This window comes from Shinella sp. BE166 (assembly GCF_051201095.1).
Taxonomy (GTDB): Bacteria; Pseudomonadota; Alphaproteobacteria; order Rhizobiales; family Rhizobiaceae; genus Shinella; species Shinella lacus.
Genome location: NZ_JBPEHL010000024.1, coordinates 1 through 57671, shown reverse-complemented (window position 1 = coordinate 57671; position 57671 = coordinate 1). Strand labels below are relative to the sequence as shown.

The 57671-nt window shown below is 55.5% G+C and carries 45 protein-coding genes and 2 pseudogenes (1 of these 47 running past the window's edge); 32 read left to right on the top strand and 15 right to left on the bottom strand.

The features are described from left to right. The 3 genes and pseudogenes from J2Y63_RS32310 to J2Y63_RS32300 all read left to right on the top strand — a co-directional run. Positions 1-304 carry the 3' portion of a hypothetical protein gene (locus tag J2Y63_RS32310; RefSeq protein WP_435269385.1) on the top strand. 50 nt of this gene lie to the left of the window's left edge, so only the last 304 of its 354 coding nucleotides appear in the window; its start codon lies off the left edge, out of view; the stop codon is at positions 302-304. Positions 305-570: 266 nt separating this feature from the next. Further along, a pseudogene (locus J2Y63_RS32305) lies at positions 571-882 on the top strand (pyridoxamine 5'-phosphate oxidase family protein); the annotation flags it as partial. Between the two features lie 176 nt (positions 883-1058). Further along, positions 1059-1637 carry a carboxymuconolactone decarboxylase family protein gene (locus J2Y63_RS32300; protein ID WP_435269384.1) on the top strand — a complete coding sequence of 193 codons (579 nt, stop codon included), beginning with the start codon at positions 1059-1061 and terminating at the stop codon, positions 1635-1637. A gap of 120 nt (positions 1638-1757) precedes the next feature. On the opposite strand, the gene traA is transcribed toward J2Y63_RS32300, so the two are convergent. Beyond that, positions 1758-5456 carry a Ti-type conjugative transfer relaxase TraA gene (traA, locus tag J2Y63_RS32295; RefSeq protein WP_435269383.1) on the bottom strand — a complete coding sequence of 1233 codons (3699 nt, stop codon included), beginning with the start codon at positions 5454-5456 and terminating at the stop codon, positions 1758-1760. Positions 5457-5717: 261 nt separating this feature from the next. On the opposite strand from traA, the gene J2Y63_RS32290 reads away from it, so the two are divergent. Genes J2Y63_RS32290 through J2Y63_RS32280 form a run of 3 tightly spaced genes read left to right on the top strand, consistent with a single transcriptional unit; the run spans position 5718 to position 8039 of the window. Then, entirely contained in the window at positions 5718-6014 is a 297-nt protein-coding gene (locus J2Y63_RS32290; RefSeq protein WP_435269382.1) for a mobilization protein, read from the top strand. After that, a complete protein-coding gene (locus J2Y63_RS32285) occupies positions 6011-7675 on the top strand; it encodes a type IV secretory system conjugative DNA transfer family protein (protein ID WP_435269381.1) in 1665 nt (554 codons plus the stop codon). The genes J2Y63_RS32290 and J2Y63_RS32285 overlap by 4 nt, the downstream gene beginning before the upstream one ends. Next, entirely contained in the window at positions 7665-8039 is a 375-nt protein-coding gene (locus J2Y63_RS32280; RefSeq protein WP_435269380.1) for a hypothetical protein, read from the top strand. The genes J2Y63_RS32285 and J2Y63_RS32280 overlap by 11 nt, the downstream gene beginning before the upstream one ends. 181 nt (positions 8040-8220) lie before the next feature. On the opposite strand, the gene J2Y63_RS32275 is transcribed toward J2Y63_RS32280, so the two are convergent. After that, the gene (locus tag J2Y63_RS32275) at positions 8221-8463 is read right to left on the bottom strand and encodes a helix-turn-helix domain-containing protein (RefSeq protein WP_435269379.1); all 243 of its coding nucleotides are present in this window, start codon (positions 8461-8463) and stop codon (positions 8221-8223) included. Positions 8464-8600: 137 nt separating this feature from the next. On the opposite strand from J2Y63_RS32275, the gene J2Y63_RS32270 reads away from it, so the two are divergent. The 5 genes and pseudogenes from J2Y63_RS32270 (at position 8601) to J2Y63_RS32250 (ending at position 14594) form a co-directional block, all read left to right on the top strand. Next, on the top strand, positions 8601-9236 hold the full coding sequence (locus J2Y63_RS32270; protein WP_435269378.1) for a hypothetical protein: 636 nt from the start codon (positions 8601-8603) through the stop codon (positions 9234-9236). 854 nt (positions 9237-10090) lie between these two features. After that, entirely contained in the window at positions 10091-10774 is a 684-nt protein-coding gene (locus J2Y63_RS32265) for an AAA family ATPase (RefSeq protein ID WP_435269377.1), read from the top strand. Then, positions 10774-11082 carry a hypothetical protein gene (locus J2Y63_RS32260; RefSeq protein WP_435269376.1) on the top strand — a complete coding sequence of 103 codons (309 nt, stop codon included), beginning with the start codon at positions 10774-10776 and terminating at the stop codon, positions 11080-11082. The genes J2Y63_RS32265 and J2Y63_RS32260 overlap by 1 nt, the downstream gene beginning before the upstream one ends. Before the next feature lie 72 nt (positions 11083-11154). Further along, positions 11155-11397, top strand: a pseudogene (locus J2Y63_RS32255) (recombinase family protein); the annotation flags it as partial. A gap of 419 nt (positions 11398-11816) precedes the next feature. Beyond that, the gene (locus tag J2Y63_RS32250; protein WP_435269375.1) at positions 11817-14594 is read left to right on the top strand and encodes a cadherin domain-containing protein; all 2778 of its coding nucleotides are present in this window, start codon (positions 11817-11819) and stop codon (positions 14592-14594) included. Positions 14595-14682: 88 nt separating this feature from the next. Here the strand turns inward: J2Y63_RS32250 and J2Y63_RS32245 are convergent, their stop codons facing one another. The 4 genes from J2Y63_RS32245 to J2Y63_RS32230 form a co-directional block, all read right to left on the bottom strand. Next, positions 14683-15816, bottom strand: a complete 1134-nt coding sequence (locus J2Y63_RS32245; protein ID WP_435269374.1) for a right-handed parallel beta-helix repeat-containing protein — start codon at positions 15814-15816, stop codon at positions 14683-14685. Further along, positions 15750-16046 carry a hypothetical protein gene (locus J2Y63_RS32240; protein ID WP_435269373.1) on the bottom strand — a complete coding sequence of 99 codons (297 nt, stop codon included), beginning with the start codon at positions 16044-16046 and terminating at the stop codon, positions 15750-15752. The genes J2Y63_RS32245 and J2Y63_RS32240 overlap by 67 nt, the downstream gene beginning before the upstream one ends. A 341-nt stretch (positions 16047-16387) precedes the next feature. Further along, entirely contained in the window at positions 16388-16615 is a 228-nt protein-coding gene (locus J2Y63_RS32235; protein ID WP_435269372.1) for a hypothetical protein, read from the bottom strand. A 9-nt stretch (positions 16616-16624) separates the two neighbouring features. Next, positions 16625-17845, bottom strand: a complete 1221-nt coding sequence (locus J2Y63_RS32230) for a replication initiator protein A (protein WP_435269371.1) — start codon at positions 17843-17845, stop codon at positions 16625-16627. A gap of 515 nt (positions 17846-18360) precedes the next feature. On the opposite strand from J2Y63_RS32230, the gene J2Y63_RS32225 reads away from it, so the two are divergent. From J2Y63_RS32225 to J2Y63_RS32205, 5 genes are all read left to right on the top strand, one after another. Beyond that, complete coding sequence (locus J2Y63_RS32225; RefSeq protein WP_435269370.1) at positions 18361-19320, top strand: hypothetical protein; 960 nt, start codon at positions 18361-18363, stop codon at positions 19318-19320. 145 nt (positions 19321-19465) lie between these two features. Further along, a complete protein-coding gene (cysD, locus tag J2Y63_RS32220) occupies positions 19466-20368 on the top strand; it encodes a sulfate adenylyltransferase subunit CysD (RefSeq protein WP_435269369.1) in 903 nt (300 codons plus the stop codon). Next, positions 20368-22269, top strand: a complete 1902-nt coding sequence (gene cysN / locus J2Y63_RS32215) for a sulfate adenylyltransferase subunit CysN (protein ID WP_435269368.1) — start codon at positions 20368-20370, stop codon at positions 22267-22269. Before cysD ends, cysN begins: the two co-directional genes overlap by 1 nt. Before the next feature lie 267 nt (positions 22270-22536). Continuing rightward, positions 22537-23814: a capsular polysaccharide export protein, LipB/KpsS family gene (locus J2Y63_RS32210; RefSeq protein ID WP_435269367.1), complete on the top strand. Its 1278-nt coding sequence runs from the start codon at positions 22537-22539 to the stop codon at positions 23812-23814. 15 nt (positions 23815-23829) lie between these two features. Next, entirely contained in the window at positions 23830-26343 is a 2514-nt protein-coding gene (locus tag J2Y63_RS32205) for a capsular polysaccharide export protein, LipB/KpsS family (protein ID WP_435269366.1), read from the top strand. A 110-nt stretch (positions 26344-26453) separates the two neighbouring features. On the opposite strand, the gene J2Y63_RS32200 is transcribed toward J2Y63_RS32205, so the two are convergent. Then, on the bottom strand, positions 26454-27140 hold the full coding sequence (locus J2Y63_RS32200; RefSeq protein ID WP_435269365.1) for an FkbM family methyltransferase: 687 nt from the start codon (positions 27138-27140) through the stop codon (positions 26454-26456). 220 nt (positions 27141-27360) lie between these two features. On the opposite strand from J2Y63_RS32200, the gene J2Y63_RS32195 reads away from it, so the two are divergent. The 3 genes from J2Y63_RS32195 (at position 27361) to J2Y63_RS32185 (ending at position 31792) form a co-directional block, all read left to right on the top strand. Next, positions 27361-29088, top strand: a complete 1728-nt coding sequence (locus tag J2Y63_RS32195) for a methyltransferase domain-containing protein (RefSeq protein ID WP_435269364.1) — start codon at positions 27361-27363, stop codon at positions 29086-29088. A 186-nt stretch (positions 29089-29274) separates the two neighbouring features. After that, positions 29275-31137 (top strand): hypothetical protein, encoded by a 1863-nt coding sequence (locus J2Y63_RS32190; protein WP_435269363.1) that lies wholly within the window; start codon positions 29275-29277, stop codon positions 31135-31137. Beyond that, positions 31052-31792, top strand: a complete 741-nt coding sequence (locus tag J2Y63_RS32185; protein WP_435269362.1) for a sulfotransferase — start codon at positions 31052-31054, stop codon at positions 31790-31792. The genes J2Y63_RS32190 and J2Y63_RS32185 overlap by 86 nt, the downstream gene beginning before the upstream one ends. A 32-nt stretch (positions 31793-31824) precedes the next feature. On the opposite strand, the gene J2Y63_RS32180 is transcribed toward J2Y63_RS32185, so the two are convergent. After that, complete coding sequence (locus tag J2Y63_RS32180) at positions 31825-32832, bottom strand: glycosyltransferase family 2 protein (protein ID WP_435269361.1); 1008 nt, start codon at positions 32830-32832, stop codon at positions 31825-31827. Continuing rightward, complete coding sequence (locus tag J2Y63_RS32175; protein ID WP_435269360.1) at positions 32825-34555, bottom strand: beta-1,6-N-acetylglucosaminyltransferase; 1731 nt, start codon at positions 34553-34555, stop codon at positions 32825-32827. Before J2Y63_RS32175 ends, J2Y63_RS32180 begins: the two co-directional genes overlap by 8 nt. A 513-nt stretch (positions 34556-35068) precedes the next feature. Here J2Y63_RS32175 and J2Y63_RS32170 point away from each other — a divergent pair. The 5 genes from J2Y63_RS32170 to J2Y63_RS32150 all read left to right on the top strand — a co-directional run bounded on the left by J2Y63_RS32170 (position 35069) and on the right by J2Y63_RS32150 (position 41434). Continuing rightward, entirely contained in the window at positions 35069-36421 is a 1353-nt protein-coding gene (locus J2Y63_RS32170) for a calcium-binding protein (RefSeq protein WP_435269359.1), read from the top strand. Between the two features lie 101 nt (positions 36422-36522). Continuing rightward, positions 36523-38184: a type I secretion system permease/ATPase gene (locus J2Y63_RS32165; RefSeq protein WP_435269358.1), complete on the top strand. Its 1662-nt coding sequence runs from the start codon at positions 36523-36525 to the stop codon at positions 38182-38184. Between the two features lie 11 nt (positions 38185-38195). After that, positions 38196-39608 carry an HlyD family type I secretion periplasmic adaptor subunit gene (locus J2Y63_RS32160; RefSeq protein ID WP_435269357.1) on the top strand — a complete coding sequence of 471 codons (1413 nt, stop codon included), beginning with the start codon at positions 38196-38198 and terminating at the stop codon, positions 39606-39608. Then, positions 39608-40813 carry a glycosyltransferase gene (locus J2Y63_RS32155; protein WP_435269356.1) on the top strand — a complete coding sequence of 402 codons (1206 nt, stop codon included), beginning with the start codon at positions 39608-39610 and terminating at the stop codon, positions 40811-40813. The genes J2Y63_RS32160 and J2Y63_RS32155 overlap by 1 nt, the downstream gene beginning before the upstream one ends. A 183-nt stretch (positions 40814-40996) precedes the next feature. Beyond that, complete coding sequence (locus tag J2Y63_RS32150) at positions 40997-41434, top strand: CatB-related O-acetyltransferase (RefSeq protein WP_435269392.1); 438 nt, start codon at positions 40997-40999, stop codon at positions 41432-41434. A 3-nt stretch (positions 41435-41437) separates the two neighbouring features. On the opposite strand, the gene J2Y63_RS32145 is transcribed toward J2Y63_RS32150, so the two are convergent. Then, positions 41438-42979 (bottom strand): class I SAM-dependent methyltransferase, encoded by a 1542-nt coding sequence (locus tag J2Y63_RS32145; protein ID WP_435269355.1) that lies wholly within the window; start codon positions 42977-42979, stop codon positions 41438-41440. Positions 42980-43325: 346 nt separating this feature from the next. Between J2Y63_RS32145 and J2Y63_RS32140 the strand changes: the two genes are divergently transcribed. After that, positions 43326-44201, top strand: a complete 876-nt coding sequence (locus tag J2Y63_RS32140; RefSeq protein ID WP_435269354.1) for a M23 family metallopeptidase — start codon at positions 43326-43328, stop codon at positions 44199-44201. 20 nt (positions 44202-44221) lie between these two features. Here J2Y63_RS32140 and rfbD read toward each other — a convergent pair whose 3' ends face one another. Continuing rightward, positions 44222-45127, bottom strand: a complete 906-nt coding sequence (gene rfbD, locus J2Y63_RS32135; RefSeq protein WP_435269353.1) for a dTDP-4-dehydrorhamnose reductase — start codon at positions 45125-45127, stop codon at positions 44222-44224. A 3-nt stretch (positions 45128-45130) separates the two neighbouring features. Beyond that, a complete protein-coding gene (rfbB, locus tag J2Y63_RS32130) occupies positions 45131-46198 on the bottom strand; it encodes a dTDP-glucose 4,6-dehydratase (RefSeq protein WP_435269352.1) in 1068 nt (355 codons plus the stop codon). 166 nt (positions 46199-46364) lie between these two features. Here rfbB and rfbA point away from each other — a divergent pair, with 166 nt between their 5' ends. Both rfbA and rfbC read left to right on the top strand, forming a co-directional pair. Continuing rightward, on the top strand, positions 46365-47249 hold the full coding sequence (gene rfbA / locus J2Y63_RS32125) for a glucose-1-phosphate thymidylyltransferase RfbA (RefSeq protein WP_435269351.1): 885 nt from the start codon (positions 46365-46367) through the stop codon (positions 47247-47249). Then, positions 47246-47800 carry a dTDP-4-dehydrorhamnose 3,5-epimerase gene (gene rfbC, locus J2Y63_RS32120; RefSeq protein WP_435269350.1) on the top strand — a complete coding sequence of 185 codons (555 nt, stop codon included), beginning with the start codon at positions 47246-47248 and terminating at the stop codon, positions 47798-47800. The genes rfbA and rfbC overlap by 4 nt, the downstream gene beginning before the upstream one ends. Before the next feature lie 128 nt (positions 47801-47928). Here rfbC and J2Y63_RS32115 read toward each other — a convergent pair whose 3' ends face one another. Both J2Y63_RS32115 and J2Y63_RS32110 read right to left on the bottom strand, forming a co-directional pair. Further along, positions 47929-49041, bottom strand: coding sequence for a calcium-binding protein (locus tag J2Y63_RS32115; RefSeq protein ID WP_435269349.1), 1113 nt, complete (start codon positions 49039-49041; stop codon positions 47929-47931). A gap of 246 nt (positions 49042-49287) precedes the next feature. After that, positions 49288-51279: a capsular polysaccharide export protein, LipB/KpsS family gene (locus tag J2Y63_RS32110; RefSeq protein WP_435269348.1), complete on the bottom strand. Its 1992-nt coding sequence runs from the start codon at positions 51277-51279 to the stop codon at positions 49288-49290. Positions 51280-51656: 377 nt separating this feature from the next. On the opposite strand from J2Y63_RS32110, the gene J2Y63_RS32105 reads away from it, so the two are divergent. After that, the gene (locus J2Y63_RS32105; RefSeq protein ID WP_435269347.1) at positions 51657-52958 is read left to right on the top strand and encodes a hypothetical protein; all 1302 of its coding nucleotides are present in this window, start codon (positions 51657-51659) and stop codon (positions 52956-52958) included. Between the two features lie 50 nt (positions 52959-53008). Here the strand turns inward: J2Y63_RS32105 and J2Y63_RS32100 are convergent, their stop codons facing one another. Then, positions 53009-53860 (bottom strand): acyltransferase, encoded by an 852-nt coding sequence (locus J2Y63_RS32100; protein ID WP_435269346.1) that lies wholly within the window; start codon positions 53858-53860, stop codon positions 53009-53011. Positions 53861-54352: 492 nt separating this feature from the next. Between J2Y63_RS32100 and fic the strand changes: the two genes are divergently transcribed. The 4 genes from fic to J2Y63_RS32080 all read left to right on the top strand — a co-directional run bounded on the left by fic (position 54353) and on the right by J2Y63_RS32080 (position 57628). Beyond that, positions 54353-55444 (top strand): protein adenylyltransferase Fic, encoded by a 1092-nt coding sequence (fic, locus tag J2Y63_RS32095; protein WP_435269345.1) that lies wholly within the window; start codon positions 54353-54355, stop codon positions 55442-55444. Positions 55445-56129: 685 nt separating this feature from the next. Next, a complete protein-coding gene (locus tag J2Y63_RS32090) occupies positions 56130-56558 on the top strand; it encodes a helix-turn-helix transcriptional regulator (protein WP_435269344.1) in 429 nt (142 codons plus the stop codon). 189 nt (positions 56559-56747) lie between these two features. Then, positions 56748-57068: a hypothetical protein gene (locus tag J2Y63_RS32085; RefSeq protein WP_435269393.1), complete on the top strand. Its 321-nt coding sequence runs from the start codon at positions 56748-56750 to the stop codon at positions 57066-57068. Between the two features lie 296 nt (positions 57069-57364). Next, positions 57365-57628, top strand: a complete 264-nt coding sequence (locus J2Y63_RS32080; RefSeq protein ID WP_435269343.1) for a sigma-70 family RNA polymerase sigma factor — start codon at positions 57365-57367, stop codon at positions 57626-57628. Positions 57629-57671 lie beyond the last annotated feature (43 nt).

The window sequence follows — 57671 nt, the reverse complement described above, 5'->3', positions numbered from 1 at the left end:
GTTCTGGCCGATGCAGACGCCTGCGGGAGAAACACTCGACGTCTTTATCTATGCCAGCACGCTGCACGCGTTTGATCTGGACAGGTTGGGCCCCGTCGGTTTGTTGAAGCGGCACAGGACCTTGCTCGAACGCATTGCGAGCGAAAAGTATGACCAAGAAGGCACCACCAGCGGCAATTTTCTGCATATCACGGACGATGATCTTCGCGCCGCCAAAGCCAGCGAGGTAACGCAGACGATCCAGCCTAAGGGTGGAGACCCTGCCGACAAATGTGAGCCGGCCATCGCTGCGGAGCAAAGTTGAATACGATCCGGTTCCCGACGTCGATTTCGACGTAGCGGTTCTCCGCGTGGGTCGCCGACGTGAGCGCGATCCGATTAAGAGCCCACGCCTTCCAGTGTTCGGAGCATTCGCCGATAGGGGCTTGGCCTCCTCGGTCGAGGTCGATGAAAACGTATGTCTCGAAGCAACTTAATCATGAGTCGCCAAGAGGACCCAAGATAACGCCGGCACGACCGTTTCCGAGTGAATATGAGCAAAGGCTTCGAGGCCAATATTGCTTAAAAACGAACACCTTGCGCGTTAATGGCCACGCGACCCTCGTAACCGACCCTAAGCTGCTGGCGGGCATGAGTGTTAACGGCCGCTCGCCCAAGATCAGTATCATTGTTAAGGTGCGCGAGGTTTTCATACATTGTGCAAAGGCGCTTCGGCGTTCTCATTTGTGGAACCCGGAACGTTTTCAGGATCGCAGCGAAATGCCATCGTTGATTAAATTCATCCTAGATGAAACGACCGGCGCACCAAGCGAGGAAGAGATGCGCAAAATAGACGATAATCTTGAAGAGGAATATAAGCGAACGCTTACTAAGCACGCATAATTCGTCTTGCAGGGGGCCATTTGAGCTCTATGTCATATTATAGATCACCTTGGCACCATTAGGTCATTTGCTTTTGCACGGAGGACGAAGCTGTATGCACCGTATCCGAAGCAAGAGGTTTCGCCAGCGACCAAGGCTTGATAGTCTCGGGATCACTTTCGGCGTGGAGGGCCGCGATGTTCATCAAGACGATAGAACCCGGCGAGGCGACGGGCGAGCTCGCGGCGCTTTACGAAGCTGAAACGAAGTCCATGGGGCACATTATGCAGGCGACCCAATGTTGGTCCGCCCGTCCCGATATCATCATCCCTGTCGAAAACTTGCTGCATCAAATTAGAGATGGTTTTTCGCTTGGCCTCCTGAATTTTCGACTGATAACTTTCGTTGCTGCTCAACACGTTCCCTCCAGCTACTGCTCGCATGTCTATTTTCGTGCGTTATCAGGGATGATTGGGCGAGACCAGACATTGGCAGTCCGGAGGGACTTTAGGAATGCCGGCCTCGACAACCAGCAAATCGAAATGCTGACTTATACGGAGCAGATCATGCGGAACGCGTCGCAGATTACAGACGCGGATATTCAGAGGCTGAGGAACGTCGGCTTCACCGATCTCAATATCGCGGATATAGCATTAGCCGCCTCGTTCCGCAGTTTCATGAGCCGTTACTTTGATGCGGTTGGGGCTAGGGTCGAGCCCGAGTTCCTAGATAGCGATCCTGTCGTTCGCGCCGAAATGGCCGTAGGCGTGAAATAGCGGGACGTTATCTATGGCCGCAGTCGACGCCAGTGATTATTTCCCATCGTGAATTGGCATAACCAAACACCACTTGCTTAAATACCCGGCATGAACAATGTGCGGTTCGAGTGCCAGCTGCTATCGGTTCAAACCAAGGCCAAGTGTACGATTGAGCTGCTGTTTCAACGTATGATCATGGGTCAGCTCAGCAAAGCGCGTGCGCTCCACCATGCGCGCGGTCGTCTTGATCTGCTCGGCCTGTTTGGCCAGCTCCGGACGCTTCTCGAGCTCCTTGGCGAAATGTCGAGGGTCGGAAGAGCCGAACCGACGTGTCAGTGCATTGGCAACCACCTTAACCTCCTCGAGCGCAGCCAGCCCCTCGGGAGACGATCGCAGCTCCGCGATAAACTGGCCCCGCTTCTCGACCGGCATCTTTTCCGCTTGGGCGATGATTTCGGCGCTACGCGATGTAAGGCCGGGAACCTCGACCACATCACGCTTTTCGCGCTGCCACTCTTCGGATTTTCGCTCCTCGCCTAGCCGCCGCTCCCAGGCCTCGGAGACATAGCCGATATGGGCGGAAACCGACCTGGCATAGTGCAGCGCCTCTTTCCGCTTCTTGTTGTCCCCGAATATGCCTGACTTACCGCGTAATTCCCCGAACCGCTCCGGCTGCTCGGCCATGGCCTTTGCCATGATCTTGCCGTTGCCCTCCTTCTCGATGATGGCGGTGCGCAGCCGGCCGGCCACCTCGGCTGGATCGCGGAATACGTGCCGCGATATAGATTCTACCGTGTCGAATCTCTGCTCGATGATGGCCATCGCTTTTTCGCGGGCCACCTCCTCGATACTGCGATCGTGCCGCGTGATCGCGGGCACCAGGGGAGCGGGCCTGCCGGCCTCTGGCTGCAAGGCGTTGTGCTCTCCGTCCCGATCACTGGCCGCTACACCGCCATCACCAGTGCCAGCCGGCGACATAACCTTCGACCACCGGAGGCGGCGAGAGCTCTCCCCTTCCCGGCCGTCCTGCCGATCGCCACTGTTATTCGAGGTGAGATCCTCGCGGCGAACAGGGCCGGCCGGATCGCCGGCACGTTCCTCGTAAACATGCTGGCGCTCTAATGGCCGATCCTGCTGCTCCCGTTCCGGATGGGCCGAAGGGGAGAAAACGTCTTGGCGCTCCTTTGGGGCGGGAGCAAGTTCGATCTCGCTTCTGACCCCGAACTGTTCCGCGATCCCGCGCCGCTCGGCAAAGTCCCTGATGTAATCCAGCGTCGTTTCCTTCGCGCCGGAACGCGCCAGGCGGCTTTCGAGCTGCTGGTAGGCTAGTTCGCCACCTTCGACCACGCGCCACGAATTGCGCTCGGTTTGCGTGCCGTCCGGAAGCGTGACAGGAGTGGCCCCCTCATGCTGCAGGCCGATCCGGTCCCCGATCTGCGGTGAAGCCTCCTGCAGGGCGCGCTTGAGATCGACGCCCCAAACCGTGCGCTGATCGCCCTTGTCATTTTCCAGCGTCACGAAATAGCTCGCGCGCGCTTCCGGGTTGTGCTCATAGGGCGCGGCCCCATGATCGACCAAGCGGCCAGCATTGGTGAACTCGTCCTGAGCGGCATAGAGCTGCGCGCCATCGCGATGACGGGTCATGGCGACATAGGTCAGATGCCGGTCCATTGTGCCGGAAGCCAGCACATAGGCTCGATCGACCGTCGCCCCCTGGTTCTTATGGATCGTCGTCGCATAGCCGTGATCGATCGCCTGATAGCTGTCCGTGGGAATGCTGACGCTATCGCCGCTTCGGCCGTCGAGCTGCGCGATGATCCTGCCCGCCTCGACATGCTCGACCGTGCCAAGCATGCCGTTTTTCACGCCAAGGTCGCGGCTGTTTTCCAGAAATACGATCCGGTCACCGGGGGCGAAGTCGCGCTTGCCGTCATTGGTCTGGAAGGTCAGTTCTCCAACTTCCTCGCCGTCGCTCAGCCCGTGGCTACGCCCCAGCTGATGGCGGTCCTGAAGCTCGGAACGGATAGCGGCATTGAGTGCCCTAACATCGGCACGGCGATGCGCCATGGCAACCCGGGTGCCATCCGGACGCTCGTCACGGTCGGCAAGATAATCACGCACGATCTCGGCCCTCGCCTCGTCCTGGCTGGCGGCAAAATGAATGTCGCCATGATCCCGATAAGCCGCCAGGCCCTTAGCCGTCTTATGGGTGGCAAAAGCAACGGACGCCTCCCGCTGCCAGTCCTGGCGCTGACGGCGAATATCGGAAAGTTCGGCATGGCCGATCTGCTCGGCAATCGCCCGGAACGGCGCACCGGCTCCGATCGCTTGCAACTGCTCATGGTCCCCGACAAGAACGATCTTCGCGCCGCGCTGCTCGGCCTCTCCGATGAAGCGAGCGAGCTGGCGGCTCCCCACCATGCCGGCCTCGTCGATGACGAACACGTCGCCGCGGCCGATCGTGCCGCGGTCGCGCTCCCAACCGCGGGACCACGACGCAAGCGTGCGGCTCTGGATGCCGGAGCTTTCCTCCAGTCCCTCGGCCGCCTTTCCGGCCAGCGCCGCACCATGCACCTGATAGCCCTGCGCCTCCCATGCCTCGCGAGCTGCTGCAAGCATGGTGGACTTGCCAGCGCCGGCGAACCCGACCACGGCCGCGATGCGCTCCGGCCCGGTAATATGTTCGATTGCGTGACGCTGCTCATCAGACAATCCTGCTGAAGGATCGCCAGAACCTTTCCGGATCGCCGCGTCCTGGCGCTCCATGGCTCGGCCGACATGCCGCCGATCGACGCCATGGCTCAGCGCCTGGTGCAGCCGCTTCGCCGATCGCGCCATGCCGAATTCCAGATCGACCATTTCCCGCGTCGAATAGCGCGCCTTCGAAACCTCGCCCGTCTCCTGATCGATGCGCTCGGCCTGAAGCTCCACCAGCGCTGGCGATGCCATGACAGATGCAAAGGCGTTCTGGAACGTCTGCGTGTCGTCGTTGATGTAGCGATGCAAGGTCTTCGCAATGTCATGCCGATCGAACACGCTCTTCTCATTGCTGATCAGCGTCAGAACCTGTTCCGGCTTTTCCCGGATTAACTCGGCATTACGCTGCGCCGCCTCCCCGTCCAGCCGCGACCGCTCGACGGTCATCCCCTGCCGCTGCATCTGCGAGGCGTGCACGCCCATATGCTCGGTGGGTAAAAGCTCAAGACCGCGTTCCGCATGCGACCGATGATCGATGCGAATATCCAGCCCCTCACGCTGAAGCTGGCTGTTGGCGATGCTCTCCCATGATTGCCTGATGTCGCGAAGCTGCATGTCGGTCGTCGCCATGCCATTCGACAACAGCCGCGCATTCTTAAGCTCAAGATATGTCTTCTCGCCCAGGCCGGCTTCGCCAACCTGCCGCGTCGTCATCATCACATGCGCATGGTAATTCCGGATGTCGCCCTGCTCATGCGGCGCATGGATCGCAAAATCCACCGCCGCACCATAGCGGCTCGCCAAATCCTGAGCGAACGTTCGCGCAACCTCCAATCGCCCTTCCGCCGATAGTTCATGCGGAAGCGCAATCTCGAATTCACGAGCGACACGGGCGTCTTTCCGATTTTCCGCAAACTCGGCCGCATTCCACAAAGCCGACCGATCCAGAGCCCAATCAGCCAAAACGCCTTCTGGAAGCACTATCTCGGTATGCTCCACGCCCCCCTTGCGAGTGAAGTCATGCACAAGCCCATCGCGCTCATTGGTCAGGCGAACAGCGCAACGATAAGCCGCTGATGCCACAGCGCTGCGGCCGGATGACCGCGAGATAGGCTTTGCGCTGAGATGGTAGATCGCCAAGCGATATCCTCCAAACTCAAATGAGGATATCAAGCACTGACTTGCGCAGCAAGTCGTAAGTGCGCCCTTTTAACCTTTATCGCTTCGCTCAAGCGGTCACGGTCTAACGCAAGCGGTAAAGCAACAGCAAAATCCTCTATGCCCATTTATAGCAAATTTTGATGCTTGATAAATATTTTTGGTTGAGTAGTTTTCGTATAAATCAATGTCGGGTGGCGATTTGGATGTTCACACCTGACCTTCGTAAGGGCGGGAGATATCATGGCGCGAAAATCCATAGAGCAGAGACTGGCTGAGCTGGATGCACAGCGCTCGGCACTGAAGGCCCGACTTTCGAAACAGGATCGTGCAAACGACACACGTCGTAAGGTCCTGCTCGGCGCGCTCGTCCTACATCGGCTCGAGAATGCAAACGATCCGGAATTCACCAAGCGCCTCGGTGACTGGCTGCGCCGCGAGCTGCCGAGCTTCCTCACCCGCGACAACGATAAGGCGCTTTTTACTGATCTGCTCGGGGAGGCTAACGAGAATAGCAAACGCTCGGAGTCCGCGGCATGATTCGAGCCAGACTTACTGGGATCGCCTTCAAAAACATGATGCGTGCCGCAACTCGTGATCCGATATGGGCTTTTCTCAACGTGATCAGCATGCCCTTCCGCATCTGGAAGCCGCTGCTCCAGACCTTCTTCATTCTGTTCCTCGTCCTGTTCATCGTCGGCCTGGGTGGACGCTTCATTCTCCGGGATTTGGGATTTGGTCCCGGTTCCATTCCAGTTACCGCTTGGGACTTCGTGACGCTGCTAATCATGGCAGCTGTCGCCTTCCGGCTCCTCACCGCCGAGTTGATCCTGCACTTTGGCGACATGGAGGATGACACGCACGGCTCGGCCCGCTTCGCCACCAACAAGGAAATCGATCCGCTCACCCGATCCGTTACCGGTCTGCTCATCGGCCGCGATCCGAAATCAAAAAACCTCATGCGATATGACGGGTCGGCACATCTTCTCACCATGGCCCCGACGCGCACCGGCAAGGGTGTCGGAACCATCATCCCGAATCTGCTGACCGCCGATCGCTCCGTGATCTGCATCGACCCCAAGGGAGAGAATGCAAAGATCGCTGGCCGCGCGCGGCAAAAATTCGGGCCGGTCCATGTCCTCGACCCCTTCGGCGTCACCGGCATCCGCTCGGCCGCGTTCAATCCTCTCGATACGCTCGATCCGTCCAGCCTCGATGTCGCTGAAGACGCTAGCACGCTGGCTGACGCCCTCGTGTTCGATGAACCGGGCATAGCGGGTGAGGCGCATTGGAATGAGGAAGCAAAGGCTCTCATTGCCGGGCTGCTGCTCAAGATCGTCGCCGTCGAATCTCCCGGCCGGCGTCATCTCGGCACGCTGCGCGAATATCTCACGGTCGCTCCGGAGACATTTGCCGCCCTGCTCAAGCGCATGCAGGACTCCGACGAGGCAGGCGGCCTGATCGCCAGAGCGGCGAACCGCCACCTCGGCAAGTCCGATCGCGAGGCCGCCGGCGTGCTGTCGGCCGCGCAGCGCCATACCCATTTCCTCGACAGTCCGCGCATGGCGACGGTGCTGAGCCGATCGGACTTCCGCTTTGCCGATCTCAAACATGGCAACGTGACCGTCTTCCTCGTGGTGCCGCCCGATCGCCTTTCGACCTATTCACGCTGGCTGCGCCTGCTCGTCAGCCAGAGTCTGCTCGATATGGCACGCGATCCGGCAAAACCGGTCGTGCCGGTCCTCTACCTCCTCGATGAGTTCGCCGCCCTCGGTCACTTGGCTCCCGTCGAGCGCGCCATGGGTCTCATGGCGGGTTACGGCGTCCAGCTCTGGCCTATCCTGCAAGATGTCCACCAGCTGCGCGCCACCTACGGGCAGCGCGCCGGCACCTTCTTCTCAAACGCCGGTGTGCTTCAGGTCTTTGGCGTCAACGATCACGACAGCGCCCGCCTTGTCTCCGATCTCCTCGGGCAGGAGACGGTCGTATTCCAGACCATGGCCCGGGCGCTCGATTCCGAAAAGTCCGGCATCTCCTACAGCCAGCAACATACTGCTCGGCCTTTGCTTACTCCGGATGAGGTGCGTAACCTACCGACGCAAGGCCAGTTGCTGTTCCTTGCCGGCCAACGGCCTATCGTCGCTGGAAAGCTCGCCTATTATGCTGATCTTGAGTTCAGGGAGCTGCTCGATGGAACGTGAACTTGCTTTGCTGACCATAATCACGAGACAGATCACGGCAAATCCGCTTGAGGCCGAAACACCTGCTGCCCGCTTTAAGCAAATTGCTCTTATGACTATGATTGTAATCGAAAAACTTCATGTTGCCGGCTCGAACATCACTCTATCCCAGCTTGTCGAAATGACAGGTCTGGCTAGAAATGCACTGGTCCAATTGATTGACCCCATCGTCCAACGGGGGCTACTGGTGGAGGAAATGGGGAAAAACTCAATGGGACGCGGTACAGCACGGCAATTCAAGATCGCGCCCACGGTATGGGACAGCCTCGCTCCATTCATGGGCGCTCCTCTTGCGAAATTCAAACTCAAGCCAGATGCTTCCTGAACGTCTCGCCCATTTCCCCGCCAACAAATGCCGTGAGCTCGGGCGGGATCACTCGCATCCTCTTTGATGAATTCGAGGACGCAAAACGGTCCTTCCGCCGACGCGTTTACGATCAGGCAGGCTTTCCTTCATTTCACGCGCGACCTGCTGTCGCGAATCCGGGGCAACGCAATACAAACCTTTAGTCGACTTTTGAGGCCGAAGGGTTGGAAAAGCGTACGCCAACCCCGCCCCCATTCTCAGGAATGAACTCTAGGCCAGCCTTTTCGAAAGCAGCTTTAATGACATCCACAGTCGCGTCCCGCAAACGCTCGCCTCGTTCCAGCCTCGCTATTGTATCCGGTGATACGCCAGCATTTCTGGCTAAATCACGAGTACCCCAGCTGAGCGCTGCACGTGCCATCTTACACTGAACGGGAGTCATTTCGTAACCTTGATACGATTACTTGTTGATTTGTTCGCCATAGGCAGATATCGTATCCCTGTTACGAAATTAATCTCGGATCGCAAGCAGCGTCCAACGAGAGCAGCGACCTTAACTCAAGCGAGGAGACTTGGATCATGGATGATTCCAAGACTAGCAGAACTCTGCCCGCGATGACCCGTCGAAAAATGCTTTCCACTGCGGCAACAGTTGTTGCCTCTACGGCATCAATCCAGGCTCAATCCCCGAACCATCTTTATGTAGACGACGCTCCCCTACTCGCGCTCTGGCGGGAGTGGAAAAACATTCACCAGCGCCGGCGCGAACTGACCGTCCTCCAACAGAATCTTGAAACGAAGCTTTGGCAAAGCACAGAGATTCCTATGGTGGCTTTACACATTCCAGGAGGCGCGAAACCGGTCTTGGCGCACTCCGCTCAGGAGATCGAGCGATTGCTTCCTCAAGCGGATATGGTGGAAATTAGAAATAACGCGATATCGGAATTACAGTCCCGCCAGGCAGAGTGGGACAGAAAAGGGTGGGAGCTCGGATACAACCAGGCGTGTGAGGAGGAGGTGAGCGCCGATAGAATGGAGTGGGAGTTGGCGGAAACTCTATGGAGTAGTTCCGCCAGCTCCCTTCTAGACGTGGTCGCGAAACTCGATTGTGTTCTCGAGATGGCTGGTCCAGATATGTTCCTGCAGGAAATCCCGGTGAAGGTTCTGCGTTCAATTCTGAGTGAGTTAAGGCGCATTGTTAGCGTTAAGCAGTAAAATCGCCATGGCAAGCGGCACGGTGTCTGCTCTCTGTTGATATATACTATTGCTTGTTACGGGATGGCCCGTCCTTTCGAGAACATCGAGTATTATGCCTCATCCGCTCCGTCAAATCGCGCTGTTTCCGCTGCCATTGTTCGCACGTGCATTCTTTAGAAAAAAACCATTCCCACCCTTCGGCAGTATTTCCAATGGCGGCAACCGCATTTGCACAATGCCGCGCCTCTTTCCGCTCCTTGTTGTCGCCGAACATACCGAATTTGCCGTGCATCCCCCTAATCTTTCCGGTGGTCTGCCCCTGAAAAGTGGTCCTTCGCAATGTTGGCGGCCTTCAGCCGGGCCGAGACCTCGTCCAGGTCGCGGGAGTCTTGCCGGGCCACTCCACACCTTTGAATCGCTGCTGGGACATCGACATTGCCCTTTACACGGGCCACGCCCTCAATACTCCGATCATGGCACGTTATTGCTGGCACCGGTTCAGCTTCATGCGAGCGGTTCGATCAGGAGGCGGTTGAGGTTTCGCAGGCGAGCTATTCGACGCGGAAATTGGTGGTTCTGGAATACGGCGGAAGCGACTGCACCAAGCGCAGAGTAATGGTGTGTGATCGGCGCATGTCGATCGAGCCCAGGAGCAGCAGGACACAGCGATCCCGAAAAGAGCCGGTCATCCTTTTTGACTTCCGACGAACTCAATAGTAGGGCGTGTAGCACGATAGCATGAAAGATATCGGATTGCATATCATATGGCTAGCAATCATGATTGAAATCACGACGCAATCTTTCAATATTGCATTCAGAAAGCTTTCATGAATTCTTGTTAAAGATCATGCGAAAGAGCATAGGAGCGAGCCATGCCGGTAATATGTGCAGCCAATCCCAAAGGGGGGGCAGGCAAGTCGACCACGATTCTTGCCATAGCCTCCACTTTGGCACAGCAGGGCGGATCAGTGACGATTATCGATGCCGACCCCAACAAGCCCATCACGGACTGGCGGGCGGGCAAGAGCAACCTGCCGCTCAACGTCATCAGCGATGCAACGGAAGGCAACATCCGCGACCTGATCAATACCGCCGCTTCCGAAGCCCAGTTTGTCTTCGTTGATCTTGAGGGCACGGCCAGCCGTCTTGCTTCAAGAGCAATTATCCGTGCGGATCTCACCCTCATTCCTTTGGGGGGAAGCGCGCTTGATGCCAAACAGGCCGCGCGCGCTGTGGGCCTCGTTCAGGAAAGCGAGGAGGATATCGGCCGTAAGCTAAATTTCACGCTCGCCTTCAACCGAACAAGCCCACCACCGTTCACGCGACGCATCGAGCGCGAGATCGCCGACCAGATGCGAAGCAACGACTTGCCGGTGCTAGGCACGCACCTTTACCGACGGGAAGCCTACAATGCGATGTTCATGGAACGGCTCAGCCTGTTTGAGCTCGATCCCCAGCAAGTGAACGGCCTTGAAGCAGCGATCGACAATGCCATCCAGCTGACAGGGGAGGTGCTGGAACTCCTTCGCACCAGCTCCGCCGAGAGGGCTGCCTGATGTCCAGCGACCTGGGATTTGGCAAACCAAAGAAGCTTGACCTTTCCGGCTTCGCCCCCCGCCCAGCCGAAAAGTCGGTCTCGCCGCAGGAACAGGATACTGCCGACCGGGCAGCCGAACGGGCAGGTTTTCAAAGCCGCGAACCGGTTCAGCGCATAAAACGCGTCCGGAAGGCGAGCGAACCTCTCGACCAGGCCTTCGTGCGCGCGCCAATCGATGTGATCAATCGCTTCAAGCAATACTGCAACGAAACGGGCATGTCATATGGCGAAGCATTGGATGAGCTAATGCGAAAAGCAGGCCTCTAATTCTCGTTTCCAACGCCCGCACGGCTCAGGTGGCGTATTCACGCTTTACACTTCTACTGCTTATAGCCTCTATCGGCCGGCACGATGACAATGAACGTGCTCAATGCCGTCGCACATTTCGAGCGGGATCTGTCGAACGAACGCACGCAATCGGGCCTGAAACGCGCCAGATTGGAAGGAACGGCCCTGCCCCCCTCGACCCTCAGCGAAAAGAAAAAACAGGACGTGAGAGATGACCTGGCTTCGGGTTTAAGCGTTTCGGCTGTGGCAAGGAAATATGCCACCAGACGGCAAACGATCATGCGCGCCCAGTGACCGCCGGAGGCAGGGGCGAACAGCTGTTCGCCCCTGCCTCGAATTTACGCACATGAAGGCAAAGCGTCCCTTTTTGGGACGGCCAATTGTTCCCGCAATTACAATCTTCCAGCCTATCCCAGGCAAAGTATGATTAATGTTGACTTTAAAAATCATAATATTTATCCGTCACCATTGGACGCTGGCGACAGCACTTTCTTCATTTTTGAGTCGCAACAAAATATGCCTTGTCGTCGGTCAAGCCGATACGCGGGCACGGCCCTAACTCGGATATCCGGAAGGCTGCATATCATGCAGGACATCGCCAGCCCTACCTCCCGCCAGCGCATCAAGCCCATCCGCGCCGACTTCCACTGTCGGACGAGCTGACGCGAATACTCAGCACATAGCTCCGATCAGTTTATAGCCGCGCGCACCCCGTGTCCGGGCGCACGCGCGTGTTTTGTGTTGGGAAGGACTATCAGATGGCAATCACGATTGATGCAAGCAGTTTAGGTGCAGCCGGTATAGCTTTCGGGACCAATGTGGTCGCGGCCGATCCGGGTGCCGTCGATTATATCGCGGGTTATTTCAAGACCCTGACGAAACCAGGCAGCGCCGACTTTTATGGGGGAACTCAAGATACATTTCGCGGTCAACCATACTATATGAATGGCGATCAGCTGGCCTTCAAATATGGGACAAGCTCTTCCCGATTACTGCTTCAAGGGCAAGACATCGCCTATGACGGAATCCATCACCCTACTCTTGGCAGCCATGGAATCTCTGGCGCCATAGATAGCATGACCTTTGGTCAATGGGTGCAAGGCGTCACCACAGGGGACTCTACACTGGGTGTCAATGGTCTCATCGCGGGTTTGGCAGAGGAATTGAAGATCACCGGTTTCGACCTCGATGTAGCACCAGGAACCGATACCAACGGGAAGCTTGTCAATGGAGTTCCGATCGACAACCCGGTTGACGCGCTCTACAACATGTTGCTCGCCGGCGACGTCGCCAAGGTCTACGCATTCCTGTCCACCTTTGCCCAGAACTTCCTGGGCTCGGCAGGGGACGACACCTACAAGGGCACGGCCAATGACGACACCGCGAAGGGCAATGCCGGAGACGACGCGCTGGATGGCGCCGGCGGCAACGACACGGCAATCTTTACCGGCACCCGCACCAACTACACCCTGACCCAAAACCAGGATGACAGCTGGACGGTAACGGATCTGCGCACGACCGGCACCACCGATGGTACGGACACCCTGACCAATATCGAGAACGTCGAATTCTCCGATGTGACACTGGTCATCGGCGACGCCAACCTGGCGCCGACCGGGCTTGCGCTTTCGAAGTCGAGCATCGACGAGGATGCGGTCGTCGATACGGTCGTCGGCACCCTCTCGGCGACGGATCCGGAAGGCAAGCCGCTCACCTATACACTCTCGGACAATGCAGGGGGCAAATTCAAGCTCGTCACTAGCAATGGCCAGACGCAGCTCGTGGTCGCCGGCGCACTCGATTACGAAACCGCTTCCATCCACTTGGTCAAAGTCAAGGTCTCGGATGGCGTCAACGAGGTTGAAAAGTCCTTCACTGTTGCCGTCGGCGATGTTGCCGATGGAACCGACCAGTCGCGCGGCACGATCACCATGGATGCCTCCGGCTCGAATGGCATCAACTTCGACACCTTCCTCACCGGCGGCTTCCTCGCGGGCACGACCAGCACGAGCTTCCCGGGCTTCGATAATGGCAGCGGTTTCAGCGGAACCGAGGCCTATTTCAACTACGGTACGACCGCCACTTCAAAATATGTTACCGCGCGCGGCTCCCTCGGCTACGACATCAACACGCATCGCATTGCCGGCGAGATTAACACGATCGAGTACGGCATGCGTGGAACGGGTTCGTTCAACGGCAGCGGTTCCTTCACGGGTGGCACTGCGCTGCTCAAGATCACCGGGCTGGATCTCGCCAACAGCGCGAATGCGGATTCCGCGACCGGTGAGGTGCACAACTTCACCACTGCCCACATGTATGGGTCCAATGGCGATACAGCGCGCCTGGCGCTCTACCTGCAGCACCTGAAGCAGTTTGCCCAGAACGTCGTCGGTTCCAGGGGTGCCGATACCTATGTCGGCACCCGCTTCAACGACACGGTCAAGGGCAATGGCGGTAACGACACCATCGACGGCGGCCTCGGTGAGGACACCTTCGTGCTCAACGGCAACAAGGCCGATTACACCTGGGTGGAGAACACGAACGGCACCTGGGCAGTCACGGACAAGCGCACCGGCAGCAATGACGGCGTCGATACGATCAAGGGTATCGAAAAGCTGAAATTCGCCGACGAGACCGTGACGATCGGAACTCCGGAAGTCTCCGACATCATCGAAGGAACGGCTGGCGACGACTCTATGCTGGGGACGAGCCGCTCCGATAGGATGCTCGGCCACGCCGGCAACGACAAGCTCTACGGTCAGGGCGGCCATGACGTGCTGAATGGCGGCGAAGGCAATGACCAACTCTTCGGCGGGACCGGCAACGACCAGGTCTATGGTGGCGCCGGCAAGGATATCCTCTTCGGTGGAACCGGCAACGACGAACTTTTCGGTGGTACTGACAACGACCAGCTTTATGGCGGCGTCGGCAAGGACATCGTCTACGGCGGTGCTGGAAGGGATGTGCTTTACGGCGGGAGCGGTAACGACGAGCTTTATGGCAGCGAAGGCAACGACGACCTCTATGGCGGCGTCGGCAAAGACGAGCTCCAGGGCGGCGAAGGCAATGACAAGCTGCGCGGCGGGGAGGGTAATGATCTCATCGACGCCGGAGCCGGCAATGACAGGCTTGTCGGCGGCAAGGGGGCGGACCTGCTCACAGGCGGCGCCGGCAGGGACACGTTCGTGTTCAACACGCTTGCCGACTCGACCGTCAAGACGTCCGGCCGCGACACGATCCTCGACTTCGATGGCAAGGCCGGCGATCGCATCGACCTGTCCGGAATTGATGCCAACAAGGGCTCAAGCGGCAACCAGGCCTTCGCCTTCATCGGCTCCGAGCAGTTCTCCAACAAGGCCGGTGAATTGCGCTTCGAAAAGACGGCCTCCGACACCTTCATCTATGGCGACGTCGATGGCGATGGAACCGCCGACTTCGCCATTCAGGTCGCTGGCAGCAAGACGTTCCTGAAGGACTACTTCATCCTCTGATAGGGGAATTTACAATCGGAACGCCGCGTCTTCACCCGGAGGCGCGGCGTTTCTTCTCTTTCCGCATAAGGACTTCAATAGCTTACGGCTATTCGGCGAAATTGTCGTAGATCTCGTTGGAGGCATCGTTGTTGCGGATCAGCCCCAGGTCGCCACCAACGATCCTGTTCATGCTTACGACGTTCTTCTTGGCCAAATCCATCGAGTTTTTACTGCTGCCGAAGTCATAACGACGATCGATGAAGCAGTAGCGCTGCTTGCCGTTGCGCGAGTTGAGCCAGACGGCCGGCTTTTTGATATCCCTGCTGCTGTAAACAAAGCTGTTGTCGGTGATGATGTTGAAGTTGGGCGTTTGATGGCGGATCACGCCGCCTTCGCCGCAGTTTCTATAAGCGAAAATGCCGCCATTGACGGGATTGTAGAAGGTGTTTCCGAGGATCTTGTTTCGTGTCGATCCATCGATGGCGATCAGCTCCCGGCTTTTCGTCGCAACGTCGAAGACATTGTCCTTGATCGTGCTTCGGCCGGACTCGGCATCGAGATAGATAGCCGTTCCTCCGGTTTTGCCCTCCAGTCGCGAGTTCACGAGCTTCGTCCACATGGATCCTGGCCCGACATAGAGCGAAATGCCATTGGGAGCGATGATCGTGAGGTTTTCGAAGGCCGTGTGCTTGGGGGCCGCGGCCTGGGTGAATTCCGTGTGATCGGGATGGCGCGAAGACTCCTTCATGTTCGGGCCATTGGCGTTCTCGTCGAGGCCATAGACCCGCATGAAACCCTTGATGGTGCAGTTGCGCACGGTGACGCCTTCCGGCGCGTCCCAGCTGCCATCTTTCCGCTGTACGGAACGGACGATGATCGCCGTCCTGCCCATCCGGGATTTGTTGCCCGAGACGTCGATCGTGCCGCCGGCGCAGTCAAGCACGGCGTGAGACGCTTTCGAGCCTTCGAAGACCATGTTGGCCGAGACCTCAAAACCTTTTGGCAGGGTCAGGCTGCAATCGATGGAAATCTGCTTTCCAGGACGGTTGCTTCTGGAAAACGCTTCGAACTGCTCCGCGCTGCAGACAGGGGCGGGTTGTGCCTGGACGGGGATAGCCCAAAATGTCGCCAGGACCGGCAGCAAGCCAAAAAACAGGGCGTACGGGGCTCTTGTCATGCCGCGTTTCCATCCGGAGGTGCCGACACCCTTTTGCGCGGCATCATCGAGGAATGCACCCACAAGACGCTGTTTTCCATCGTGAACTGGAAGCGTTTTGGATGGACATGGGTCGCGCTGACGGCTTGCATATCGTTGATGGCATCCAGAAAATCCTTGGGCGCCACCCTGACATAGTGTCCTCCGAGCAGGGACAGGCTGACATAAACGTCGGTCACGGACTGGGCCGCGATCTTCAGTTCCCACAGGAAGCGCCAGGTCGGCGCGGCTTTCTCGTCTTCTTGGGCGCTCATCGTCCGTCTCGCATCGTAGCTTCCCTCGTCATGCAGGGTCTTAATCCGTTTCAACCTGTCTTGATACTCTCGGTGCGACCCTGCTTTCCCGCCGAAGACGGCGATACAATGACGGTTGTCGGAATTCCGATTTTACAGAACACACGACAAATTCCACTTTTTGTCCCCGGAGAATTGTCGTCAAAACCCTTCTTCTGATGGGGCAGAAAAGACATAAAAATCATTTCAAAAAATGTCATTGAAAAGAGGCGTCGCCTCGTTTTGGGTGGTTTTAATAGTTTTAATAAGTTTTAGGCTGAAAAAGTTCCGATTCTCCCTTTTGTAACAATATATTACCTCCATTAGATGTCGGCGATGTACGGCTTGTCGTCGGTAATGTACGGTTTGTCGTCGGCGATGTACGGAAAATTGTCGGCGAAATACGGTTTCGACAAAAATCCTGAGCCTTCTCGACCAAGGGGTTTCGCCACCGACTTTGTCGTCGGCAATGTACGGCGAACGGGGAAATTTGTCGTCGGTGATGTACGGGTGGCCGCCAGATTTTTGTCGTCGGTAAAATACGGAGCCACGACAAAAAATCAAAGGTTGGCGATTAGGGGAGAAAGAGCCACGCCGTCCTCCTCGCGGTAGCGCATGCGCAGCACGGCCCCGTCCTTGCCGTCTTCGAGAGACAGGTCGTATTCGGGCATGGGGAAGGCGAGGGTCCGCGTGACGAATTCCCTGAGGTCGTAGGAGAACTTGCGCAGCTCCTGTGCCGATCCGCTGCGTTTGTAGAGTTCCTTGAGGCTGTAGGTCGCTTCCGTCTTGCCGGCAGCCTTGCGCGCCAGGCGATAGATGAAGCGGCCGAGTCCCGAGCTGATCAGGAAGTAATCCTGGTGCAGGGTGAGGAGGGGAAGCGTGCGTTCGTTGCGCACGATGCTGGTATAGACCCAGTCCGGAATGCTGATCTCGATGGTTTCGATGCGGTTCGCTCCGGTGCGGCTGACGACGCTGTAACCGCTGATCATCGGGCGGCTGTCCACCTGGCGGCGCTTGCCGCCGGAAAGGTTGACGACCTTGATGGTGGTGTTGGCGAGCCGGTCGAGGGCGGCTTCGAGATCTTCATAGGATTTTCCGCCGTCCGATCGCCGGCAGAACTTCAGGATATGGGAGGTGCTCGGCCGGTAGGTCTTGGGTGGAAGGCTGGGGCGCAAGCCCTTCGCCTCATTGCTGCGGTAGTTCTTCACTTCGTCGGCGAGGTACGACACCATGTTGAGGAAGATGTCGTAGTCGAAGACGGTGGCGAGCCCAGTTTCCGCACCGCCCTCGATGGTGATGAGACTGTCCTTCAGTTCGTATTTGATGATGCCCTTATTGGCCTTCTTGCTGAGCGAGAAGGGGGCGACGTCCATGAGGTGCACGTCATCCTTCAGCGGCGCGTCATAGATCGTCGGCACGAAGAACATCAGCTGGGCGTCGTCCTGCGGCGCGGTGCGAAGGATGCGTTTGGGCGTGGTCTCCTGCAGCAGGGCGGCGGTGACATCGGCCTTGATGGATTCGTTGCGGATTGCCTCGCCGAGCCGGGCGAGCAGCATGTCCGTCCTGTTGTCGCTCAGGCTCTCGAGCTTCAGATCGGCCCAAACTCGCCGGCTGTAATAGCGGCGTAGCCGGCTCAGTGCATCCTTGTCGAGCATAACACGTTCGCGCTCGTGCTGGTCGGCATACTGGTCGGAAAGGGTCTGCAGGTAGGTGTTCTTTTCATGCAAGGACAAGTCGCTGAAGCTAGCGCGCGTCATCATGGAAAAGCGAGGAGCTTTCATGTTTGGATAGTCCTGTCGTTGAACAGACTTATGCCTTTGGCGGGGAGGGTATATCACCAAAAGGATATAACAACATGGGACACCGCTTCTGCCAGAGCAGATCAAAGTCTCGCTCAAGAACGCGAGCCATTTGCCCATCTCTCTCCAATGCTGTTAAATAATTTGTGGCCACCGTTCCGGAGTTAGCCGAAGGAAAGCGGAGGTCGAAAAACTGAACAGGAAAAACCCATAATGAGACGCTTCATCGTCTCTATTAGGTCTCTGAAGTCTCTAATTAGTCTCTAAGCGCTAAATTCCTTTTCTAATTCATAGGTTTCCAGCAATTTTTGTGGCCGCCGCTCCGCCTTTTGTGGCCGCCGCTCCGCCTTTTGTGGCCATCGTTCCGGTTCTTGTGGCCACCCTTCCGTCTGTCTGTCCATCAAAGATGAGTGAGAAAAAAACACAGATAATGCAGTTTTGTTGCCTCTGTTCCGTTTTTTGTTGCCGCCGTTCCGCAACACGTCTAAACATGTGCTATGTCCGTCAACGTCCCTCTATCTCCTAAGCAAAAACTCCGGATTGAGCGGCTGAAAAACCGCAAGGGCCGGAAAAAACCGGCCAAAGTTCCGGCCCGTCTTACAAGGACGTCTGCATTTGCTCCTAAACGTCGGGGGCTGATAACAGACAGCAGCTTTCGGCGCATTTACGTGGTGCCTAACCATTCTATCGTGCAGGTGGTCGGCCGAGAATTAGGCTCGCAGCATCGTGATGCGCTCTACGCTCTCCTACGCCTCCCTTCCAAGCCTGTGAAAGTGATGGGCGAGGGTTTTCTTGGGTATTCCTACCTGCTGGAAGTTCGCACTACATGGCGTGAGTTGGTGCGATGCCTTAACCTGACGGAACATGCCAACAACGTGGCTAACCTTGTCCTCACGTTTGAGGAGTTGATGCAGGTTGTGATGACGGTCTACGAGAGCCGTGAAATGAGTCAGGAGAAAATCCTAGAAAAGCTTCGTGAGGGAGGGACACCGGACACGGCCCTGAAGATGCGGCACATCCTGCATTCGGTCGACGCCGAAGGCGTGAACCTTGATAGTAAGGTGACAGTGGTTTTCGGGGAATGGATGGTGGAGAGCATGACCAGTCTAAAACTGGTCAGCCTCAATGCGGAGGTGCAGTTTGCCCTCAAGTCCGATTATGCCAAGTCCTTCTGGCCGTACATTGACAGCTTTACAAAGCACACTTTTGTGGATGAGGAGGTGCTTTGCGCACTGGTCGGGCGGGAGTTGTTTGGACCAACGGAAACGAGCGCAACTCGCCGCGACTTTCGCAATTATTGTCGGCATGCCTTCAATGACATGGTGAGAGTGGGTGGGCTGTTCGAATGGCGCGAGGAAATCCGGGGAATCGGGCGTGAGAAGACGCGCCGATATCATTATCGGCTCGCCTATCCCCAGCAAATGGAACTGGGATTGAATACCTGCGACACAGTGTAGCCGTGTCCCTTGATTGATAGCAGATCCAAAAGCGGAAATTACAAAAAGAGAATGCGGCTGACTACGACGCCCAGAAAGCATTTTGCTATCGCCTGGGCGTTGTGCAAAGAGAGCGCAATCTTTTAATAGACCACCGGAGCACGCCTTGACGTCTCTCACACATCTCCAGCGGCTGGAAGCAGAGGCGATCCACATCTTCCGGGAAGTCGCGGCGACCTTTTCCAAGCCTGTGATGCTCTATTCCGTGGGCAAGGATTCCTCGGTCATGCTGCATCTGGCGATGAAGGCCTTCTATCCGGCCAAGCCGCCATTTCCGTTCCTGCATGTCGATACGACGTGGAAATTCAAGGACATGATTGCCTTTCGCGACCGCATGGCGGCCGAGCGCGGTTTCGATCTTCTCGTCCACACCAATCCGGAAGGCATCGAGCAGGCGATTTCCCCCTTCGGGCACGGCTCCAGCATCCATACCCATGTGATGAAGACGGTGGCGCTGCGCCAAGCGCTCGATAAATACGGTTTCGACGCAGCCTTCGGCGGTGCGCGACGCGACGAAGAAAAGTCGCGGGCGAAGGAGCGAATCTTCTCCTTCCGCAATGCCGCCCATGCCTGGGATCCGAAGAACCAACGCCCGGAAATGTGGAAAACCTACAATACCCGCGTGGCGCCGGGGGAATCGATTCGTGTCTTCCCGCTCTCGAACTGGACCGAGCTCGATATCTGGCAATATATCCTCAAGGAAAACATCCCGATCGTGCCGCTCTATTTCGCCGCCCCGCGGCCGGTCGTCGAGCGCGACGGCCTGCTGGTCATGGTCGACGACGACCGCATGCCGATCGGGCCGGACGACAAGGTCGAGGAGCGCCTGGTGCGCTTCCGCACGCTCGGTTGTTATCCGCTGACCGGCGCGATCGAATCCGATGCCGCGACACTGGAGGATATCGTGCGGGAAATGCTGACGGCGCGCACCTCCGAGCGCCAGGGCCGGATGATCGACAAGGATGAGGCGGGGTCGATGGAGAAGAAGAAGCGTGAGGGGTATTTCTGATGGTCGCCATCGCACCGGATCTGCCCGCCAAGGGGATCGCCGACTATCTGCGCGAGCAGGAAAACAAGTCGCTCCTGCGTTTTCTCACCTGCGGCTCCGTCGATGACGGCAAGTCGACCCTGATCGGCCGCCTGCTCTACGACACCAAGCTGATTTTCGAGGACCAGCTGGCTGCCCTCGAACGCGACAGCCGCAAGCATGGCACGGCCGGCGACGATATCGACTTCGCGCTCCTGGTCGACGGGTTGGAGGCCGAGCGCGAGCAGGGCATCACCATCGATGTCGCCTATCGCTTCTTCGCGACCGACCGGCGCAAGTTCATCGTCGCCGATACGCCCGGCCACGAGGAATATACCCGCAACATGGCGACGGGCGCCTCGACGGCGGATCTGGCCGTCGTGCTGGTCGACAGCCGGCAGGGCATCCTGCGCCAGACGCGCCGCCATGCCTATATCGCCTCGCTGCTCGGCATCCGGCACATCGTGCTCGCCGTCAACAAGATCGACCTCGTCGGCTATGACCTGGGAGTGTTCGACAGGATCGTCGAGGATTTTAGGAGTTTTGCCGTCGATCTCGGCTTTGCCACGATCCAGCCGATCCCGCTGTCGGCCCGCCATGGCGACAATGTCACCCGTGGCTCGGAGAACACACCCTGGTATGGCGGTCCGCATCTGCTCGAATACCTGGAGACGGTCCCGATCGAAGACGCCAACCTCGGAAAGCCGTTCCGCTTCCCGGTCCAGTACGTCTCCCGCCCCGATCTCGACTTCCGCGGCTTTGCCGGCCAGGTCGCCTCCGGCGCCATCGCTGTCGGCGACACGGTGACCGTTGCCAAGTCCGGACTGTCCACGCGCATCAAGGAGATCGTCACCCAGGACGGATCGCTCGATCGCGCCGTGGAAGGGCAGGCGGTGACGCTGGTCCTCGAAGACCAGCTCGAAGTGTCGCGCGGCAACATGCTGGTTTCGCCGACCGAACGGCCGCATGTCGCCGACCAGTTCCAGGCGCATGTCATCTGGTTCGATGCAAACCCGATGATCCCGGGCCGCAGCTACATCCTGCGCACGGAGACGGACAGCGTCGAGGCGACGGTGACCGCCCTCAAATACGAGGTCGACGTCAACACCTTTGCCCATCTCGCTGCCAAGGCCCTGCATATGAACGGGGTTGCGATCTGCAATTTCTCCACCCGCTCGCCGCTCGCCTTCGACAGCTATTCCGACAACCGTATCACGGGCAATTTCGTGCTGATCGACCGGATGAGCAACCGCACGGTCGGCGCCGGCATGATCGACTTTGCTCTTCGCCGCGCCGAGAACGTGCATTGGCAGGCGATCGAGATCGACCGCAAGGCACGCGCGGCGCTCAAGCACCAGAAGGCCGCCGTCGTCTGGTTCACAGGGCTCTCCGGCTCCGGCAAGTCGACGGTCGCCAACCATCTGGAGAAACTGCTCCATGCCGAGGGCCGCCATACCTATATGCTGGACGGCGACAATGTCCGCCACGGCCTCAACCGGGATCTCGGCTTCACCGATGAGGATCGAGTCGAAAACATCCGCCGCGTTGCCGAGGTTGCTAAACTGATGGCGGATGCCGGCCTGATTGTGCTGGTCTCCTTCATCTCGCCCTTCCGCTCTGAACGCCGGCTCGCGCGCGATCTGATGGTCGACGACGAATTCATCGAGGTCTTCGTCGATACGCCGATCGAGGAATGCGCGCGCCGGGACCCGAAGGGGTTGTACAAGAAGGCGATGCGCGGTGAGCTTGCCAATTTCACGGGTATCAGCTCGCCCTATGAAGCGCCGGAACATCCTGAAGTGCATCTCGAAACGGTCGGAACGGATCCGGACGAACTGGCGATGCAGATCCATGCCGTTCTGGAAAGCCGGATGGAGCCATGATGCGGTCGTCGCGGACCTGCATTCTGTCGCCCGGCACAAACAGCCTGGCGATTTGCGCTTGCGCCCTCCAAGGGACGAATTCTACTGCAAAAGCGTGCACGCCCCTGCTTCAGGGCTATAATGGCGAAACGCGTAGATAACAGGCCGGATGGCTTGGATAGGTCGGTAGTGGTACAAACTTTACAGAGCAATGTCCCCCCATTACAAACCGCCCCGCAGGCGTTGGATCAGCATCCAGAACAGGACGTTCGCGGAGAAAATGGCGGCATGACTACCGACGGCTATCGTATCCCCACGTTTGCCTTTCATATAAACGGGTGGAAGAGAATGGTGTTCAAGTCGTTCTTTCCGGAGCGGCGCTTCACCTATCTGCCCCTGCACGTCACGACAGAGGCATTCGAGGAAAAGTGGATGCCGCGCATCACGGCGGCGGAGCGAGCGGAGATCTTCATCTGGGGCCAGAACGTGCCCGCCAATCTGGAAGCCTTCGTCCGCGGAACTGGCATTCCCTGCTATTTCATTGAGGACGGCTTTTTGCGGTCGAACCGTCCGAACGCTGCCCGAACGCCGCCCTTGTCGTTGGCGCTCGACAGCCGGCGCCCCTATTTCGACAGCAGGGGACCATCCGATCTCGAAGTTCTCCTCGAAACCCACGACTTTTCCGTCGACCCGTTGCTCCTGCAACGAGCAAGGGAAGGTATCCGCCTTATCGTGGAAGGTGGCCTGAGCAAATATAACGCAGTTTCCTCCCTGACCCTGCCGATACTTCTCGGTGAAAAGACCAAGCCGCGGGTCCTCGTCATCGGGCAGGTGGAAGACGATGCGTCCATCCGTTATGGATGCGATCGGAAAGTCACCAATAACGACCTCGTTCGTATTGCCGCCGAGGAAAACCCTGACGCTGAGATCATCTACAAGCCGCATCCCGATGTGCTGAACGGGGTGCGCGAAGCGCAGTCCAATCCGTCGGATGTCGAGCACCTGTGCTACGTCATGCGGGAGAACGTGCCGCTCGCCCAGTCGTTCGAAACCGTCGACAAGGCTTACGCCATAACGTCGCTTGGCGGCTTCGAGGCGCTCCTGCGCGGCATTCCCCTGACGGTACTCGGTTGCCCATTCTATGCCGGTTGGGGCCTGACCGACGATCGTCAACCCAATCCGCGCAGGACCAAGCGCCGATCGGTGGAAGAGGTTTTTGCCGCAGCCTATCTGCTTTATCCGCGCTATTTCGAGCCGAAGACCGGCGAAAAATACTCGTTCGAACAGGCGGTCGACTGGCTGAAAGCCAGGCTTCGGGATCCGGACCGATACAAATATGAATTCGACATCGATGTGCCGGTCGTGTGGGAGCCTTGGGGTGCCTTCGGCGTCCTGGGCTGGCGCCATCTTCTGACCTATATGCTGGCGCCGGTGATCCGGTACTTCGGCAACAGGAAGAGCGCAAAACGCTTCAAAGCCAATCCGATACGCTACTTCCGGGAACATCGATCTTCACGGCTTCGCTTTGTTGGAAAGGTTCTCTATCCTTTCGATCTGCGCAGGTGAGGAAGGAAGCCGGCTTTGTCCCATAACTCGGTCATTACGGCCGTTATTCCCGTCCGGCTTTCCACCGACCGATTGTACGATGAGCCGGAGCGCATCGCACGGATCGTGGCGACGCTGCCTCACGGTTACGTTCCGCTTATTGTTGATTACGGGACGGCTGGCGAGCGTGCAGGGGAACTGCGAGACCTCGCTGCTGCTACAGAAACGAAGCTTGTTCGTGTCGAAACAGGCGACCAACCCTTCAGCGTTGGGCATGCGCGCGATATCGGCACGCAACATGCCGAAACGCCGCTCATCCTTTATCACGATATCGACTTTCTTCTGTCGCCGCAAAGCTATGAACGTGTTCTGGAAGAGACGCGGCTTCGCGGCATGCCGGAAAACGCATATACGTTCTTCGCTCTTCCCGGTGTCTACCTGACGGAAGACTTCACCCGCCGCTACCTCGATCTCTTCGCCCGGGGCGAGGCTGCCTTTGCGGACACGCTTGCCCATGACGGCGTGATGCGGCGGGACAAGTCCGTGTACGAGAACCATACCTATGCGATCTCGGCGATCGTCGCGTCGCGCTATCATCTTCTGGCGATCGGTGGCCACGACAAGAGTTTCGTCGGCCATGGCGCGGAAGATTTCGAACTTCTGCACCGGCTGGCGTCTTACGCGCCGCGCGGGCCGAAGACACTGAACTACTACCGCAACACAATGAACAACACGATCCAGCGTTACGAGGGTTTTCGCGCCTATTTCGCGCTCTATGGGATCGATGTCTTCCAGCGGGGCCTCCAGATGGCGCATCTCTGGCACCCGCGACGGGAGGATGTGAGTTATCTCGCGCCCAGGCACGAAAATCAGCAGCGTGTCTCAGAAGTCATGGCGGATTATGATGCTGGAAAGTCCTGGGTTCCGCCGGTGGAAGATATTCATTCTGCCGAGCGGACGCTGGTTCTGGTAAAGGAGGAGGGGACGCCGGCCGTGCGGGCACTTCGCCATGCCTTTCCGGCGTTTGGACGTTACGAGATGCGGCGAGAGGGGGATTTCGCCACTCCTGACGTCTTGCTGCAGACGATGGATAGTCAGGGCTTCAGCCGGGTCTTCTTTCTCAATCCCTATGGAAATGCCCACCGTCTTTCGCTGTATAGAGGCATCAAGGAAGGGGGCCGGCGTTTCATTGTCTGGGATCGTGGCGGCCTTACCGACAGCTGGTTTTTTGACCCTTCTGGCTTCCTGGCCGAAAGTGCCTCCTATGCGCCTGAGCGCTGGGACAAGCCGTTGGCGGAGGAAGATCGAGCAGGCATCCTTGATTGGCTCATAGCGCAACAAGATGCGGAGACGCTGGAAGAGAATGGTGAGCGGATAGGTGGGGCGGTTCTTCGGGAACGCCTGCATCTTGGCGATAAGAAGGTAGTCTTCGCCGCCCTGCAGCGGCCGAAGGATACGGCGACGCTTCATTTCGCTGGACCATGCGGCAATGCCGAGGGTTTTAACAAATGGCTTGCCCACCTGGCGGCAACGCTCGATCCGGCAGATTATGCCGTCCTTGTGAAGAAGCACCCCTTGGAGGTCGAGGCTCCCGACATCCCGAATGTCGTCTTTGTTAATGGCGACACGCATATCCAGGACCTGATCGAGATCGCCCATACCGTGACGGTGATCAATTCCGGCGTGGGCCTTATTGCCCTTGGTTGCGGCAAGCCTGTCGTCTGTTGTGGCGACGCTTATTATGCTCATCCCGGCCTTGCCCGAACCGCTACCTCGCCGGCGGAGCTTGTGGCCACCGTTAAAGAGGCCACCGCGCCCGACGCGGAAAAGCGGCTTCGGTTTTTTCATTACTTGGTGCGGAATTTCTATTCCTTCGGCAAGGCAAAATATGTGGACCGCAAGAACAAGAGCGGGGGTGGCAGCCGGCTTGCTTCCCGCATCCATTTTTCGACGCTGCGCGGCCTCACCGAAACGCCTATCGAACTCGGCATGCCCCCGAACCGGGTGACCGCGCGCGCGCCGCTCTACTATTCATACGGAGGTGCCACGGCCGTTAAACTCGCATCCACACCGCTCAAAAGGATCGTTGAAACGGGCAAGGAAGCACGTACCCGGCGTGACTATGAGGAAGCGGCCGCCCTGTTTGCCATAGCCCGTGACCGAGATCCGGAGAATCTGAGCTTCCAGCGCGAGTTCTTGGAAATCGGGGTACAGCGCTACGGTGGTGTGCTGGAGGAAATGCTGAGTGCTCCGGTTCAAGCGCTGAATGAGAAAGGGGAGGCAGCATTTTCCCGTGGAGATGTCGCCGAAGCTTCAAGAATTTTCGAGATGCTGCATCTGCGCGAACCGCACAATCCCCGTCACTTGCGATCCCTTGCCGAATGCTACCTTCAAGACGGCGCGAAAGCGCGCGCCATCCGCTGTCTCGATCAGGCCCTGGCCCTTAAGCCAGGCGACAAGGGAATTTCACGCCGTCTCATGGAAATCCAACGTTCATGGTGGCAGCGTCTGGGCCGGAAGGAAAAGCCGTTTATCGCGAGCCGTGATTAGACTTCGGAAACAGTCGGGTTGGAGCCGCTCAAATGAAGAAACGACCCGACAATTCGAGCGATTGGAATCAGCGCAGGCATTCTGATTCCACGACGCCGCCTAAAAAATACTTAGCCAATTGGAGCCGGTATCCTCGAAAAGAGGACGATCGCCCCGCTGGAGTGGTTCTGATCATAATGAAAGCCACGATCATGGAAGGCTTGGAAGACGTCACGCATGCCGGTCGGTCCAATGACGCGCTGATGCAACTCGATATAAACGCTGCGCACACCTGCAAGATCGGACGTAGAAAACAACGCCTTTTCTCCTCCCTCGATATCACAGACAATAATTGTAGGCCGGATAGTCCGGATAGTTTTGTCGAAGCTCACGAGCGATATAGGGACGGAACGGATTGTGGCGCTCGTCTTTCGCAGGGACGATGCCCAGAAATCCTGGTGGACATGAAAGTCGATCGTTCCGGTACTCTCTGCGCCGAGAATGGCGTTGTGAAGCTCGAAACGCTGCCCGCCGATGCCATTGTCATCCAGCGTCCTCTGGATTTTTGAGATGAGCAAAGGATTGGCTTCGAATGAAACCACGCGTTCGACTGCCGGATTCTTCAGCATCAGCGCGGTCATGAAGCCGATACCAGCGCCGATTTCAAGAATGATATCACCCGATTGAATGATTTTTCCGATTTTCCGAGCCTCGGGGGTTTCATAACGCCCTTCTCTGATGACCTCTATCAATTTGGGAGACATAAAATCTGGATCAAGACGCAGCTGAATGCCGAAATGCTCAACAAAATCTTCCAAGGCGCACCCCCTGTAAAAACGGTATTAAAAATATTTCTGCATTTAGTGCCGCAAAAATCTAGCCGCTCTGCGGTCCGCGCAATCGGTCTGCCAACAAATTGGAAGCAGCTATAATGCAGACATCATCCAGCGCCCTGCCTTTTCAGAAGGATTTGTAACTAGTATAGGGTTTAATGATCCGCCTTCATCATGCCAATCCAGCCAACACGGTAGTTAATTTATGTCCGAGCTGCCCAGCTATTACACCAATGTGAACCCCACCCTGCTTGCAGAAATGCCAAATAATGCGGCACGAATTCTCGAAATTGGCTGTGGCGCAGGAGCATTGGGTGCTAAATATTTAGCGACCATAAATTCGAATTGTGAATACTGGGGAGTGGAATATGTGCCGGAGGCAGCCGCATATGCAAAAAAATCTTTGCATAAGGTTATAGTTGGATCGATAGAAGACAATGATTTAATTGAAATTATTCCTAAGGATTATTTCGATGTTTTAATATTTGGAGACGTTCTTGAGCATTTACGTGAGCCGTGGAGTGTTCTGAAGAACTTGTGTGAAAATATGCGTGGCGGATCAGTTTGCATAGCGTGCATCCCCAATACACAACACTGGTCTATATTTAGAAATCTTCTTTCTGGAAATTGGAAATATGAAGAAAGCGGTCTAATGGACCGAACTCATCTTCGATTTTTTACTAGAAAATCCATGATATCTCTCTTTAACGAAAATGGTTGGAAAGTTGAATCGGAAACCCCTCGAATTTTTTCAAAGGATATTGCGGAGAAATATGTCGGAGAGATTCTAGAAACCAGACGAAGGATGGGATTTAAGGACGAAGATGATAAAAATGATTTTCTTGCGCTTCAATGGGTCATTAAGGCAAGAACCACGAAGCAAAAAACTAAGGCTAAAGAGGAGACCCGCGTCCTTATAAATTCCTGTATTTTCGCTCCTAATTTTTTAGATGTAAGAGCTAGGTTGCCATCTTCTGGGCTGGCAGAGATTTCCGGTGTGAAAGTTATTACCAGTGAAAAAGAAATTAAATTAGAGACGTTAAAAAATTTTTCAGGACCAAAAATAGTTATTGCTCAAAGACCAAAAGTCACGGACAAAAGTTCTTGGTTGAGAGCGATATCTGCGATTAGGAATATTGATGCTATTTTAATTTATGAGATAGATGATCATCCAGGATTAATAGAAAAAATCAATGGAAGAAATGACAATAACATTTTAATACAAAAGTCTTCGTTCGCCATACAAACTTCGACTGAAGCTCTAAAAAATTATTTTATGGAAAGTAATAATAATGTAATTAAATTTGAAAATTGTTGTTATGACCTTCCAATTTTTTCAGAAAAACGACGTGATAATGCTAAAATATTTTATGGTGCTTTGAATCGAGGGGATTATTCTCATCGGATTGCAAGAGAGATATCACCCGTCGTTGAAAGGCACGGCGCATCCTTGCATGTTGTAGCTGATCGGAAGTTTTTTGATGCTGCTACTGTTAGTGATAAGAAATTCTATGATCTAGCTAAATATGATGACTATCTCGCAATAATGGGCGATTGTGATATCGTTTTGTCCCCATTGGGTGGAGCCGAGGGTGAGCGTTATAAGAGCGACATAAAGTACGTTGAAGCATCATCTCGCGGAGCCGTGACGATCGCATCGGAATTGGTTTATGGAGAAACCATTTTAAACGGTCACAGTGGCATTATTATAAAAGATGAAGAAGACTGGGCAAAAGCTGTCGACAGTTTGCTGACTGACCCAATTAAACGGCACGAGATGGCTCTAAACGCGTGGGATTATGTACGGCGAGAGCGTTTGTTTTCGGAGCAAGCGCCGCTCCGTGTACAGTGGTATCTGGATCTGTGGTCAAGGCGAGATGCTCTTTGGGCCGACGTCTTGGAACGAGTTCCAGAGTTGCGGTCTAGCACTTAAACACCTTCCAGGGTGTGGGAAAATATACCTATATATCCCCTAAATAAGCAGATAGGCGACTCGGCAACGATAGGCGCTTTTTCGACCGGCCATGCAAAGAAGCTGAATTCTCGCAGCTTTATTGTAGGCGCGGGCGGCGGTGTTTGTTAAGGGGAGCGCAAACTCGCATATGGGGGGAGCCGCGGAATGGACAGGGTGAAGATCATCAAGAGGTTCGACAAGCCCTTGTGCTTTTCCGTATCGGCCGTGGAAAAGGGCGCTCGGCTTTATATGAGCTTTGTCGACAGCCTCGCAGATGACGTCATCTTTCATGTCGAATTTGACAAGGACGCGGGACAGATCTCTGTCAAGGATCGATATGCCGGTATCTGGAGCAAGCCCCAGCTGCACGAATTCGCTTTCAAGGGTGCAACGCTCAAGGGTGAGATCTCCCTCGAAGGTGAAACCTTTCTCCTGAAGTTGAAAGATTTTAAGCTGGAGTTTCCCTGCAAGAAGCTGCAAAAGCCGATCTTGTGGAATATCTATAGCGATTTCCGGTATATAACGATTGGTGACGACGAGCCTGTGACGGCTTTGCCTTCCAGGCGCTGGCGTTTCTTTCCGGAGCATGCTTTGCGCACCGGAACCGGATCACGATTGCGAGTCCTTCATACACCCGAAAGCATGAGACCCGGCCTTGCGGCGCTCTACCTGTGGAATGGTAATGAGCAGGCTCTACGCGAGCTTGTCGAGAACATCCACACTACAGTCGATGAAGTTCTCGTCGTCGTGCACAACGCGAAGCTATTGCGACATAGTTTCTTTGTCAGTCTGCAAAGCGTCTATTTTAACGTCAGGATCGCAATCATCGACACCCTGATGATCCGAGACAATGGTGATGTGGAAAAACTGTACGGTTCTTTGTTCATGAACAAAGTTCTATCCGAGATTAAGCATAGTAATGTTGTTCTTCTGGATTCGGGAACAGACATTGTTCAGTTGAACCGACTGGTTCGTGATCATCGACTGCGCAGCAGGACGGACGATTTTGCCCTGTTCGACGATCAAAAGACGGCTTCCATACAGGCCTTTTCAATCGGGAAGCTGACCCATTTTGTGGAATCGGAAGGGCGGTTGAGATTGCCGCCGGAAGATCTCGCCCATCGTCATCCGGTTTTCGCCGAGGCTCCGGCGCCAAGCGCACGCCTGGAATGGAATATCGCCGAGACCGAAATTCGGGACTATCCTCTTACGGTTTTGGACCGGCAGAAAAAGCTGAAGGTGCGGCGTCGCGGCAAGCTGGTCATCCTGGTCATCAGCTGCGAGAAGAACCGCCACAAACAGCAAGCGATCCGTGATAGCTGGGCCAAGGATGCCCGGCTTGCCAATATCGATCTGTGTTTCATCGAGGGACACCCGGAACACGCTGGACCCATCCTCGTCGAGGATCGTCTATTCGTTCCCGTACCTGACACCTACGAGTATCTTTCGCACAAGATCTGGCACGCGTTCTCCGCTGCCTTGCAGATTTTCAAGGCGGACCACTACCTGAAACTGGACGACGACTGCCTGGTCAACGTGCAGAAACTGCTCGAATTTTCGTATGAAGACTTCGATTATGTCGGCAGCGACATCAATCTGGGCAGCCGTACGGCATTCGACTGGCATCGCACTGCGGTCTTCAACAAGCAACTTTCTGATCTGATTTTCGAGATCGATCCGGAACTGACATGGTTTGATGGCCAGGGGGGCTATTTCCTGAGCCATAAGGCGGCGGAGATGATGGCGACGACGCCCCTCTCAGAATATCAGCACATGCTTGAGGATTATGCTACCGGCCGGCTCATGAGCCGGAAGGGGCTGGAAGCCTCCGCGCTTAATTCGAAGTTTCTTTCGATCCGCGATATCTACATCAAGGATGACAGGGACTATGAGAGCGCGGTTATCAGCGATGTGACCAGCATCGAAAGGACTTTTGAAATCTATGAAATCATTTCGAAGCTTAATCAAAAAGCTATCGAGGCCAAAGGTCGCTGGCGCTTCGATTTCTCCCCGGAAGCAAAGAAGTAAGACCGGCGCTTATCGCTACGTCTTCATCTTTACCTATGGGCGCTCTGGTTCCACACTGCTGATGGGCTACCTCAACAGCTTGCCTGGCGTTTGCGTGCGTGGGGAAAACCACAATGCGCTTTTCCATCTCTGCAATTTCTATCGGGCAGCCAAAGGTACGCGAGGGCAAATCGGCAAGAAGTCGATGTTGCCCGTCCATCCCTGGTACGGAGCGGATCTTATCGATCTCCAGGAGGTGCGAGCACGGATCAAGCAGACGTTCACTGAAACGATCCTGAACCCTCCCGAGGATGCAACGCTCGTCGGCTGCAAGGAGATCCGCATCGATTGGGGCCAGGTCCCGGATCTCAACGCGTTTCTCGAGGACGTTGTGGAAATTTTTGAGGATGTGAAGATCATCTTCAATCACCGCGATATTGAAGCCACATCACAGAGCAAGTGGTGGAAGGAGACGGCCCATTCCTATGCGACGATCCGCGGTATGGATCAAAGACTGCGCGATAATGATTATGCCGGGAAGCCGAATGCGTTTCATGTCGAGTACGAGGAACTCATCAAAGGCCCGGATCACGCCCGAGCGCTGACCCAGTTTCTCGGAGTACCCTTCGATGCCAAGGCCTACAAGGAGGTCATGGCGACACGCCATTCCTATTAATCACGCTGGCCTTCGAGGCGAGCTCTGATCCGTCAGAACCATTCCCCCTGATTTATCAGACCAAGTTTCAGGAGTTGCTGGGTGTTTTCGTATCTCGCGCTCACTCCCTCGAGATAAAGCACATTGCGGATATTGTCCCGATACCGCTTGTATTCCCGGCTTCCGCCATAGTGCTGGTGGCGGGCCATTTCTTCGTCCACCTTCTCTTTGAGGGAGGAGACGAATTTGAAGTGGAACAGGGCCCCGGACAGGGGAATGCCTGTTTTGGTCGCGGCCCGGTTGAGCTTCCAGGGCCACATGCTGTGGGCCGAGCTCTGATAGCGATAATGTTTCTTCCACCAGACGACCGGCATCTTATTGAGCGCAGGCGCTTCCTTCGGCGTGCTTCGGTTGAAGGCGCGCAGGCGCGGGCCACCCTGGACGAAGGTCCCCGACATGTAATTCAGCTTCTGGACATAGCCGTCACGGTCGAAATAGGGGCAGAGTTGGAAAGGGTCGTCTCCGGGCGTCATCACCGTCTCATCGATCGGCCGATCGCTATAGGCATCGATCATCACGACGTGGAGGCAGGGGCGGCCGATCTCCTTCAGGTGCTGGCCGAGATCCTTGATTGTGCGGGTCTCCATATGCGGATAGACGAGAAACTCGTCCGGATCGACCGTCACGCACAAACGGCCCGTCCCGTATTTCTGCAGGAGGAAGTTGCACCAGTAAACGCCGAAGCCCGCCTGCTTGTACCCGCCCTCGGTGTGCCAGACGGACACATCTTCCTTGCCGGCGCTCCAATCCTGAAAACCGTCGGTCGAGCCGTTGTCGACGAAGACGAAGTGGTCGATGCCTAACGCCTTATAGTAGCGATAAAGGAACTCGATCCTGTGCATCTCGTTACGAATGCAGCTGAAAAGGATGCAGCTGTCCTCCGGGCGAAGGCGATTGTGGACGCATCGCAGCTGGCGGCCAAAACGGGCATTTTGCCAGCGGCTGAGGACGAAGTTGTAGGCGTGGCTGCTGATGATGCGGTTCTTGAACTTCTTAGCCATGCCCTGCCACGGTCCCCTCGACCTGTTCTGCAAGTGCCGGAGCAAGCTGCCGCCAGTCCCGGTTGGCGAAGGCCTCGGCCAGGACATCGAGCGCTTTCATCAGCGGGTCTACGCGCATCCCATGCGCGAATCCAAGCGATGCGCGCCACTCCGGATCGATTGGTCGCCCTGCTCCCGAAAACACAATCCCGCCCGCCATAGCCGCAAAACCGAACAATCGTTTGTCGATTATGGCCACGTTCTTCCGGCCGAAATGCCTGATTGCAATGTCTTGCGCGCGCTGCAAACGGCTGGAACGCTCCGGGTCCAGGTCGATTTCTGCGCGCAGCGGCTCGGGAAGCGCCAGATACCAGAAGAGAGGACGCCAGGCCGGCAGGCGTCCGCCCGGCACAAGAGGAAGGACGATGAAGGGTCTTTCACTCTCCAGAGCGAGTTTTTCCAGCACCGGATCGTCGCCGGGGCATAGCTCGAACACAGGCAGATGTGCGCACCTGGAAAGAACGCGGGAGAGATATAGCGCCCGATCATAGTCACGAAGCGGCGTGTCGTCGGATTGAAGCCCTGAAAAGGCGGATCGCCCGGGCTCGAATTCAACCTTGTCGGCATGGAACAACCGGCCAAGAACCGTGAGGCCGTCCTCGGCGCCAAGGATTTGCCCTGCAAGACCGGTCAGCTGCGGCGGGCCATATAAAACCACGCTCACCTGGTCGAGCGTCTCGAGGTTCATCGCCCAGTTCCGAACGGCCGAATTGGGCTCGAACAGCTGGCCGTATTGCGGTTTGCTCTCTCTTGTTCCCGGCAAGGGGCGTTCTCCAGGCTTTGGCACGTCGAGGATGGGCTTGTCGGTTGCCGAAGGCAGACCGGCCCGGGCCTCCAGCACGGAGCGGCCGTATTTTGCCGAGAGAGCGACCTTGCGGGCAAAGAAATAAGGCTGTTCCTGAAGCCAGGCGAGATGGTCGTCGAAAAAGACAATCGGCTTGCCATGACGATTGAATGTGTAGAGCGTCGGGATATAGCCGCCCGGCGCCGTTGCACGGTCGAGTGCATGAACGACCGTCTGGAAGAAGGTCTCGTCCGGTATCCAGACCTGCCGGTAGAAACGGTAGGCGGCCGGATTTTCATCGACCCACGTCAAAATCCCAGCAATCGTCTCCTGCCGCAGGCACCACCATTGCGAGCCGTAGCGCGGTTTGAGCCCGGCAGGGATTTTTCGCTTGAGGCCAAGCTTCCGCTGCAAGTGAACGCTCGCCTCGAACAGTCGGCGCCGGCGGGCGAAGCCGAAGGGATGGCGAAGCGTGTACCGCTCCTCCCGCAACCCGCCCGTCATCCAGCCTTCGTCGTGGTTTTCGATAAAATCAAACTCGCCATGCCGGTCGAGGAACTGCCTGAGCTCGGCGAGTGGCCGGATCGGCCAGCAGGAGCAGCTGATCAGGTAAGCATGGGTGTAGGCCTTGCCCGAGACGGCGAGAAGGCTGAGCGCGCGGATCGTCCCGTCGACAAGGCCGAATTGCCCCCAGCCGCAGCGGGCGCGATCCTCGACAAGGAGGATCCGGTCGTGAGCGCCGTATCGCCGCTTGAGTTCGGCAAATTCCGATGAGGGAGAGTTGCGATCGTAGTGGACCACCAGCGTGCAATTGGCGTCGGAACGCAAAAGCATATCGATCGATTGCCCGACGATTCCCGCCGGCTCGTGCGCGATCAAGATAAACGCTAAAGTGGCCATCGTGCGCCCTGTTTCCCTGGCGCTTGGTAGTTCAGGGGCCTGCCAACGGTCAACACCTGTCTGAATTCAGGGCAGGAACCGGGATCAAAACGCCGTTTCCCGCGGAAAGGCGCCTGTCTCAACCGATTGCGCCTGTTCCGATACGGGACGTCTCCCCAGATTTGAGGATGTCTGGAACCATCCTTTTTGATAATTTGCCGAGGAGCGTATTGAATATTTAATTCCTTTCGCGTAAGCACATTCGTGTGCTGTGTGGACGTCAGCCAGTTAGAGGTAAGAACGCGAGAGGTTTGCTGGGCCTCTCGCGTTTTGCCTTTTAAAGACCCCCTTCTGGGGAAAACACGTCTCCTTGTTGTGCCAAAGGCAACAAGAGTTTGGGAATGCTGGGCGTTCGCAATTTAGTCCTTCACGATCGGTTGACTTTTAGAAGCAATCTTGGCATGCACGTCGGTGTGCGACTAGCGTCGCGCATCCAGCAATGTACGAACAACGAATCATAGAGGGTTCTCTAACATGGCAACCATCAACGGCACGTCCGGTGCAGACAACATCAAGGGCCTCGAATCCGACGATCTAATTCTCGCTCTCGATGGCGATGACGTCATTGATATCACCGGCAAGAATGGCTCCGATACGGTATGGGCCGGCAACGGCAATGACAGTGTCAGCATCGTCGGTAACAACAACGATCTTCTGATCGGCCTCGGCGACGGCAACGATATCCTGACCGCTGACTCTGTCGCCAAGGGCAACAACAGCATCTACGCTGGCGGTGGCGATGACACCGTCACGATTGCTGGCAAAGGTGACAACACTGTCTACCTCGGTGCTGGCAGCGACTCGATCGTGTTGACCGCTGGCGCGACCGGTGACAACGTCATTGGTCTGGGTGCAGGCAACGACATCGTAGATGGCGGAACTAGCGACAGCAACAACACCATCTTTGCTGGTGAAGGCAACGACTCCATTACTCTTAATGATGGCGACAACACCATTTATGCTGGTGCTGGAAACGATACGATTGACGTCGGTAACGGTGACAATACGATCTTTACTGCTGCTGGTCATGACGAAGTATACGCCGGTGTTGGCGATAATACGATTGGTGTTGGCGAAGGTGACGATACTGTCGAAATCACCGGCGCAGGTACGAATACGGTGTACGCTGGCGCTGGCGAGGATAGCGTTGTGGTTGTTGGCGGTGCCAAGGGCAGTGCAACTGTCTATGGTGGTGACAGGGATGACAATGTCCTCGTGAGCGATAACACTGGCAATGATGTTGTTGGCGGCGGCGCTGGTGATGACACCATTGTTCTGGACGGGACAAACGCAGGCAGCGATACCGTTTACGGCGGCGCTGGCGAAGACTCGATCGACGTCACTCACGCTACTACTGCTCTCTCCGTTGATAAGGGAGCGACGGCGGTCTACGGTGGTGAAGACAATGACGATATCACCGTAACGATTACGGGCGCGAAAGACGCCACCGACACCTTCACCTTCAATGTTTACGGCGGTGCAGGTAACGACACGATTGATGCAACCGGTGACGATTACGGTGCGACGATCGACGGTGGTGCTGGCAACGACGTAATTCTTGGTAACGCAGGTGGCCAAACGCTTACCGGTGGTGCGGGTTCTGACACGTTTGACTACACAGGTATTGTCTTTACCGGGACCTCGTCCATCACGGACTTCACTAAGGACGATCTTATCGACGGAACCAGTGGTGGTTTCACTTTCGATGCGGACGTCGCTCAGCTTACCAGTTCTGCTGTAAGTGTTGACGTAGACAGCGACGGCGACATCGACCTTATCCTTGAAGGTGTTAAGCTCGCTGACCTGACGAGCGCCAACTTCGCCTAATTGGCAAGATAAGTCAAAATAAGTGGGGAGCGCATTTAGGTGCGCTCCCCTATCTGTATGAACCAGAGTTTTCCTGCGTATAGCAAGTGTTAGGCCCAGTGATGACCGAAATTCATCGAACCGTATTGGTCACGATCGTCATCGGTATCGCCATCAGCCTGTTAACTAGTGTGCTGATCCTTGCTCAGCCGATCTACATGATCCAGATCATGATGAACGTGCTACCCTCGCGTAATCTATCCACCCTCATTGCTATTTCTGCGGTAATCGTACTTGCCTTTGTCACTAGCGCGGTGCTCGACTATTTTCGCTCCAAGATCGTCGAGGCGGCTGTCCTGCGCATTGAGGCCACCGTTAATCACCGGATTGTCCGGGATTACCTTATCGGAAGCAGCGAGGAGGCGATGAACATTGCGGCTGTCCGCGACGTCACGCTCTTGCGCAATGTTGCGACCTCCCGTCTCTCGACTAGCCTTTTTGAACTGGTCTTCGTCCCCTTCATTCTTGCCGTTGTCTTCTTTGTCAGCACGCCTCTCGGTCTTGTCTTCCTGGCGGGTATTCTCGTCTACTTGTCCTTCGTCGTGGTTCAGGAACTCGCGACGCGGCGCTCGCGACCAGTGCTTGCAACCATCGCTGGCGAGGCTAGTTTCTTTGCGGATGGTGAGATAAATCGCGGTCGCATGGCACCTGGTACTATCCTGCACGGGGCCTTTGCTCGGCGTTATCTGGATGCCAACAGACGCTATATCGAAGCCTTCGTGCCCAGCCGCCATCTTGGCGAGTTGCTATCCAGTGTGAAGACGGTCATGCGGCTTGTACTGCAATCGCTCGTACTCGGCGTCGGGGCCTACCTTGCCATCAACGGTGAGATCGAGATTGGCGTTGTTATTGGTATTTCCCTGATCAGTTCGCGGGCACTTGCCCCGATTGATGGTATCGTCGGCGGATGGGGTACCTTGGTTAATGCCCGTGCTGCGGTCAAACGGCTTGATGAAACCTTGCGCGCGCGTAAGGAAGCGAAGGCCAAGCTGCCTTTGCCGCGTCCGGCGGGACATATATCCCTTAGAAGTGTCTGGTACGAGCCGGCCGAGGCCGGCCGGGCGATCCTGCGCGACGTCAGTTTCGATGTCGCCGCTGGCGATGCGGTCGCCATCATCGGCACGACCACGTCGGGCAAAAGCACACTGTTGAAGCTGCTCGCCTCTGCTATGGTGCAGACACGCGGCACGATCCGGATCGACGGTAACGAATTACGCAATTGGAGCCGGTCGGAACTGGAACACTACACCGGCTACATGCCGCAGGACGGCCAGCTCCTGGACGGTACGGTCGCCGAAACGATCGCCCGCTTTGACCCAGAGGTGAGCCCCGAGGCGGTAGTCCAGGCTGCCAATGATGCCGGTATTCATCATATCATTCTGAGTTACCCGCAGGGCTATAATACGCGCATCGGTCCCAAAGGCATGCCGCTTGCCGCCGGGCACCGCCAGTTCATCGCGCTCGCCCGTGCGCTTTATCGCCGCCCGCCCGTCGTTTTCCTCGACGAGCCCAACGCCTGCCTCGACGCAGAGGGCGACAAGCGCCTCGCCGAGGTTCTGGCAGGACTTAAGGAGCGTAAGGTCACGGTCATTGTTGTCACTCAGCGACCGGGCCTGCTCGCGCATGTAGACCGTGTTCTTATTTTGAACAGAGGTGCGGTACAGTTGTACGGAACGCCGGAGGAAGTCGGGAACGGCCAGCCTCGGCATATACGGCCAGTTTGAAGGAAGTGCGCATGTCCGAGACTCGAGCGAATCTTCCCGTCGCGGACGGAAAAGGCGGGGAAATAAAGGCAGACACGGTGGAAACGTCGCCGGCACTTGCGGCAAGCGTCGGTACGAATTATCGAGACTGGTATGAAAGGGTTTTGCCCTCTTCCCGGAAGACCTACCGCAACCTCCTCTTCTTCACGATATTTTTTCTTGGCAGCTTCAGCGCTTGGGCAATCGTTGCGCCGATCGGCGGCGCTACCGTTGTTCCGGGCCGTCTCATTGCGGACGGTTACAACCAAATTATCAACCATCGCGAAGGGGGCGTGATCTCGAAGATCACGATTCACGAAGGTGATTTCGTCAAGGCCGGCGATGTTCTCGCCTTGATTGACCCATCGGAAACGATCGCCAATATCGACATTCAGAACGTACGCCTGAATACTGCTGAAATTCGTATGGCGCGCTATCGCGCAGAACAGGCAGGTAAGGCGGGCTTTGAACTTCCGGTCGATGTGCAGCAACAGGTCGCGGCAAATCCGGCGTTGAGTTCAACAATGGAAAGCCAGAAGACTGAACTCGAAGCTCGGCAAGCTGAAGCTGTCGGTACGGAAGAGATTTATAGCCAGCGAATTTCCTCTGAGCAGCAGAGCCTTACCGATCTTGAAAACGTCCTCACCGAACGACGCAAACGCATGGAAGGCGTCAAGCAGGAAATTACAATCTCCGACGACCTGCTCAAGCAGGGCCTGACAACACGGGACCGTAATTTTACGCTGAAACGCCAGCTTTCCGTCGACCAGGAGCAACTGGAAACGCTGCTGACGCAGACGGCCGAACGGCGCAGCCGTCTCGCGCAGCTTCAGGAAGATCTTTTGCGTTGGCGGGCGCAACGCAAGAGCGAGATCAGCGGGCAGATTGTCTCCCTCAGTTCTGAGAGGGCAGAGGCTCTCGAACGGATCAAATATCTGAAAGGCGTGCTGGAGAGAACGACGATCCGGGCACCGGAATCCGGCCATATCGTTCGCTCGCATGTCAATACGCTTGGATCCAGTATTGGCTCTGGAACTCCCATCTTTGAGTTGCTGCCGGAGAAAGCAGCAACCGTTGTCGAGGCCCGGCTGACGAGCCGGGATATCGACGTCATCAAGGTGGGCCAGGAGATGGAAGTCCGTATCGCCTCGCAGGACCGCAACCGGTCCCTGATGTTCCTGAAGGGGCAGGTCACCTATGTTTCATACGATGCCATCCCGGTGGGTGAGCCTCCGCGCGAACTCTATGTCATTCGCGGCACCATCGATGCGGAAAGCGTAAAGAAATATGGCGGTATCCGACCCGGGACAAATGTCGATGTCTATTTGGTTACGGAACCCAAGAATTTCGTTCATTACCTTATCGATCCCTTCCTAGGGATCAGAGATAGAGCCTTTACGCACTGATGAAGAAAATATTATTTCTGCATACCAATTTTCCCGGTCAGTATCGTCGGCTCGCACCTTATTTGAAGGAAAGCGGCGACTTCGACGTACGAGCCGGAACGCTGAAGAGCAATGCGCAGAAGATCGAGTTCACACATGTGAAATTCGAAAAACAGCGCGAAGCGCGAGAGAACATCCACCCTTCGCTCATACGCACCGAAAATGCATTGCTGACTGGGCAAGCAGCATACAGCGCGCTTCACGGCTTCAAGGAACAGGGCTGGTCGCCTGATGTGATTTGCGCACATTCCGGATTTGGTGCAGGGCTGTTCGTCAAGGACGTTTTTCCCAAAGCTAAATATCTCGCCTATCATGAATGGTACTTCAACGGACCAATCACTGACGAGGGGCATCCATGCCCCCCGGATGATCACAATGCGATCATCCGGAGCAGGATGTCGAATCTGCCTTTTCTAGTCGATCTTGCTGCGATGGACGCGGGTGTCACACCGACCAAATGGCAAAAGGCACAATTTCCTGCTGTTTTCCAGTCCACGCTGCATGCGCTACATGACGGGCTCGACACCGAGTTTTACACGCCAGGCAAAACGACGACGTTAAATTTAGCCAATGGCCTCTCCCTCACACAGGACGATGATGTCGTAACCTATGTCGCAAGAGGAATGGAGCCCTACCGTGGATTTCCGCAATTCATGGAGGCCATCGCTAAAGCACAAAAAAAGAATCCGAGGCTCCAAACCATCGTAGTCGGCAACGACAGAGTCGCCTATGGCTCAAAGCGAAGCGATGGTTTGACCTACAAAGAACACGCACTTAAATCCTACGATCTGGACATAGACCGAGTTCATTTCACCGGCCTAGTTTCATTCGAGCAGTTGAGAGCGATCTTCAGAATCTCTAGCGTTCACGTCTACTTGACGGTTCCCTTCGTACTCTCTTGGTCGATGCTGGAAGCTATGTCGACAGGATGTATTATCCTGGGCTCTGCAACCCCACCTGTTCAAGAGATAATCCAAGAAGGCGAGAACGGATTCCTAACAGATCTCTTCGACACCGACATGATTGCCGATCATATTGATCATATTGTTAAGAACAATTCTTTCTTATTGTCTATGCGACAGGCCGCGCGTGAAACAATTTTGTTAAAATATAACGCCAAAAATATGCTTCCTTGTCACCGGCAATTGATCTTAGACCTGTTATGATAGTGTGGCCTGAAAATCTGGTACTGATTGAGAGCCGAGATGACGCGTGATGCTTCGAAGTTGTATAAAACATACTTGGGAGCTAGCCAAATATCGGTAGGTCGATATACTTATGGCTTAGAAAAGAAGAAAATACTTTAGTGGGGCGAGGGTGCAACTCTTACCGTTGGAAGCTTTCGCTCTATTGCAGCAGGCGGAGAAATATTTCTTGGCGGGAGTCACCGAGTCGACTGGATTACGACATTCCCGTTCGGACATATTTTCAAAGAAAATCAGGGCGGCGAAGACATAAAAGGGCACCCAATTACGCGAGGTAATGTTGTTATCGGAAATGACGTTTGGCTTGGTGCTAATTCAGTCATTATGTGCGGCGTTACAATAGGCGATGGAGCTGTGGTTGCAGCTGGCACTCATGTCGTTAAAGACGTTCCTCCATATGCAATCGTTGGTGGAAATCCCGGACAGCACATCCGCTATCGCTTTGACGAAGAAATAATCGGCTATCTTCTGAAACTCAGATGGTGGGATCTTCCAGAAAGCGTTATTCGAAAAATTGCACCTTCGCTAGGTTCTGTTCTCACAAAAGATGATGTTAAAAATATGCTAATATCCTACCGGTAGATTTTATAAAACACCTATATTTTTCAAAATGGGTTCTCGGTTTTTGAAAATTTCGTACTTATTTCTAATTTCAGCAATGCTTTCATCGTCGGTTTTTAAAGCATCACCGTTTTTTACGATGTGCTGGTTCTGCCTTTTCAGAATGTTCCATACAAACAAAGCAGCATCTTCTTCTTTTTTATTAAATGAAAGGAGGAAAAGCTGCTCAAAGCGATTAGCTGACACTGCACCGCCTGTAACTGGAGATGCAAGGTAATTTAATTCCGCGGAATATTGAGAACGTTCTATCACAGCGTTATTGAATGCTTTTGCGCTTTTCCTTCGCCGATTTTCATTTGCAGCTTCTGCGAGGCATGGTTGAACGTGCCCCGTTCCTACTAATATGATAATTGCCTGTTGCAAACGATTCCAACCAAGGTCGGCAATAGTCTTATTTTTTAAAACCTCTCGCAGTGAAATCGCACCAGATGCCTTAGCGAAGGCCTCAATAATAGGTCTGTAGGTTGACTCTTGAAGAGTAACTTCGCCGAGTGCCCCTTTCGTTTTCATGGAAACTGAATCGCCAGGTGTGGTTAAGGCAAAATAACTATTGAGCCATCTTTCACGCGTTTCACCAATCGATAGTGGAATTGCACCTCGTGAAAATACATCACGGCGAAACTGTTGATTAATAATATAGTCTCTCAAAACTTCTCGCTTGCTAATATCCGCCGTTTCCCGAAGGATACTTTGTTGATCGCTCGTAAGATTTATTTGATCAACATGATCCATAAGGTTTGCAGAAGCAACGTAGGAAAGTCTAGCTTGAGCCATCTCCGATGAGACATCAGAGTGGTAAAATAATGTCCAATCTTTATTTAGATATTCGTGCGCAAGATAGTTCTTGCTCAAGCTTTTAAGTCTTTCGTATCTCTTTTTGGCGTCTGGTATCGCTTTAAAATACCTAGCTCCGCTACTTTCAAGCCTTTCTATAAGGGCAAAAGAAGAATCAATTTTGGCGGATATAGTTCCACTGCCTTCTGCCGCCTGCATACGCATGAGCTGTCGCATGGGAGCAGCGCCGCTCCACCCTGGAAGGCAATTGTACGACACATACACCAGTCCGCCAGGCTTCAAACGCGCGTCGATGAATCGGATGATTGTATCTCGATGCTCTTTGGCAATCCAAGAATAGATGCCATGCAGCGCGATGATATCGAATTGCGGTAAGTCACTCCTTGCGTTGAAATCAGCGAAGCTGTTGTCGAAGAAATGAACATTTGTAATACCTGCGACATCTGCCAAACGTTGGGCGCCGCTAATCTGCTCAGGATTGAAGTCTGTCGCGTACACTCCAATTTCCGGGTTGGCAGCTGCAATAAGATTTGCTGAAAAACCTTGGCCGCATCCCAGTTCGCAGTAATTTATGGTGCCTGATGGCTTCAAGCAACTTTCAAAGCCTTGTGTAAGAGCCGCGAATTGTAGAATGGCAGGTGTTAACTCTCGATAGAAGCCATATGTATAACCAAGATCGGTGACGTAACCGGACGCCCATTCAGCTGCCACGAAGCACTCCTATTAGTTAATCGAAATCAAAGCATTAATCGCCTCTTAGCGATACCTTATTGACCCCACTGCAATCTCCACCAGCTCGAAGCACTGAAATGAACACTTAATTGGCATATTCCGCTGTCTCTTTGAGGATTGCTCAATAGAGCTTAGCCAAGCCGGCCGTCAACTGCCACCTTCTTCGTATGCCGAATTGTGTTCCCGTCAATTCAGGAAAATTATTTTGCGAACCGTTTTTCCTATTTTCAGCGCGGCGGTCCTCGCCCCTCATTTTCTCGTATCGCCTGTATCAGCAATCGAGTTGAGTCTCCCAGCGCAATGCGACCTCGGCAAGACGTGCTTCATGCAGCAATATCCCGACATGGACGCGGGAGCCGGCACGGCAGACCCTCTGTGCGGCAGCCAGTCCTATGACGGGCACAAGGGAACCGATCTGCGCATCCTGTCCCTGAAGGACATGGAGAAGGGTTATGCCGTCATCGCCGTTTCCGACGGCAAGGTGCTACGCGTCAGAGACGGTGAGACGGACCATCTCGTCGATACCGAGGAAGACAGGGCGAAGATTTCCGGAAAGGAATGTGGCAACGGCCTGGTCATGCAGCTGGAGGATGGCTACGAAGTGCAATATTGCCATCTCAGGAAGGGGAGCCTCGCGGTAAAACCGGGAACGGATGTGCGCAAGGGCGACCGTCTCGGGGATGTCGGCTCTTCCGGCCTTGCCCAGTTCCCGCATGTCCACATCACCGTTTCCCGAAACGGTGAAACGCTCGATCCTCTGACGGGACGCAAGCTGTCGGAAGGCTGCACGCAGACCTTCCAGCAAAACGCCTCTCTTTTTTCCCCTGATATCGTGGAAAAGCTCGACCTGAAGAAGCCGGACATCCTCGCCTCAGGCCTTGCCGGAAAGCCGATCAACCATAAGTCGCTCGTCAACGACGGCCCACCGCCGCAGGTTTCCTCCAGCGACGGCGTGTTCGTCGCCTGGTCCTGGTTCGCCAATCTCAGGAAAGGCGACGTGATCAAACTTGTCCTGAAGGACGACAAGGGAAACATCCTCGTCGACCACACGAGCAAGCCGCTTGATCGGGACAAGGCGACATACTCGGCCTTCGCTGGCAGGAAACGCACGCTCAGCCCCGGGCGCTACGAGGTCAATATATCGGTCCTGCAGGATGACGCAGTTTTGCGCAGCACCGTCTCGACCGTCGCCGTCAAATAAGGGCGCAGTGTTTTGGACCTCTATGCGCCTTCCCGAACGAGCCGGGCGACGGTTTCGACCGTAGCGCGCTTCCAGTCGCCGAGCCGCACGCCATGCGCCCGTTCCAGCTTGCCACAATCGAGTTGAGAGTTAGTGGGGCGGCGTGCCGGCGTCGGATAAGCTGAGGACGGTATCCGTCCCACGGCGGCCGATCGCCCACCTTGCTGCGCGGAAGCGGCGAATATTTCCGTTGCGAAATCCGCCCAGTTCGCCGAACCCGATCCCGTCATATGGAAGGTTCCGCGAAGCTGCGGGGCGTCGCTGTCGAGAAGATTGCCGGCGACCACCAAGATTCCGTCGGCAATGTCGAGCGCCGAGGTCGGATTGCCAAGCTGGTCGTCCACCACGTTGATCTGATCGCGGCTTTCCGCAAGCATCAGCATGGTTTTCAGGAAATTCCTGCCGAAGGGGCTATAAACCCAGGCCGTGCGCAGGATGACATAATTGTCCGTCGCTTCCGCCACGGCGCGCTCACCGGCGAGTTTTGTGCGGCCATAGGCGCTCGTTGGCCCGACCGGGTCCGTCTCCAGATAGGGTTTCGGTTTTTCGCCGTCGAAAACGTAATCGGTGGAAAGGTGAATGACCGTGACGCCGAGCGCCGCCGCGACTTCTGCGATCCGGCCGGGCGCAACGGCATTGATGGCGTGCGCCTCCGCCTCCTCGGTTTCCGCCCGGTCCACCGCCGTATAGGCGGCGGCAGAGACGATGATGTCAGGCCGCGCCTGCCGGAAGGCCGCAGCGATCCCATCTGGATCTCGGAGGTCGAGCTCGGGCCGTCCCAGCGCCACGACATCGAAGCGGTCGCTCAAAGCTCCGCGCTCGAGCAGTGAGCGGACAACCTGGCCCTCCCGGCCCGTCACCACAATGCGTTTGCGCTTGCCGTTCATGCCTCACACGCTGCTTTTCAATTGACGGCCGGGTAGGCCGAGCCGCGCGCCGGAATATCGCTCGCGCAGCGGGCTCCACCACCATTCATTGTCGAGATACCAGCGTACGGTCTTATCGATGCCGGTCTCGAAAGTCTCCTCGGCCCGCCAGCCTAGCTCCGTTTCGAGTTTCGTCGCATCGATCGCATAGCGGGCATCGTGGCCCGGCCGGTCGGTCACATAGGTGATGAGGTCGCCATGCGGCGTCGCACGTGGGCGAAAACCGTCCATCAGGCCGCAGATCCGCGTTACCACGTCAATGTTGCGTCGTTCGTTACGGCCGCCGACATTGTAGGTCTGCCCGATCCGGCCACGCTCCGCGATGATGTCGAGGGCGCGGGCATGGTCCTCGACATAGAGCCAGTCCCGCACATTCGCACCGTTGCCGTAAACAGGCAGCGGCTTGCCCTCCATGGCGTTGAGGATCATCAGCGGAATCAGTTTTTCTGGGAAATGGTAAGGACCGTAATTGTTGGAGCAATTGGAGACGACCACCGGTAGGCCATAGGTGCGTTCCCACGCTTTCACGAGATGGTCGGAGGCTGCCTTGGAGGCTGAATAGGGAGAGCTTGGATCATAGGCCGTCGTTTCGGTGAACAGGCCCTCCTCGCCGAGCGATCCATAGACCTCGTCCGTCGAGACATGCAGGAAACGGAAAGCCTTCTTTCGTTCCCCCTCCAGGCTGCTCCAGTAGGCCCTGGCGCCTTCCAGGAGCGTGAAGGTTCCGACGATGTTGGTGTTGATGAAATCCTGCGCACCGTTGATCGAGCGGTCGACATGGCTTTCGGCCGCCAGATGCATGACCCGGTCGGGCTGGAAATCCATAAGCGTCCGCGACAGGGTTTCGCCGTCGCAGATGTCGGCGCGCAGGAAACGATAGTTGGGCGCACCGTGGACGGCCTGCAACGAGGTCTCCGTGCCCGCATAGGTGAGCTTGTCGACGTTCAGGACCTCGTAGCGCTTTTCCAGGACGAGATGCCTGACGACGGCCGATCCGATGAAGCCGGCTCCGCCGGTGACGAGTACGCGCATGCTTTCCTGTCCGCTTCTCCTGGAGTGCGAGGCCTCACCTTTAGCCGAAGGGGAAGTTTCAGGGCAAGGACGGGTCTGCGCCTTTACGCCTGCACAAGTGTTGCAACGCAGCCGCCTTCCATGCGAGGTTCGGCGCGATTTCCCGTTGGTGACTGGTCTATCCTACATGGCGTTCAAAGGTATCATTCTGGCGGGGGGAAGCGGCACGCGCCTTTATCCCCTCACCATCGCGGTTTCGAAGCAGATTCTGCCGATCTACGACAAACCGATGATCTACTACCCACTCAGCGTGCTCATGCTTGCCGGCATCCGCGAAATTCTTATCATCTCCACGCCGCGCGACCTGCCGCTGTTCCAAGAGCTGCTCGGCGACGGATCGGATTTCGGGATCGAACTTTCATACGCCGTGCAGCCACAACCGAACGGGCTCGCTGAAGCCTTCATCATCGGCCGGGAGTTTATCGGCTCGTCCTCGGTCGCCATGGTCCTCGGTGACAACATCTTCTTCGGGGATGGGCTTTCGGACCTCTGCCGGCAGGCCGCGGCGCGCGAAAGCGGCGCGTCCGTCTTCGCCTATTACGTCAACGACCCGCAGCGTTATGGCGTGGTGGAGTTCGATGCCGCCGGCACGGCGCTTTCGATCGAGGAAAAACCTGCTGTCCCGAAATCGAGCTGGGCCGTGACGGGACTTTATTTCTACGACAACGACGTCGTCGACATCGCCGCCTCCATCACACCCTCCGCCCGCGGCGAACTGGAGATCACCACCGTCAACAGCACCTATCTTGAGCGCGGCAAGCTGCATGTAAAACAACTCGGCCGCGGTTACGCCTGGCTAGACACCGGCACGCTCGACAGCCTGCACGAGGCCTCTGCCTTCGTGCGAACCATCGAGCACCGGCAAGGCATCAAGATCGCCTGCCCGGAGGAAATCGGCGTAGAGATGGGCTGGCTTCCGGTCGACAGAATGCTGCAACGGGCCGAGCAGATGGGGCGCAGCGAATACGCCAACTACCTGCGCCGGCGCGCTCAGGAGCTTGGTACGGCATGATCGAAATACGCCCCACGATGCTTGAAGGCGTGCTCGAAATCATGCCCACCCGTTTGAGCGATGCTCGCGGGTTCTTTTCCGAGACCTACAACGCCGCCCGCCTCGTCCAATCCGGCGTCGACCTGACCTTCGTGCAAGACAATCATTCCCTTTCCGCTCGGCGTGGCGTACTACGCGGACTACACTACCAGCTACCGCCACGGGCACAGGACAAGCTCGTTCGCGTGATACGCGGCGCAATTTTCGATGTGGCCGTTGATATCCGCCGCAGCTCTCCAACCTTCGCTCAATGGGTCGGCCTCGAGCTTTCCGCAGAAAAATGGAATCAGCTTTTAGTTCCTAAAGGCTTCGCCCACGGCTTCGTCACTCTCACAGAGAATACGGAAGTTGTATATAAAGTGACCGACTATTATTCTCCCGAACATGACCGGTCAATTCGCTACGACGATCCAAATATCGCCATCAAGTGGCCAACCGCCTTCGTCGACTTGCTACTTTCCGAGAAAGACCGTACCGCCGCCGGCCTAGACGAGATTGAGGTCTTTGCGTAATTTATCCAGACAGAGGATTGATAGGTACCTGGTAAAGGACAAATTTATTGCAGTATAAACATATATTCTCGAGAGAAAAGGCCCTGCTCTCGCAGGGCCAGCTGATTCTCTAAGGCTAAGTTGCCACGCTATGCTGCTAAGAACCATCCATCACTGACATCGCTTATATCGATCCCGTTGAGGGTTATGGAGCCGCCGCCCGACAATTCGAGAACGGCAAAACCTTCAGTGTTTTCTGAGATGGTATAAGTCTGGCCGCCAAGATCGATGTGATCGCCATCTTTGGCATTGAACCCGCGGATGACATCATCCCCCTCATTTCCGTTGAAAACGAAAGTATCGGCACCAGCACCGCCGGAAAGTATGTCGTTGCCGAGCCCACCATTTAGATAATCGTCGCCAGCACCGCCGTACAGAGTGTCCTTACCGGCCTCACCGTAGAGCCAATCATTATCGGCACCACCGAAAAGCACATCTTCGCCATCACCACCATAGAGCGCGTCGCGCCCAAGACCGCCGCCCAGTAAATCGTTTCCGGCGTCACCCCTGATCAGATCAGCGCCTTTGCCACCCCATGCGATATCGTTGCCTTCGCCACCATAGATCAAATCATTACCATTGCCGCCGAAGATGGCATCGTTTCCCGCATCGCCGCGAAGATTATCCGCACCTGTGCCACCGCCAATTATATCGTCACCGTCTCCACCATTGACTATGTCGTCGGAATCTCCGGCAAAAATAGAGTCTCCACCTTTGTCTCCATTGATGAGATCACTGGCACTGGTGCCCAGTAAGAAATCATCGCCACTTGTCCCCGACAGCCGAATTGGGTCGAGTTTCGCAGGAGGATTGTGGGGATCCCATGTGAAGGTCAATTCAATGAATTCATTTGGATTGTGATCAAGGTTATCAACACCATGACCCATCGTGTAAGTGACAGTAAAACTGCCATCGGCAATAATTCTTGCCCAATCACCTTTTGCAATTGAGAGGTTCGTGGAGGTTAGCTGTGACTGTATACCCTTGAATTCCCCTCCTACAGCGTAACCGTCGATATCCAGCTTGAACCATTCGTCTGGCCAAAACCCATAAACCTCACCAAAATCTCCGAGATAATTTATCTCTACAGAGACATCTCCAAGCGTGGTTTTCGAAACATCAATTAACGTATCAGTTATTACCTTATCGTGAGCATCACCCGTGTCGGCAAAACCCTCAACCTTGCTTGTTACCGATACCATGATCCGACTCCTTAAATTAATATTGGAGACGATCAAATATCGATACAATAATTTCGTCAAATTGGCATATTTTGGTAAGTGTTATTATCCATTTTGCATTATCATTACGTATATCGAGAAATAGCATACGTCTAAAGTTTGGCAATGCGTTCATCAGGCGTAGTTTCTTCCCCCCTGGCTGGCAGCTTGGCCCACACGCGAGAAGCTGATTAAGGCGCGTTACCGACACCGCGACGGCAATTGTTGTCACGTGGCGGATTGGCCTACCTTATAACGCCCAATCAGAGCGACAAGCTCTTCCACTTCGATCCTTTTCCCAGTCTCTGGATGCACATATCGGGAAGCTTCGATATAGGCGAAGTGGAAAATCTCTTCGACAGATCGTTTCCGCGTCCTGCGTTTTAGAGATTTATGGTCGATGGTGGCGCCCCATCCTGAGTAGAATGGTACGCCGTAGCAATGCACGGGCTTGCCTGCCATCAGGGCTTCGAACCCCATGCCGGACGAGACGACAAAGACCGATTCGGCAAGATCAATCAGCACAAAAGGGTTGACTTCGTTGCTGACGAGAAAGACCCGATAACGCTCTTCTTCGGGAACATAGCTCAATTCGTCTGTATAATAACCAGACTTGCCTCCAGAGATAGCATCTGGATGTACCTTCACCAATATGTCATGCTCTGGATAGGTGGAAATCGCTTCAAGAAGCATACTTTTAAAGCTTCTTCTATTGGCTAGGCCGCTCTCGACCGATTGATCGCCACGTCGCTGATCGACGACTAAAATTTTTGGCTTTTCCGCACGTCCGACAGTAATAGGTATAACGGGAGCATGGTTATATTTTGAAACCCGATTATCAACAATCTGACGGATGGCATGCAAGGCGCGCTGGTGCTCGGCATCCGTCAACTCTCGCCCGTTCTGCAATGCACGTTCAAGGCCAGAGCGCCGCGTTGCGTCATAGTAGGATGTTGTGTCGTCGATAATGACTGAAAGGCCAGGCTCGCCTGATAGACCAATTTTCATGGAACGGATAAATCCGTCTTCAATGATCATCACCCGCTTCTTAAGAAGCTGCGCCAGCGATCGTTGATGTTCTTTGTTATCGGTGCTTTTCACGCCCCATTGAAAAAATAGCTCGACGGCCGACATCTCCGATGCATCTCGGCCTAAGCTGCTTGCGAGCGTTCGAACATTCAGGAGTGGGCGCAAGAACATCTGTGTAGATTCAAGGACTTCTTCACTACTGGCAATTGCCGCGACGTCAATCGTTTGTCCCTGCCGCAACTTCTCCATCGCATGGGGCATCGGCTCAATTTTGATGCGGCCAGTTGCTACGTCTTTCAGGTAGTTGTGAATGCTACGAGATGCATTGTCGTCGATGATTGGAGCTGCTTCTTCAAATAACTTAACAGACTTGAATCGTTCCGCAGGATATCCACGTTCTAGAAAAACTTCCTTCTGACGCCGATCCCAACCAAGAACCACGTCACAGATCGGCAATGAGGCCTGGGTATTCGAATCCCGGTAGTATTGGGCGTGGTCGATAGACATTGACGCCTGTGGGAATAGGATCGTCGGAATACCGAGCTCCTGGCACACTCCTACAACAATCCGCATGGCTGGCGACCAATCTTGCGTGACGATAACACCCGATAAAGCGGACCGGAGCGGAGCAAGCCTCCGCGTAATTTTCTGTCGATATAAGCCAGGATCGTAGCTTGCGAAGCTTGAGACAGAGAGTTGGTCGTCATCGTTACCTACCGCTTTTGCTATATCAAAAGACAGTAATTCATATGTATCGCTCTTGGTGCGATTGATCAGCGCCTCATCTTCGTCTTTTATCCAAGTCACATATAGAAACATCGGCTTGCCTTGAGCAAGCACTGCCGACGTATAGACTGCAGGTTTTGTGGAAGAGATGTTTTCAATCGGAATATGATAGCGACGGGAAAAGGTCTTTATGAACCGTGGCAAACGGCCTTCGGCATGATAAATGCCGGACCGACGATCAGCCAATATCAACGGGACGCACTTGGTATAAAAGTCCCATCGTGACGGAACACCATCAAATGAGAAAACCCTCTCATCTGGAAGGTACTTTTCTAATATCTCTTCCGGAGTTTTTTGCGCGAATAGGACCCGTAGTGGCCTCTCATTAGGCCGGAACCTCTTCCAGGGGAGGAGCGCATATCCATATATCGCTTTCCCAATATCAACTGCTATTTCATAAATCATACTTCAACCCTCCCTCGGAGAGCATCATAACCCTACCGGTTGGCTATCACCTGATTGCCGTGCCAACCAACAGGCATTTTGCAGAAACCGAAGATTTTGGCCGTGCATACGTCGTCTAGTTGCAGGTTTTCTATTGCTTCCCTTTGCGGCATCGGCTTTTGGGACGGTATGCAAGGCTGGCGATCTCAGCCTCATCCGTATGGTCGAATTGCTCCGCCTTGAGTTGAGGATGCCGTTACAACACTCTTCACCCGCACAAGACTATGGGATATCGGTTTCCGCATGAGTTCCTAACCTCCAATCACACCAAAGCATGACCGGGGCTAGCGGTAGCAATTCATACATCCGCTTCCACCCTCCGAAGGACCAAGTAGATTATGCGCATTGTGAAACTCGTAAAGAAGCTTGGTTCAAAAGCGTTTTTAAAGCCGGAGCCGATCCCAGCTCTACCACCCGAATTTGCCGAGCCTCCAAGCTGGTTCAATCGCAACGACCCGGTTGCCCGTGCCCCAAGTGCACCGACCTTTCTTTACCAATCGTGGATTCCGGAGCATACGGACAAGCTGGTCGATTTGATCAGAGCCGATGGTCAATTGCCCTTCCAGGATATTGGTATCCTCATCGATCCCGCCAACAAGAGGCGCCGCATAGATGCCCTGCTTTATGCGGAGCGGCAACCAGCCGTCTACGATCGCATGGTCATGCATAAGCTCGCACCCTACCGGAGTTCCGCGGTCGCACTGGTCGTAACCCTTGACTGGATTCCTGTGATGCGTCGGTTGGTCTACGGCGCATCACGCCTCGGTATCCCCACAATCCTGGTGCCCCACGAATCGGTATTCGCCAAGGAGGACATGTATTACGTTCATCCTAGGATGGGCATGAACGTCCCGCTTTGTGACCTCGTTCTCGCTTGGGGCGATACTCAGGAGCGCATTTTCGCATCAAGGGGATATCCGCCGGAGCGCATCGTGAAAGTCGGCGCGCCGAAATTCGACTACCTCGCCAATATCTCTACCCCGGACGCAAAACGCGCCGTTTCGGTGCTGGGGCTCGACCCCAGCAGGCCGGTCATGACCTTTGCCGCCCAGCCCCTCGACAGCCAATACAACACCGAGGTGGCGCGCGTGGCTCAGAACAAGGCCCTCCTGCACCTCACCTCGATCGCGAAGAGGACGAATATCCAGCTCATTATTCGCACACCGCCCTCAAGGGATTCCATACTGGATCCGGAGGTCTACGAAGAGGCCAGCTCGAGCAGTTCTATCGTGATAGACAATGCAAGCCTCTACCTGCTGACCGCAGAAGAAACCATCGCCGCCAGTGATATCCTGATCTCGATAAACAGCACCATGCTGCTGGAAGCGGCGTTGGCCGGCAAGGTAGCGGTTACGGCAAAGTATGTGGAATTCGATCAAATCTGGGATGGATTGAAAATACCGGTGGCGCGCACCCAGTTTGAACTTGAAGAGATCATTGCAAAATCCATCGTCCAGCCTGAAACCTTTGTCGGGAACTACGATCTCGGCTGGGCCTCACGATCGTTTGGCATTGGAGAATTCGATGGCCGGGCTGCTCTTCGCATCCGTGAGGTCCTTGAGCAGATTCGAAGCCAGATATTCGACGTCCAGCGCGGTTATGCCGCCAATCGAGCGCACCTCCTGGATCGTGATGCGTGATGCGTGCAATGCAGAGGCTTGCCCATCTTCTATAGGCCGTACCGGGCCGTTTAGGCGAAAGGCAGAAGATCCGGCAGCAGGCATATCGAGACAATAAAGACAATTGCCCGCCAGCCATCCAGCGTATCCAGATCGTATATAGGCTTGCAGTCCCGCTGCCATGTCACGTCGCGCTTGACGACCTTGGCGGGGACACCGGCGATAACCGTTCCGCTTTCCAGAAATGGCTTCGTTACAAAAGACTTGGCGCCGACAACATTGTCATCGGCTATTTTTGCGCCCTTCCCGACCAAGACGCCAAGACCTATCCAGACATGGGCGCCGATTTCAACCGGACCGGGCAGGTTGATGCGCTCGCCGGTCTTTCGGCTGATCAGCGCATGCGAATCTGTCGTGCGAATTTCCACCTGGCGAGAGAAAAGGCAGTCCCGGCCGATTTTCACAAAGCCCCCCTCTTGGCAGAGGATACGAACATCGCGCGCTCTTGTGCCGTCACCAATCTCAACACGCTGCTCCTTTCCTTTTACGAGGATCTGCCCGGCAAGCGAGACACGGTTGCCGATTGAGATCGCATTGTTGTTTCCCTGAATAATTATGTGATCATTCAAGGTGACGTTGTCGCCAATTTTGATTTCATGGCCATGGCCCTCAATACGGATCGAGCCGCGGACATGTGACTTGGCACCTATCGTAATCACGTTGCCATCACCTTCGACGAAAAGCTTACTGGCAAGGGTGGCTGTCTCAGAGAGATTTATTTCAAGTCCCTCGGGGGGGGTCGTCTCTTGTTGGAAAGCTACAGAGACGGGAAGAGGAGCAGGAGCAGGAGCAGCAGGGATAGGAGCCGGCGGCGGCAGTGAAATGGACTGCTTGACTTTACGGTTTTTAAGAAATTGAAACATTACGCCTTCCCTTCAAGGGAGACGAAACTAAACAAGTTATAGGTGCTTTAAAAGTGGCGACGCTTTCGGTTAAAAGAATCTTATCTCTTTAAGTCAGCGTTACAGGCCGGAGCGGTTATTTCACAAAATTACCTTTTACCTGCACCACCAATCTCGTCGTTATAATGATCGATAATCTTGCATTATCGAACATTCCGCGCGTGATGAAAAACTGATGCAAATCAACGTTCACACGGGCCTTCGTGGCATTTCCGCCGCAGATGACCAGCGCGCGCTTCATACGGCTTACGACCAGAGGGCCCGACGTCGCATTCTCGAGTCTGGGGCCTGGCTTGTTAATGGTCGGTTATCCGCGTGCCGCGTGTTTGAACAAGGGCCTTGCCGACGACATGATATGTCGATAAATCTCGATTCCATCGACACATTTTTGCGACATGTCGTTCCCATCGACATATCTAGCAGCAAAATCCGATCAGAAGGGCTGTTTCCGTAATGGCGTTTCGACCCGACCGTGCGTTCAACGATCTGCCGGCTCTTCCGCCGACGCAGGATATCGAAACCAAGCCTGTGCTGAAAGCCTGTATCGAGGCGCGTGCCGCGCTGGCCGAACTGAAGGCCTCCGGTCGGCTCATCCCAAATCAATCGGTACTGATCAACTCGATTCCGCTCCTCGAGGCGCAGGCGAGTTCGGAAATCGAGAACATCGTTACCACGACTGACCGTCTGTTCCGGTTCGCCAACGAGGCCGGCAACTCACCGGATTCGGCGACGAAAGAAGCGCTGCGTTATCGCACCGCCCTTCATCAGGGTTTCGCCATGCTGAACGAGCGGCCGGTCTCGACCGCAATGGCCTTGGAAATCTGCCGGACCATCAAGGGCATCGAACTCGACATCAGGGCGACACCTGGAACTGCATTGCTCAATGATGCGACAGGCGAGGTCATCTATACACCACCTGAGGGCCGGGCCGTGCTCCTAGACAAACTATCAAACTGGGAGCGATATATTCACGAGGCCGAGGACATCGATCCACTCGTTCGGCTCGCTGTCATGCACTATCAGTTTGAGGCTATCCATCCATTCACCGATGGCAACGGCCGCACCGGCAGGGTTCTCAACCTGCTCTTTCTCGTAGACAAGGGTCTGCTCGACATTCCAGTCCTCTACTTGAGCCGCTACATCATCGGCAATAAGCGCGCCTATTACGATCTGCTGCTGCGGGTTACGACCGATGCCGCCTGGGAAGACTGGATCCTCTACATGCTTGAAGGCATCCGCGAAACGGCGATATGGTCGAGCGCGAAGATCCACGCGATCCGGGGCCTACTGGATGAGGCGGGTGTCCGTATCCGCCGCGATCTCCCCAAGATCTACTCACGCGAACTCGCTGAGGTCATTTTCGTCAACCCCTATTGCCGCATCAGCGACCTCGTCTCAGCCGGCATCGCAAAGCGCCAGGCCGCATCGGTCTATCTGAAAGCTCTCGTCGACGACGGCATGCTGACAGAGGTGAAAGCAGGACGAGAAAATCTTTATGTCAATCCCGCGCTGATCGACCTGCTTTCCGCAGATCGCCGACAATGAACTGCCCCCAACTGGCCGCTTTATTGGCTAACTTGACGCGACAGCGATCTTGCTGAGCTTGCGCCTGAGAAGGCTTTCGGGCGGCTCCCCGCGCGCGCGCGGGGCGGCGTTGTCCTTTCGCTGGCGCAGGGCTGCCATACAGACCCTCCGCCGTAAGTCCTGTAAGATGGCCGGATGAGTCTTTCTAAACTGCGCTAGAATGGGCATCAGCGGCCCCGCAATCAGCATATCGACAGACAGAGGTGATGCGGATCGTCCTCGCGGCCTCGCAGTCTCCATTGCGGACGCTGGTCTCCAAGGCATGGATTTCGTCGGGGATCCGAGTAGCCACAGCCGCTACTTCCCAGCCTGCCGCGAGACGCCGGTGTTATCGCGATGGAAGACAGGCGTGCCCAGCCTTTGGTAGCGGGGGGCATCCGTATAAAGTTGCAACATGACCTTCGATCGAAGACGTCATAACAGGCTAAAAACCTGGCTGAGACCCTGGTGTTCCCTTTGCGCTGGCGGCTGCCGAGCAGGCGATTTCTGTGGGGCATCCTTTCCCGGGCGTGCTACTTCGACGCTACTCCCTGTGACATCAGCGTGACTCGTGGCACCTGCCGTACGACACCGTTAACGGGGCCATCCCTTTATTGTTACTTATTCCCTCCGCAGATGTTATTTTTGCTACCGAGGGTGGACGATCATGGCCTGGCAAACCGGAGGAGACGCGCTATTGGAGGCGAAGCTTGTCCCGATTGGTGACGGCATCGAATTTGCCGCGTACCTTAAACTGCTGGCTGACGAAATTGAGCGCGGCGTTACAGTCGTGGAAAGAGCACCAGCGCAGATTGGGCCGGCGCTCGATATGGGCGGAAGCATGATGTGCCTTTGCCTCCTTTCACCAGCGCGCTTAGCAGCAGCCCAGACAAGGCATAGGCTGCTGTCCACTTTGACTTCTAGACAATGGGAAATCCTCGCTGAGCTCATGAAGGGTCATACGGCTAAAGGGATCGCGACCATGCTGGGCATTCATCCGAGAACGGTTGAAGCGCACGTGCACCACCTTCATAAGAAGGCCGGCACGCACCGGACGATCGAACTGATGGAAATCGCTTTTTCTCAGCTAGACTGATTGCTGCCTACGGGAAGCGGTTGCACCCCAGACGCCTGGTAACATTCCTGGAGCCTATCGGCAACATACCGCCAGCCGAGGCTGAAGAACGCTACTACGCCATGCTGGACGAACTAGTCCAACGTTTCGTGACCATGCTAAGGTGTATCTTGTCGTCGTTTCTCCAATATGACAGACGTAGAGGTGGGCATGACAGGGCACGAATTCGGTGGCGATACCTATACGCGCATCATGTTAACGTGCCTTTGCGCAGGAACAGCTGTCACTGTGGCGTCGTGCCTCATCTTTCTCGTTTCGACGATTGGAGTCGGAACCACCACCTTCCCCTTTCTTTTTATGAGCGCGCTGATTTCGGCACTCATCGGCTTCCTTATCGGTTGCGCGAGCTATATCGGCGTCATCGCCGCTGCACCCTCGCGCCTTTTCTTAATTCCGTATCTCCTCAATTTCCCGGCCTCATTTCTCACCGGGAAATACATTGCTGGCTCGTCACTCTGGTTGTTTGGTTAATCCACGCCACCGCGCATAAGCAGCTTTGCTGGTCGGATAGACAAAAGAGATCCGGCTGTATGATGCCACGGAGATTGACGGCGCGATGAACTCGCTCCGCGTGGCTTCGGCTTCAAAGCGTTCTTCTACCGCTGCGTTGCGCTCGACCCGAGCCTTGTAAAACGGGGTCCAGAACTCCGTGCCTCAGTTTGCGCTGTAGAGAGCCGTCGACTTGCGGGCGCCTCCCTTGGTATGCCAGCGTACAGGAACCGGAAACGAGCTTGTTCATTCCTTAGCGAAACGAAGGGACCTGAACCATGCTTCACCGCGATAACGGCGCCTGGACGGGCAGCGAAGTCTATTTCGGCGTCGTTCTGCATCAGACAGCACTCAAAAGATTTGCGCGGCGTTTTTACGGGAACGGTCCTGACCAGGATGACCTCGTACAGGACACGATAATCCGTGCTCTGCACTCGGCGCATCTCTATCAAGAGGGGACGTCACTCCTGGCGTGGATGTTCACGATCATGCGTAAGCGCTGTTTTCAGGCCACGGCTTTCAGTTCGTGCTTTGCGGCATAGGCCCAAGGCAGCAGGTCGTCGATCTGGCTATTTGGATGATTGT

Excerpts from the sequence above, each read along its gene's own strand:
- J2Y63_RS32180 (WP_435269361.1), bottom strand. The coding sequence starts at position 32,832 with ATGGCTAAGAAGTTCAAGAACCGCATCATCAGCAGCCACGCCTACAAC.
- J2Y63_RS32170 (WP_435269359.1), top strand. The coding sequence starts at position 35,069 with ATGGCAACCATCAACGGCACGTCCGGTGCAGACAACATCAAGGGCCTC.
- J2Y63_RS32290 (WP_435269382.1), top strand. The coding sequence starts at position 5,718 with ATGGCGCGAAAATCCATAGAGCAGAGACTGGCTGAGCTGGATGCACAG.
- rfbB (WP_435269352.1), bottom strand. The coding sequence starts at position 46,198 with ATGCGCGTACTCGTCACCGGCGGAGCCGGCTTCATCGGATCGGCCGTC.
- rfbA (WP_435269351.1), top strand. The coding sequence starts at position 46,365 with ATGGCGTTCAAAGGTATCATTCTGGCGGGGGGAAGCGGCACGCGCCTT.
- J2Y63_RS32275 (WP_435269379.1), bottom strand. The coding sequence starts at position 8,463 with ATGACTCCCGTTCAGTGTAAGATGGCACGTGCAGCGCTCAGCTGGGGT.
- J2Y63_RS32300 (WP_435269384.1), top strand. The coding sequence starts at position 1,059 with ATGTTCATCAAGACGATAGAACCCGGCGAGGCGACGGGCGAGCTCGCG.
- J2Y63_RS32285 (WP_435269381.1), top strand. The coding sequence starts at position 6,011 with ATGATTCGAGCCAGACTTACTGGGATCGCCTTCAAAAACATGATGCGT.
- J2Y63_RS32270 (WP_435269378.1), top strand. The coding sequence starts at position 8,601 with ATGGATGATTCCAAGACTAGCAGAACTCTGCCCGCGATGACCCGTCGA.
- J2Y63_RS32185 (WP_435269362.1), top strand. The coding sequence starts at position 31,052 with ATGAAATCATTTCGAAGCTTAATCAAAAAGCTATCGAGGCCAAAGGTC.
- J2Y63_RS32280 (WP_435269380.1), top strand. The coding sequence starts at position 7,665 with ATGGAACGTGAACTTGCTTTGCTGACCATAATCACGAGACAGATCACG.
- J2Y63_RS32090 (WP_435269344.1), top strand. The coding sequence starts at position 56,130 with ATGGCCTGGCAAACCGGAGGAGACGCGCTATTGGAGGCGAAGCTTGTC.
- J2Y63_RS32210 (WP_435269367.1), top strand. The coding sequence starts at position 22,537 with ATGACTACCGACGGCTATCGTATCCCCACGTTTGCCTTTCATATAAAC.
- J2Y63_RS32085 (WP_435269393.1), top strand. The coding sequence starts at position 56,748 with ATGACAGGGCACGAATTCGGTGGCGATACCTATACGCGCATCATGTTA.
- J2Y63_RS32175 (WP_435269360.1), bottom strand. The coding sequence starts at position 34,555 with ATGGCCACTTTAGCGTTTATCTTGATCGCGCACGAGCCGGCGGGAATC.
- J2Y63_RS32155 (WP_435269356.1), top strand. The coding sequence starts at position 39,608 with ATGAAGAAAATATTATTTCTGCATACCAATTTTCCCGGTCAGTATCGT.
- rfbC (WP_435269350.1), top strand. The coding sequence starts at position 47,246 with ATGATCGAAATACGCCCCACGATGCTTGAAGGCGTGCTCGAAATCATG.
- J2Y63_RS32115 (WP_435269349.1), bottom strand. The coding sequence starts at position 49,041 with ATGGTATCGGTAACAAGCAAGGTTGAGGGTTTTGCCGACACGGGTGAT.
- J2Y63_RS32100 (WP_435269346.1), bottom strand. The coding sequence starts at position 53,860 with ATGTTTCAATTTCTTAAAAACCGTAAAGTCAAGCAGTCCATTTCACTG.
- J2Y63_RS32105 (WP_435269347.1), top strand. The coding sequence starts at position 51,657 with ATGCGCATTGTGAAACTCGTAAAGAAGCTTGGTTCAAAAGCGTTTTTA.
- J2Y63_RS32240 (WP_435269373.1), bottom strand. The coding sequence starts at position 16,046 with ATGAGCGCCCAAGAAGACGAGAAAGCCGCGCCGACCTGGCGCTTCCTG.
- J2Y63_RS32140 (WP_435269354.1), top strand. The coding sequence starts at position 43,326 with ATGCAGCAATATCCCGACATGGACGCGGGAGCCGGCACGGCAGACCCT.
- J2Y63_RS32195 (WP_435269364.1), top strand. The coding sequence starts at position 27,361 with ATGTCCGAGCTGCCCAGCTATTACACCAATGTGAACCCCACCCTGCTT.
- J2Y63_RS32110 (WP_435269348.1), bottom strand. The coding sequence starts at position 51,279 with ATGATTTATGAAATAGCAGTTGATATTGGGAAAGCGATATATGGATAT.
- J2Y63_RS32080 (WP_435269343.1), top strand. The coding sequence starts at position 57,365 with ATGCTTCACCGCGATAACGGCGCCTGGACGGGCAGCGAAGTCTATTTC.
- cysN (WP_435269368.1), top strand. The coding sequence starts at position 20,368 with ATGGTCGCCATCGCACCGGATCTGCCCGCCAAGGGGATCGCCGACTAT.
- J2Y63_RS32160 (WP_435269357.1), top strand. The coding sequence starts at position 38,196 with ATGTCCGAGACTCGAGCGAATCTTCCCGTCGCGGACGGAAAAGGCGGG.
- J2Y63_RS32225 (WP_435269370.1), top strand. The coding sequence starts at position 18,361 with ATGTCCGTCAACGTCCCTCTATCTCCTAAGCAAAAACTCCGGATTGAG.
- J2Y63_RS32190 (WP_435269363.1), top strand. The coding sequence starts at position 29,275 with ATGGACAGGGTGAAGATCATCAAGAGGTTCGACAAGCCCTTGTGCTTT.
- J2Y63_RS32165 (WP_435269358.1), top strand. The coding sequence starts at position 36,523 with ATGACCGAAATTCATCGAACCGTATTGGTCACGATCGTCATCGGTATC.
- fic (WP_435269345.1), top strand. The coding sequence starts at position 54,353 with ATGGCGTTTCGACCCGACCGTGCGTTCAACGATCTGCCGGCTCTTCCG.
- J2Y63_RS32265 (WP_435269377.1), top strand. The coding sequence starts at position 10,091 with ATGCCGGTAATATGTGCAGCCAATCCCAAAGGGGGGGCAGGCAAGTCG.
- rfbD (WP_435269353.1), bottom strand. The coding sequence starts at position 45,127 with ATGAACGGCAAGCGCAAACGCATTGTGGTGACGGGCCGGGAGGGCCAG.
- J2Y63_RS32230 (WP_435269371.1), bottom strand. The coding sequence starts at position 17,845 with ATGAAAGCTCCTCGCTTTTCCATGATGACGCGCGCTAGCTTCAGCGAC.
- J2Y63_RS32260 (WP_435269376.1), top strand. The coding sequence starts at position 10,774 with ATGTCCAGCGACCTGGGATTTGGCAAACCAAAGAAGCTTGACCTTTCC.